Source organism: Nitrosospira sp. Nsp18, from assembly GCF_900103145.1.
In the GTDB taxonomy this organism is placed as follows: Bacteria; Pseudomonadota; Gammaproteobacteria; order Burkholderiales; family Nitrosomonadaceae; genus Nitrosospira.
In genome coordinates, this window is the sequence record NZ_FMWY01000027.1 from 1 (window position 1) to 47,476 (window position 47,476).

General features: G+C 50.4%; 43 protein-coding genes, 1 tRNA gene and 2 pseudogenes. 38 read left to right on the top strand and 8 right to left on the bottom strand.

Translation table 11 applies throughout. The features are described 5' to 3' along the window. The 5 genes and pseudogenes from BLS94_RS11400 to epsG form a co-directional block, all read left to right on the top strand. Positions 1-352, top strand: a pseudogene (locus tag BLS94_RS11400) (putative exosortase B-associated extracellular polysaccharide biosynthesis transporter EpsL); the annotation flags it as partial. Between the two features lie 546 nt (positions 353-898). Continuing rightward, positions 899-1,852 carry an EpsD family peptidyl-prolyl cis-trans isomerase gene (locus BLS94_RS11405; protein ID WP_090961113.1) on the top strand — a complete coding sequence of 318 codons (954 nt, stop codon included), beginning with the start codon at positions 899-901 and terminating at the stop codon, positions 1,850-1,852. Between the two features lie 42 nt (positions 1,853-1,894). Then, positions 1,895-2,695 carry a polysaccharide export protein EpsE gene (epsE, locus tag BLS94_RS11410; protein WP_072768305.1) on the top strand — a complete coding sequence of 267 codons (801 nt, stop codon included), beginning with the start codon at positions 1,895-1,897 and terminating at the stop codon, positions 2,693-2,695. A 16-nt stretch (positions 2,696-2,711) separates the two neighbouring features. Then, a complete protein-coding gene (epsF, locus tag BLS94_RS11415) occupies positions 2,712-4,094 on the top strand; it encodes a chain length determinant protein EpsF (protein ID WP_090961116.1) in 1,383 nt (460 codons plus the stop codon). Between the two features lie 21 nt (positions 4,095-4,115). After that, the gene (gene epsG, locus BLS94_RS11420; protein ID WP_090961119.1) at positions 4,116-5,045 is read left to right on the top strand and encodes a chain length determinant protein tyrosine kinase EpsG; all 930 of its coding nucleotides are present in this window, start codon (positions 4,116-4,118) and stop codon (positions 5,043-5,045) included. Between the two features lie 197 nt (positions 5,046-5,242). Here epsG and BLS94_RS11425 read toward each other — a convergent pair whose 3' ends face one another. Beyond that, positions 5,243-5,617 carry a VanZ family protein gene (locus BLS94_RS11425; RefSeq protein ID WP_176767866.1) on the bottom strand — a complete coding sequence of 125 codons (375 nt, stop codon included), beginning with the start codon at positions 5,615-5,617 and terminating at the stop codon, positions 5,243-5,245. A 22-nt stretch (positions 5,618-5,639) separates the two neighbouring features. Here BLS94_RS11425 and xrtB point away from each other — a divergent pair, with 22 nt between their 5' ends. The 16 genes from xrtB (at position 5,640) to BLS94_RS11510 (ending at position 27,693) form a co-directional block, all read left to right on the top strand. Continuing rightward, entirely contained in the window at positions 5,640-6,539 is a 900-nt protein-coding gene (gene xrtB / locus BLS94_RS11430; RefSeq protein ID WP_072768303.1) for an exosortase B, read from the top strand. 2 nt (positions 6,540-6,541) lie between these two features. Further along, on the top strand, positions 6,542-7,234 hold the full coding sequence (epsI, locus tag BLS94_RS11435) for an exosortase-associated protein EpsI, B-type (protein ID WP_072768302.1): 693 nt from the start codon (positions 6,542-6,544) through the stop codon (positions 7,232-7,234). A 301-nt stretch (positions 7,235-7,535) separates the two neighbouring features. After that, entirely contained in the window at positions 7,536-9,005 is a 1,470-nt protein-coding gene (locus BLS94_RS11445) for an O-antigen ligase family protein (RefSeq protein ID WP_090961125.1), read from the top strand. Between the two features lie 359 nt (positions 9,006-9,364). Then, the gene (locus tag BLS94_RS11450) at positions 9,365-11,632 is read left to right on the top strand and encodes a beta-galactosidase (RefSeq protein WP_090961128.1); all 2,268 of its coding nucleotides are present in this window, start codon (positions 9,365-9,367) and stop codon (positions 11,630-11,632) included. A 675-nt stretch (positions 11,633-12,307) separates the two neighbouring features. Beyond that, positions 12,308-13,834, top strand: coding sequence for a lipopolysaccharide biosynthesis protein (locus tag BLS94_RS11455; protein WP_090961131.1), 1,527 nt, complete (start codon positions 12,308-12,310; stop codon positions 13,832-13,834). A 1,008-nt stretch (positions 13,835-14,842) separates the two neighbouring features. Further along, the gene (locus BLS94_RS11460; protein ID WP_072768297.1) at positions 14,843-15,544 is read left to right on the top strand and encodes a class I SAM-dependent methyltransferase; all 702 of its coding nucleotides are present in this window, start codon (positions 14,843-14,845) and stop codon (positions 15,542-15,544) included. Between the two features lie 257 nt (positions 15,545-15,801). Then, a complete protein-coding gene (locus tag BLS94_RS11465) occupies positions 15,802-16,431 on the top strand; it encodes a class I SAM-dependent methyltransferase (protein ID WP_072768296.1) in 630 nt (209 codons plus the stop codon). Positions 16,432-17,497: 1,066 nt separating this feature from the next. After that, positions 17,498-18,505 carry a glycosyltransferase family 2 protein gene (locus BLS94_RS11470; protein WP_072768295.1) on the top strand — a complete coding sequence of 336 codons (1,008 nt, stop codon included), beginning with the start codon at positions 17,498-17,500 and terminating at the stop codon, positions 18,503-18,505. Between the two features lie 116 nt (positions 18,506-18,621). Next, positions 18,622-19,725, top strand: a complete 1,104-nt coding sequence (locus BLS94_RS11475; RefSeq protein ID WP_256325406.1) for a glycosyltransferase family 4 protein — start codon at positions 18,622-18,624, stop codon at positions 19,723-19,725. A 261-nt stretch (positions 19,726-19,986) separates the two neighbouring features. Continuing rightward, the gene (locus tag BLS94_RS11480) at positions 19,987-21,126 is read left to right on the top strand and encodes a phenylacetate--CoA ligase family protein (protein WP_143021687.1); all 1,140 of its coding nucleotides are present in this window, start codon (positions 19,987-19,989) and stop codon (positions 21,124-21,126) included. Between the two features lie 331 nt (positions 21,127-21,457). Next, a complete protein-coding gene (locus BLS94_RS11485) occupies positions 21,458-22,390 on the top strand; it encodes a heparin lyase I family protein (RefSeq protein ID WP_256325404.1) in 933 nt (310 codons plus the stop codon). Then, entirely contained in the window at positions 22,387-23,496 is a 1,110-nt protein-coding gene (wecB, locus tag BLS94_RS11490; protein ID WP_090961140.1) for a non-hydrolyzing UDP-N-acetylglucosamine 2-epimerase, read from the top strand. The genes BLS94_RS11485 and wecB overlap by 4 nt, the downstream gene beginning before the upstream one ends. Then, the gene (locus BLS94_RS11495) at positions 23,493-24,230 is read left to right on the top strand and encodes a WecB/TagA/CpsF family glycosyltransferase (RefSeq protein WP_072768291.1); all 738 of its coding nucleotides are present in this window, start codon (positions 23,493-23,495) and stop codon (positions 24,228-24,230) included. Before wecB ends, BLS94_RS11495 begins: the two co-directional genes overlap by 4 nt. Before the next feature lie 70 nt (positions 24,231-24,300). Then, complete coding sequence (gene galE, locus BLS94_RS11500; RefSeq protein ID WP_090961143.1) at positions 24,301-25,344, top strand: UDP-glucose 4-epimerase GalE; 1,044 nt, start codon at positions 24,301-24,303, stop codon at positions 25,342-25,344. Positions 25,345-25,477: 133 nt separating this feature from the next. Then, entirely contained in the window at positions 25,478-26,926 is a 1,449-nt protein-coding gene (locus BLS94_RS11505) for a mannose-1-phosphate guanylyltransferase/mannose-6-phosphate isomerase (protein WP_090961146.1), read from the top strand. A gap of 203 nt (positions 26,927-27,129) precedes the next feature. After that, entirely contained in the window at positions 27,130-27,693 is a 564-nt protein-coding gene (locus tag BLS94_RS11510) for an FxDxF family PEP-CTERM protein (protein ID WP_090961149.1), read from the top strand. 429 nt (positions 27,694-28,122) lie between these two features. On the opposite strand, the gene BLS94_RS11515 is transcribed toward BLS94_RS11510, so the two are convergent. Beyond that, positions 28,123-28,199, bottom strand: a tRNA-Val gene (locus BLS94_RS11515). A 144-nt stretch (positions 28,200-28,343) separates the two neighbouring features. Between BLS94_RS11515 and BLS94_RS11520 the strand changes: the two genes are divergently transcribed. The 9 genes from BLS94_RS11520 to BLS94_RS11560 all read left to right on the top strand — a co-directional run bounded on the left by BLS94_RS11520 (position 28,344) and on the right by BLS94_RS11560 (position 36,696). After that, on the top strand, positions 28,344-29,075 hold the full coding sequence (locus BLS94_RS11520; RefSeq protein WP_090961152.1) for a pseudouridine synthase: 732 nt from the start codon (positions 28,344-28,346) through the stop codon (positions 29,073-29,075). A gap of 58 nt (positions 29,076-29,133) precedes the next feature. Next, positions 29,134-30,195 carry a dTDP-glucose 4,6-dehydratase gene (rfbB, locus tag BLS94_RS11525; RefSeq protein WP_218124796.1) on the top strand — a complete coding sequence of 354 codons (1,062 nt, stop codon included), beginning with the start codon at positions 29,134-29,136 and terminating at the stop codon, positions 30,193-30,195. Beyond that, positions 30,195-31,097 (top strand): dTDP-4-dehydrorhamnose reductase, encoded by a 903-nt coding sequence (gene rfbD / locus BLS94_RS11530; RefSeq protein WP_090961154.1) that lies wholly within the window; start codon positions 30,195-30,197, stop codon positions 31,095-31,097. Before rfbB ends, rfbD begins: the two co-directional genes overlap by 1 nt. Further along, complete coding sequence (gene rfbA / locus BLS94_RS11535) at positions 31,094-31,981, top strand: glucose-1-phosphate thymidylyltransferase RfbA (RefSeq protein WP_072768285.1); 888 nt, start codon at positions 31,094-31,096, stop codon at positions 31,979-31,981. Before rfbD ends, rfbA begins: the two co-directional genes overlap by 4 nt. Further along, positions 31,978-32,526, top strand: a complete 549-nt coding sequence (rfbC, locus tag BLS94_RS11540; RefSeq protein WP_072768284.1) for a dTDP-4-dehydrorhamnose 3,5-epimerase — start codon at positions 31,978-31,980, stop codon at positions 32,524-32,526. Before rfbA ends, rfbC begins: the two co-directional genes overlap by 4 nt. Before the next feature lie 154 nt (positions 32,527-32,680). Next, the gene (locus BLS94_RS11545; protein ID WP_090961189.1) at positions 32,681-33,793 is read left to right on the top strand and encodes a fatty acid desaturase family protein; all 1,113 of its coding nucleotides are present in this window, start codon (positions 32,681-32,683) and stop codon (positions 33,791-33,793) included. A gap of 81 nt (positions 33,794-33,874) precedes the next feature. Next, complete coding sequence (locus BLS94_RS11550; RefSeq protein WP_143021688.1) at positions 33,875-34,183, top strand: hypothetical protein; 309 nt, start codon at positions 33,875-33,877, stop codon at positions 34,181-34,183. Positions 34,184-34,342: 159 nt separating this feature from the next. After that, the gene (locus BLS94_RS11555) at positions 34,343-35,623 is read left to right on the top strand and encodes a nucleotide sugar dehydrogenase (protein ID WP_090961157.1); all 1,281 of its coding nucleotides are present in this window, start codon (positions 34,343-34,345) and stop codon (positions 35,621-35,623) included. A gap of 14 nt (positions 35,624-35,637) precedes the next feature. Next, a complete protein-coding gene (locus BLS94_RS11560) occupies positions 35,638-36,696 on the top strand; it encodes an SDR family oxidoreductase (RefSeq protein ID WP_090961161.1) in 1,059 nt (352 codons plus the stop codon). On the opposite strand, the pseudogene BLS94_RS11565 reads toward BLS94_RS11560, so the two are convergent. From BLS94_RS11565 to BLS94_RS11590, 6 genes and pseudogenes are all read right to left on the bottom strand, one after another. Beyond that, positions 36,693-37,323: pseudogene (locus tag BLS94_RS11565) on the bottom strand (IS630 family transposase); the annotation flags it as partial. The gene BLS94_RS11560 and the pseudogene BLS94_RS11565 overlap by 4 nt on opposite strands. 54 nt (positions 37,324-37,377) lie before the next feature. Continuing rightward, positions 37,378-37,989, bottom strand: a complete 612-nt coding sequence (locus tag BLS94_RS11570) for a tetratricopeptide repeat protein (RefSeq protein WP_090961164.1) — start codon at positions 37,987-37,989, stop codon at positions 37,378-37,380. Positions 37,990-38,200: 211 nt separating this feature from the next. Further along, positions 38,201-39,070, bottom strand: a complete 870-nt coding sequence (locus BLS94_RS11575; protein ID WP_090961167.1) for a hydrolase 1, exosortase A system-associated — start codon at positions 39,068-39,070, stop codon at positions 38,201-38,203. Then, positions 39,067-39,924: a hydrolase 2, exosortase A system-associated gene (locus BLS94_RS11580; protein WP_072768277.1), complete on the bottom strand. Its 858-nt coding sequence runs from the start codon at positions 39,922-39,924 to the stop codon at positions 39,067-39,069. Before BLS94_RS11580 ends, BLS94_RS11575 begins: the two co-directional genes overlap by 4 nt. Continuing rightward, the gene (locus BLS94_RS11585) at positions 39,921-40,172 is read right to left on the bottom strand and encodes an acyl carrier protein (RefSeq protein ID WP_072768276.1); all 252 of its coding nucleotides are present in this window, start codon (positions 40,170-40,172) and stop codon (positions 39,921-39,923) included. The genes BLS94_RS11580 and BLS94_RS11585 overlap by 4 nt, the downstream gene beginning before the upstream one ends. An 18-nt stretch (positions 40,173-40,190) precedes the next feature. Then, positions 40,191-40,925, bottom strand: coding sequence for a GNAT family N-acetyltransferase (locus BLS94_RS11590; protein ID WP_143021689.1), 735 nt, complete (start codon positions 40,923-40,925; stop codon positions 40,191-40,193). 736 nt (positions 40,926-41,661) lie between these two features. On the opposite strand from BLS94_RS11590, the gene BLS94_RS15325 reads away from it, so the two are divergent. The 8 genes from BLS94_RS15325 (at position 41,662) to BLS94_RS11635 (ending at position 47,429) form a co-directional block, all read left to right on the top strand. Then, positions 41,662-41,853, top strand: a complete 192-nt coding sequence (locus tag BLS94_RS15325) for a PEP-CTERM sorting domain-containing protein (protein WP_090961173.1) — start codon at positions 41,662-41,664, stop codon at positions 41,851-41,853. A gap of 447 nt (positions 41,854-42,300) precedes the next feature. After that, complete coding sequence (locus tag BLS94_RS11600) at positions 42,301-43,233, top strand: glycosyltransferase family 2 protein (protein ID WP_090961176.1); 933 nt, start codon at positions 42,301-42,303, stop codon at positions 43,231-43,233. Between the two features lie 29 nt (positions 43,234-43,262). Next, the gene (locus BLS94_RS11605) at positions 43,263-43,967 is read left to right on the top strand and encodes a class I SAM-dependent methyltransferase (RefSeq protein ID WP_072768272.1); all 705 of its coding nucleotides are present in this window, start codon (positions 43,263-43,265) and stop codon (positions 43,965-43,967) included. Further along, the gene (locus BLS94_RS11610) at positions 43,942-44,406 is read left to right on the top strand and encodes a GtrA family protein (protein ID WP_083569994.1); all 465 of its coding nucleotides are present in this window, start codon (positions 43,942-43,944) and stop codon (positions 44,404-44,406) included. The genes BLS94_RS11605 and BLS94_RS11610 overlap by 26 nt, the downstream gene beginning before the upstream one ends. 50 nt (positions 44,407-44,456) lie before the next feature. Further along, positions 44,457-44,744 (top strand): hypothetical protein, encoded by a 288-nt coding sequence (locus BLS94_RS11615; protein ID WP_143021690.1) that lies wholly within the window; start codon positions 44,457-44,459, stop codon positions 44,742-44,744. A gap of 321 nt (positions 44,745-45,065) precedes the next feature. Beyond that, positions 45,066-46,019: a glycosyltransferase family 2 protein gene (locus BLS94_RS11620; protein WP_256325405.1), complete on the top strand. Its 954-nt coding sequence runs from the start codon at positions 45,066-45,068 to the stop codon at positions 46,017-46,019. A gap of 56 nt (positions 46,020-46,075) precedes the next feature. Beyond that, positions 46,076-46,672 carry an acyltransferase gene (locus BLS94_RS11625; protein WP_090961183.1) on the top strand — a complete coding sequence of 199 codons (597 nt, stop codon included), beginning with the start codon at positions 46,076-46,078 and terminating at the stop codon, positions 46,670-46,672. Between the two features lie 277 nt (positions 46,673-46,949). Then, on the top strand, positions 46,950-47,429 hold the full coding sequence (locus BLS94_RS11635; protein WP_090961186.1) for a WbqC family protein: 480 nt from the start codon (positions 46,950-46,952) through the stop codon (positions 47,427-47,429). Positions 47,430-47,476 lie beyond the last annotated feature (47 nt).

Sequence of the window (47,476 nt, forward strand, 5' to 3'; positions counted from 1 at the left end):
TTACCATATCAAGGTCTCCTTTTCGGTAACCTTCAATATGGCGCAACGTTATTTCTCAGAATACCTTTCGGTTACATTTAATTCGGCGCAATTCGTATGGCAAATTACAGAAAAAATCGCCTTGCGCATGCGCTATGATTATGTTCTAACTGATTTTCACGGCGCAATCGTTTCACTTCCGACTGATAGCCGCAGTGACTCAATGCACTCCGGCCTCGTCGCTTTGGATTGGCAACCTTTGAAAATACTTTTCCTAAGTGCTGCTTTCCATCGCGACAGACGTACGTCGAATCTGCGGGGCTTCGACTTTGACAGTACCGCGGGCAGTTTTACAGCAAAACTTAATTTCTGACCCTCACGTGTTCAAAAAGATATAGAAAAGTGCGCACAGTTACTATATTCGTCTGCCGCCCCTCGGGCTTTGGTTGGATAACTCCTCAACCTGATGAGGCACCGCCAGTTATACAAATTCCGCTAGTGCATATGGACTATTGCGCGGAAAGCGCTAACTCGCTACCTTGCAGTAGCCAAAGTGATGTATATGATTAATTGCGCCAGCCCGGAATGCCGGAGGTTGACGCGGTTTAGTTTATTCGCCTCGGTTGCTCAAGTATTCTTGTGAGGCCATCGAATTTGTATTCAGAAACGAATTGACGACGGGTGGCTTCGTGTATATTCTTTTTATTACGCGCCCCTCTTATTTCTGGCAATCGCGGCCTTGATATTGCCTTGAGCAGTGACGGTGTAATGTAATGTTATATATCTAAAATGCATCTGTAATTTTTACCGAAACTCGGCCTATCGTTCTTATTCTCGATGGTATTAGTTGATGGCTGCTCGATTGCAGGACGTGCTATCCAAGTTTTGAACATTGTTGATATTCCTCACTCAAGCCCACATGAAACTCAGCCAAAAAAAAATCATATTGCAAATACTCTCTGCATCGCTGGCGCTGGCGCTGGCGCTGGGTGCGTGCGGCAGCAAAGACACCGAAAAGCCTGCCAGTCAGATTGCGGCTAAAGTCAATTCCGGGGAAATCTCCGTTCACCAGATTAACTACATACTCTCTCGGGCGGGTGCCAATGCTGGCACGCCTGAAACAGCGCCTAAAATCCGCCGTCAAATTCTCGATCGGCTCATTGATCAGGAATTGGCTGTTGAACAAGCCGTTGCGAAAAAACTCGACCGTTCGCCTGATATTCTTATGGCTGTCGAAAACGCTCGTCGTGAAATTCTTGCCCGAGCATATATTGAGCAAGTCACCGCGGAAATGGCGAAGCCGACGGTTGATGAAGCAAAGCAATATTACGTTGACCATCCCCAGCTCTTTGCCGAGCGCCGCATTTACAACATTCAGGAAATTGTGGTTCCGTTAAATGCCGGGGTAGACACGGAATTGCGCGAAATGCTCGATACGGGGAAATCCATGGAAAGCATCGCCGATTGGCTCAAGGGCAAGGGAATAAAATTTGGAGGCGGTAGCGCTACACGATCAGCCGAACAGATTCCGCTTGAGCTGTTGCCTAAAATACACCCACTCAAAGTTGGTGACGGGTTGATCATCAAAGGGCCACAATCCATCACCGTGATGCGACTCGCCGCTTCGCAATCCGTACCCATACCGGAAGCCGCGGCGTTGCCGCGCATCCAACAGTTTCTTGGTAACCAACGTGCGGCGGAAGCTGCCAAGCAGGAACTCAAGGGGCTTAAGGAGAAAGCTAAAATCACCTATATGAGTGGATTTTCTGACACGGATGGCAACATGGCGTCACAATCCGGAGCTCCAGCAGCGAGCGCCGTAAAATCCGACGTTGACATTGGTATCGAGAAAGGCGTTGCGGGTTTGAAATAACATCTCATTTAATTAGCAAATGCTTAAAGGAAATATGACAGTATGACCAAGACCTTGATAAGGCTACTCGCATTTTTATTTACTCTGCTATCTGTGAGTGCGTACGCGCAACAACATATTCTCGACTATCCCCTCGGGCCGGGAGATATCGTACGCATCCAGGTTTTCCAGAACCCTGATCTAACGACCGAAACCCGCGTGTCCGAGAATGGTTCTATTACCTACCCGCTCGTGGGCGCTGTCGAAGTCGGCGGGCTCGCTGTCGCTGCTGCAGAGCGAAAGATTGCTGCCGCGCTCAAAAATGGGGGCTTCGTCAGGCAACCCCAGGTGAACATCGTTATCCTGCAAATGCGTGGCAGTCAAGTAAGCGTACTTGGCCAGGTCAACCGGCCTGGGCGTTTCCCGCTCGAAACGCTCAGCCGGGTAAGCGACATGCTTGCCGCTGCCGGTGGAGCGACGCCAACGGGTGACGACTTCGCCATCGTTACAGGTTTACGAGACGGCAAACCCTTCCGAAAAGTGATAGATATTCCGGCACTCTACCTCGCGGAAAAATCGGATGAAGATATTATTCTAGCGGGGGGAGACACAATTTATATCCATCGTGCCCCCGTATTCTATATTTATGGTGAAGCTCAGCGCCCGGGCGCCTATCGTATCGAGCGCGGCATGACGGTCATGCAAGCCTTGGCCCAGGGTGGCGGCCCAACGGTGCGCGGCAGCGAGTGGTGGTTGCGCCTTCACCGGACAAACGCCGAGGGGGTAGTGGAAAGACTCTCTCCTGAAATGACCGATTCGGTACAGCCGAACGATATTATTTACGTTCGGGAAAGTATCTTCTAATAATGGTCAACGCGTAATGACCCTTCTACAATTCCTGCTCATTCTCCGCGCGCGCTACAAGGTAGCCGCGCTTACGCTACTGATTACGGTGGCTGCCACCTTTTTTATCAGCCTGCTGTTACCCAAGCAGTACACTGCTACCAGCGCCGTAGTGATCGATGTCAGATCGCCTGATCCTGTTGCCGGCATGATCATGCCAGGGCTGGCAACGCCCGCATACATGGCGACACAGGTGGATATCATCACCAGTGACCGTGTGGCACAGCGTGTGGTCAAGCTGCTGCGTATGGACGAAAGCCCCGCTATACGGGAACAATGGATGGATGCCACAGAGGGTGAAGGGGACTTGACGATTTGGTTGGCTGACCTGCTCAAGGAAAAGCTTGAGGTCAGACCTTCACGTGAAAGCAATGTAATCAACATCGAATTCAGCGGCATCGAGCCCAGCTTTGTTGCAACCGTGGCAAATGCCTTTGCGCAGGCTTACATCGATGTTCACCTGGAGCTGAAAGTCACACCCGCCCGCCAATCTGCCACCTGGTTTGAAGACCAAACCAAAATGGTGCGTGAGAAACTGGAAAAAGCGCAGGCGGCACTCTCGGCATTCCAGCAAAAGACCGGCATCATCGCTACCGACGAGCGACTTGATCATGAAACTGCCAAGCTCAACGAATTGTCTGCCCGATTGACGAACGTGCAGGCTGAAACTTCGGATAGCAGCAGCAAGCGTAAATCTGCCGCCAATTCCGAAACGCTGTCTGAAGTTATGCAAAGCCCAGTGATCAATATGCTTAAATCGGACATTGCGCGCCTCGAGGCCAAACACCACGAAAGCAATGTCAATCTCGGCGTAAACCATCCGCAAACGAAACGTACGGAAAGTGAACTCGCCTCGCTCAGGAGGAGGCTAGCTAGCGAAACCCGGCAAATCTCGGACAGTATCGGTACCTCCTACGAGGTAGGTAAGCAAAAGGAAAAAGAACTGCTTGAAGCGATGGAGTCTCAAAAAAAACGTATACTCGAACTCAACAAGGAGCGCGATGAAATCGCCGTACTTAAGCGTGATGTTGAAGCTGCCCAACATACGTTTGACGGTGTGAGCCAGCGTTCTGCTCAAACCCGTCTCGAAAGCCTATCGGCTCAGACCAACATCGCGATTCTGAATCCAGCCACGATACCAACCAAACACTCGCGGCCCAGAATACTCCTCAACGTTCTAATCTCCATTTTCCTCGGTACGTTACTCGGTGTAGGGATTGCCTTGATGCTTGAACTCGGCAGACGTCGCGTACGCTCATCAGAAGATCTTATCCAGGCCATCGATCTACCAGTACTTGCGGTGATTTCCAGCAGACCAGTGCAAAAAATTCCCAAGCAGCTCGGCCCGGTAGCCAGTTAATACCTAAAACGGAACCAGATCATGAAACCCGTAAGCGCTAGCCTCCCGATCATCAAGCGGAACCAGACCACGAAACCCGGCGAGTCTTCAATTTACGGTAAAGCGCAGGTCAACGGCAATGGCAGTTCAATAGGGGCCATCCTGGTCGATACCGGACGTCTCTCCGCCGAGAACGCGGACCGCATTCTCCGGTTGCAGATAGAGCAGGGCAAACGCTTTGGCGACACCGCCATTGAGCTGGGCCTGCTCACGGAGGATGACATTCGTTTTGCACTCTCCCGTCAATTCAATAACCTTTACCTTCCCGCAGGGGATAACAGCCTCAGCTATCAACTGGTAGCTGCCTATAAACCGTTCAGCCCGATTGTCGAGAAGCTGCGCGCTTTGCGTAGTCAGCTAATGCTACGGTGGTTCGATAGTGACGCGAGGTTGAACTCCCTCGCTATCATGAGTCCCGGTATAGGGGAAGGACGCAGCTTCATTGCTGCAAATTTGGCTGTTGTCTTCTCGCAACTAGGAAAACGCACTTTACTCATCGACGCAAATCTGCGTGCACCGCGTCAGCATGAGCTATTCAAGTTAGGCAACAACGCTGGTTTATCCAGTATGCTGGCAGGTCGTATCGGGATCGAGGCGATTGCGCGTGTACCCTCGTTGCTGGGGCTTTCCGTGTTGCCAGCAGGTGCCGTACCGCCCAATCCGCAAGAACTGCTCGGCCGAACTGGTTTTCCCGAATTATTGCAATCGGTGGTCCGCGATTTTGACGTTGTCATTATTGACACGCCTGCCGCGCACGAATACGCCGAAGCTCAGATTATTGCAGCGCGCGCATCAGCTGCCCTCATAGTCGCCCGTAAAGATCGAACATCAGTCCCACAAACCATCGAGCTGGTCCGTAGCCTCCAGCAAACGGGCACAACGCCCTTGGGGTCGGTGCTGAACGAATTCTGACTGAAGGAAAACGAAGGATAAAGCCTCGCTTGCAATCGGCAACAAAAGCGACCAGTCCAATCTTGACAGTAGTCTGCAAGTGCTTCAAGCATTTTTACCAGGAGGCAATCATGTTCTCCGCAGCTTTCATCAACTTTTTCTCTTTTCCGAGCAGCACGGAAAATTGGACGATGAGAATTTTCCGCTATCATCGAATTCTAGCCACGCTTTCTGCTCCACAATGCCAGGGTTATCGTGCCGATGAGGCTGCCTGCCATGTCCGCAATAAAGTCGGGCCAACCCGCTTGCCGACCAGGAAGATACAACTGATGCCACTCATCCAGCAATCCGATCAGCAGCGAGCCGATAAACGCAACAGCCAGACCGCGCCAGTCATGAAATCCACTAGCGAAGCCAAGTGCCCAGGCGAGCAAAGCAAACACGGCGCCATGAAGCAATTTGTCCCATGGCTCCGGCACCAGATTCACGGCAATCGGTTGCGTTCCTCCAATGAACAAGCTACCCATAATCCCGAGCGCCAGCAGCGTGGCTGCAATACGAAGGTGACGGGATAGCGCGTGTTGTAAAAACAAAATGAGTACCAATTTGGCAACTATGTTCAACGGATCATCTGGACAACCCGAAGGCTGGCGCGGTCGGCTGCTCATCTGGCTACCGATTATTGCCGGATTAATCGTACTGTATTTACCTAGTCTGGTCGACCTCTTTCGCGGCATCTGGAGTACCGATCAGCAGGCGCATGGTCCGATTGTACTCGGTATTGCTTGCTGGCTTATTTATCGCAAATGGCCTGAAATGTGGCGCCTGAGCGAAAATCGGTCAGCGGCGCCTTCAGCCGGCTGGCCCATTTTTATCTTTGCGTTGATGCTCTATGTGATTGGCCGTTCGCAAGGCATTCTGCTCATGGAGATCGGTTCAGTCATCTGGATGCTGGCCGCCATACTCCTGCTCATGCGCGGTAGCGCAGCACTCAAGGCGCAATGGTTTCCGCTTTTCTTCATGCTTTTCATGATCCCCTTACCCGCCACGGTGGTGGATGCTCTAACGATGCCGATGAAGATGGCGGTTTCTTATGTAGCTGAAAGCATACTTTTCTGGGCAAACTATCCCATCGCCCGCACCGGCGTCATACTCCAAATCGGGCAATACAAGCTGCTGGTAGCTGACGCATGCGCAGGATTGCATACTCTTTTTACGCTCGAAGCGCTGGGTTTGCTCTACCTTAACATTATCCGGCACGACTCTCTGTTTCGCAACGTTACCTTAGCCATTTTGATCGTGCCCATCTCCTTTACGGCTAACGTTATCCGTGTAATCGTGTTAACGCTTATTACCTATCATTTTGGTGATGAGGCCGGACAGGGTTTTTTACATGGGTTCGCAGGCATGGTGCTCTTCCTTAGTGCCTTGCTATTGATTATTGGGGTGGATTCGCTGTTGCAACTCGGCGTCAAGCTGCAGCGTGGCAGTAATAGGACGTTGAGCGGAGCGTAAGAATGAATCTCCTATTCAGAAATTTCATTCTTTTAGTACTCATGCTCGCGGCCTCAGGTCTCGCACTGGCTCTGCGTCCTACCCAAAAAATTGCGGACCTGGGGCCCGGTATCAATCTAAATACAATGATTCCGCATGCATTCGGAAATTGGAGTGAAGAGCAGCAGAACTCAGTGCAAATGGTAGATCCACAGCAGCAGGAAATGATTGAGAAAATTTATACCCAGACACTCAGCCGTGTTTATAAGGATAACCATGACTACCGCATCATGCTCGCGATCGCCTATGGAGATGATCAGAGGGATTCCATGCAGATGCATTACCCTGAGGTTTGCTATCCTGCACAGGGATTCTCGCTCCAGAGTAAACAAACGGGTACCTTGGCTACCGAGAACGGTTTAATTCCGGTCACGCGTATCCTGACCAATCTCGGCCAGCGGAACGAACCGGTTACTTACTGGACAACGGTTGGTAATCGCGTGTTTCAAGGTGGTCTTCAAAAAAAACTTGCGGAAATGAGCTACGGCCTGAATGGAAAAATTCCAGATGGAATGCTGATACGTGTTTCTTCCATCGATGCTGAAGCACCTCGAGCATATGAGATGCAAGCCCAGTTTATCGATCAGATGCTTGGCGCGTTAACATCTGAACATCGCCAAAAGCTGAATGGCATGCCGGGCTCAGGTCATCAATGAAAGAAATTGTGATTATGGGCGGCATAGCAGCGCACCGCGGCTATTTAATCACCGAAGCCCTGTTCGCGGCGAACCCATCACTCGCGAGATCATTTGCATATCGCACATATCAGGCTTGGCCTGCGGGTTGCCTATACCCCGGCATTCCGTGCGCTAAGAGGTTTGGATACACATCTGCAATGAAGCCCGACATGGCATGGTTGATGTTTCAGCTTATCGCGTCAGGGGCTAAGTAAATGCCTGTGATTTCGCCCGCATTGCCTCATACGAAAGGCGTTTCAATCATGAGCGGGAATTAATCGTGCTGCAACTCACGGTTTTGCCACTCGCTGCATTTGTTCTCGCACTGCTTTTGATCATGGCAATCGTTATCGTGGCGGGGGCCGGATTCCGCTGGCCGGGCCGGATGTTCAGTTATCTAATGCTGTTGATCGCGAGCACGAGCGTAGCGACCACTATCTTATCCGGCCGGGTCCTGACTTTTGTGGATGAAAATCTGGTTGTCTCGTCCGAGGCCGATGTCGGAAGTGCCGTGTCGACAAAGCTGCTTCTTATGGTTGTGATTGGATGCTCCGCGGCGCTCTGTGTGGGGTGGATTCTCAATTTCAGAAATTATAAAACAAGCTTTGACCGTTTTAGTAATAGGGGACTGAAAGCGCCAACCGACATCACCATTGCGTTCATGGTGTTCTACGTTGCATTCAGCGTTTTACCGATTTTATTCGGGCAGCATTATTATTTCCACGTAAACTTGATTTACCCATTCTTCATATATCTTGCGTTGTTTCTCTGGGCTAGGTTGTCAAGTGCCGATCCGGTTATCGTAGCAAAAAGATGTCTTGGCTTGATAGTATTCTCCAGCTTGATCGCAGCGATAGTCGCTCCAGGACTTGTCATGCAGTCCGGCTATGTTGGGCTGATTCCCGGTTTCGATTTAAGGTTTTGGGGGGTGACATCCCATGCGAACACGCTGGGCGCGGTTGCATGTATGTTTCTCGTGCTGGAGTTGGCCGAGCCGTCAGCTAGGGCATGGCTTAGAACGTGCATACTTGCCGCGGCGGGACTGACGTTGATTTTAACGCAGTCAAAATCATCTATGCTAGCCGCATTCGTAGGTTTTTCCATCATTTTTTGCTGGCGATTATTGAGCCGAACCGATGAAGTCATTGCCGACAGTAAACGCGGCAGCTCAATTCCGATTGGCTTATTCGGTGGCTTCATCATCTTAGTTTCAGTGGTTGGTGCACTCGCAATATTTTTGGATATGGACATTCTGGCCGCACTCGAGGGTCAATTGGATGCACGTGCAGTAGGTCATCTGTCTACGGCAACCGGGCGAACGTTGATATGGGACGCCGCGATTGAGGGAGGATTGGAAAACCCTTTATTTGGGCAGGGGGCAGATTTTTGGGGGCTCAAGAATCGGCTGCGGCTTGGGCTGACAGGTGCTGCCAGCGCGCACAACCTCTTCCTGCAGACATTCAGCCGATCAGGATTCGTCGGGCTTATCGCGTTATTCGTGTTTTTTTATTTCCTTGTCCAGTACTCAATACGTGCAGCCAAACACACCCGGGGCGGAAGTATGGCCATATTGGCCGTCCTCCTGATGCGGTCTGCATTCGAGGCAAATTTTCAACTCAACTCGGTTCTCGCAGGAGAGTTTTTTGTAATGATGGCTCATTTTACCTATGTGATAGACAGGGGTGCCAGACCGCGCAGGTCTTTCGAACCGGCAAGTCTTCGTTATGGTTCTGTACGTGGCCGAGCATGACTGAAAGCAGGCTCAGCTTGGCAAAGCATTGTGGCTCGTGCGCACACGGCCGGCTGCGGATAAGTTCTGGTGCAAAAGCGAAGTGCGCTGGATCGCTAGTTCAAGCGGCCGCAATCATACGTGCCAAGATTTAGGCCTCGTCGTTGTGAAAGTTCAACCCGAAGGTGACAAAGCTCGAAAAAAATCCCCAATTGATCGGCAAGTCGGAAGGGAATGCCAAATTCATATATTGTCGCATATAGGTGACGGGCCCTACACATTTATAAGATCAAACGCACGAGGCACTAAAACGTAACGCACGAGAGAGACGTTTTATCTAGTCTCGCACCTAGCCAGACACACCGTAGGAGGACTTGCAAATGTTCCGATTACTTAGCAGCCTCATCGTCGTACCATTGCTAATAACATTACTTATAGCGGCGCGGAACGTGTTGGCGGAGGATAGCTGGAAAACTGTGACCGATCAGGATCTTACTGTTTCTTCCGGGAGTGCGCTTGATTTCTCCGCAATGGTCGCAACTGGGCCAGCAGGAAAGTACGGCTCGGCCATTGTATTATCAGATGGACATATTGGCTTCGAGCGCCGCAGCACTCCAGAACGCTTTCTTTGTGCTTCGTTAGCCCTAAGCCCGCTGAGCGGAGGGATGCCGGACAAAGCAGGCAGCGAACGACTTGTACGGGAGTTGGCGCGCACTGGCTATAACTTGGTTCGATTGGCTTCGGTTGACGCACTCCTGATGACCGGCCGTTTCAAGGACTTCGACTTTGATCCTGAGCAATTCGACCGCCTGCATTACTTGCTCGCCCAACTCAAGGAAGCAGGTATCTATTGGATCGTCGATGGCCTGACGTCCGACAATGCTGCTTGGGGCGATGTGCGTCCCCATCGTTGGGTAAAAAAATACCGCACCAAAATGGATGTGCTCACCGATCCCAAGGCCTTCGCCCATTGGGCGACCCTGATCGAGCGGTTATGGGGCGCGAAAAATCCCTATACTGGAATCGCTCCCATGCATGATCCGGCAATGCTGGGCATGATCCTGGTCAATGAAGGAAGTTTTTTCTATCTAGTGGAGGCATATCGCCCACACCCGGCAAAAGCCGGCGATGGGCCTTTGTATCCACCGCAATTAGCTCCACAGTTCCGTGATTGGCTGAAGGCGCGCTACAGCAACTACTCGGCGTTACGATCAGCGTGGGGCGCTGAACTAAAAGATCGCGAATCCCTCGACGGAATAGTCGACCTGCCTGCCACAGTCCGTGGAAAAGGTCCCCGCGATATCGATTTTGCCCGCTTCATCGTCGATGTGGAACAGCGAGCCTATCGCGCGATGGAGAAACGAGTGCGCGATTTGGGCTTCAAAGGTCTAACTACTGCTTTCGACAATTGGAGCTATCTTGGCGCCGACATTACTCGTTCCAGCCTTCAATGGGTGGACCTGCACAGCTACCACGTTTTACCGAACAATCATGGCGAGCCGGGCTCGCGATTGGTGCAGTCGAGCTTACATAAAAATACGGGCCAATATATTCGCGCTCTAAGTAACGCGCGACAGTGGGGCAAGCCATTCACCGTCACCGAATATGGACAACCATTTTGGAATCGATGGCGCCACGAATCGGCCGCCTTGATGCCTGCTGTTGCGGCGCATCAAAGTTGGGATGCGATTTGCCAATTCGCCGAATCACCAATTCAGTTCGATTACGGACCGTCGCAATTTGTGCGGCGGCAAGCGATCTACCCATTTAGCGTCGGAGGCGATCCGATCGCCCACGCTGCTGAGCGTCTCGCCGCCATGCTGTACCTGCGCGGCGATGTCGCGAGTTCACAAAATCGCATCCACCTGCACCTGGATGCTGAGAAGGTGTTGACCAGAAGCGGTGGTTGGGAACAAGTACCGGAACCACTTTCAAAGCTGTCCCTTATCTCTCCTATGGGGCTGGACTTCGCCCCGATAACGGGGCGGCCAAAACCTGGAGAACTCTGGGTCACCCTAACAGGGTCGCAACCCTGGTGGCTAGTGAAATCGACGAATGGCCCGACCGCTGGGCGGGATTTGCGTTCGGATGCCGTAGCGGCCTTGCAAGGTGCGGGATTAATAGGGTCGGATAATCGCTCTCGACCGGAGAATCAGCTATTCCAATCCGACACTGGACAACTTGTCATCGACTCTGGGGCAGGCCTTATCCAGGTTGTAACCGATCGCACGGTGGCACTGGTGCTTAAGGGCGGGGATGCCTCAGCTGGCACATTGACCGTACGCACTGCGAGCGGGCCGGCACTGTTTGCGGTTTCATCGCTGGACAAAAAGCCGATTGCTCAGAGCCGCCACCTGCTGCTGTGGGTATTGACGGATGCCATCAATACGGGCATGACCTTCGCGGATGCGGAACGCACTACAATTAAAACCCGGGGTAAATTCCCGCCGCAGGTTCAGACAATCTCGGCTACGTTACGTGTCGCATCCGAGAATAGCGCTGGGCTCAAGGCGTGGCCGCTCACGCTGGGGGGCACTCGGCGTCAGGCGATTCCTCTTACGAGGACAGGAGACGCCATCGAACTGGACGTGGATACAGCAGCGCTACCGGATGGTCCAGCGCTCTTTTTCGAAATTGCAGGGGAATGATTAAGGCGAGTATATTTCGGTGTAAATCGCTGTGCTCTGATGCGGACACTAAATAACCCTTTTGGGGGATTTACTGCTTGCAAAAACGACGATGATCTCTGTCCACCAAATTTAATAAGGATCAGGCTGATTACAGTTAAACCGGTTTGATCACCCTCAGAAAATCCGGAGTGACGTTAGCGACCGATTGAGCGGTATCATAATAAAGCAAACGAACAACGAAGCCGTCCCGGTATCCATGTCCTGGGTCAGATCATAGCTTGTGCCTCATGCAGAGTTAAGAATCTAAGGGGAGATCCGATCGATCTCCCCTGCTTCAGATATGAATCTTAACCACCCCAAGCTATAAATTTTATAGTACCTGTAAATCCTACAACTAATCAAATATCTCATTTTAAGATTTTATAGCTCCGCCGCATCGGCGCAAGAGGGGCGGGCGCGCATGCCTACTCGTGCGAATCTCCGCTCGCCGCTTTTTGGCAAAATTGGCGAAATGTATTTCACGAACGATAACTGCTATTTACGCCAAACGGACTGTTAAGCCATTGTTTTACCTTTATCCATTTTTATCGCCCCGCCGGTGCCGCGCAATATGAATTTCCAAAGTTCTGCCATGCGGGGTATTCTTGCTGGGCTGTATCATGGGCATGCTGCCTTAACTGCCGAGAGTCATTTATGAGTGCTTCGCCCTATTCCCGTCGTGCGCTGAAGCGTAGCGCGGCGCATTTTCTCATCGGCAAAGCCATCTCTGCTCTATTCACTTTGATTATTTTGTTTTGGCTGGTGCGTTTGCTGACTGTGGAAGAATACGGCGCCTACGTCACCCTGATTGCCGGAATGGAGTTTGCGTTGGTAGTAGCATCGCTTGGTCTGCCATGGATTGCGGCGCGCTATTTGCCGGAATTTCGTCTGCATGCTAGCGGTGAGATGCTCGCACATTTTGTCTGGAAGATTGCCGCGTGGATCGGATTAGTGCTAGTCGCTGCTTCGCTGCTGCTTTATGTGGTGATGCCTTGGCTTCTGATCCCTCTGAAACTTGCGCAACAGGTGGATATAGCGCGTCTTTATCTGCTCGTGCTGTTAGTGGACGGTTTAGGCCGACACATCCGTGAAAGCATTTTGGAACCGCTTTTGCAACAGGGCCAAGCGCAAATAAGTCTTGTAATGCGTAATGCTGCCTTACTGTTGTTTTTAATTATCACAGCGGTACAGGGAGCGGTTCATCTAGACCAAGTAGTACTGGCCGAGATAACGGCATCCGCCTTAGGCACAATGCTCGCCTTATACAGCTTGATAAAGCATTTGCGCAGGCACGGCGGTTTATTGAAACGAGATGGGTGGCAGCCGCCAAGTTGGCCTGTTATGTGGCTTATGGCCCGCCACATGTATTTCAGCCACCTCGTTACGCTAACTTATAGCCCACAAATCTTCGTCTTTTTGATTCAGCGTTATCTCGGTCTGGAAGTTACGGCGCTGTTTGGCTTTTTGCTCAGGCTCTACGGGCAAGTTTGCCGCTATCTGCCGGCGACTATGTTGTTCAGCCTGGTCAGGCCCAAGCTGGTGGCCTCCTATGTAGGAGAAGGTGGTATGGTGGAATTGACACGCAATGCCAATCTTGTCGGAAAGCTGAGCCTGTTTGTTCTGATGCCCATCCTGGTATTCGCCTGGCTTGCAGGAGGCGAACTGTTAACCTTACTCAGCGGCGGCAAGTTTACGCAATCAGGTCATTATCTGGCAGGCTTGCTGATGGCGCTCATTCTCTACAGTCAGCGTCAGATACTGGAGACTGTGGCAGTAACCAGCGGTAAGAGTCACCTATGTCTGCGGGGGGCGGCTTTTGGAGTGCTGGTGTTGCCCTTGACTTATACGCTGCTGAAATCCGGTCTGGGCTTGTGGGGCCCTATCATCGCGATTGTTGTGAGCGAACTAATTTTCAACGGCACGGTTATTATCGCCTTGGTGCGCACCACTGCTTACAGACCCGATGTTATCGGAATTTATAAATTGGCGGCGGCAGCTTTAACGGGATTCTTGCTGGCACAACAAATTGCAATATCGCCACAAGGCTGGTTAGCATTAGCCATCATGGCTGCACTTGCCTGCTGTTTTTTTATGTTCGCATCTTATCTCCTCAAACCTTTTCGGATGGAAGAACGGGCAAGCCTGAACCACTTGCTCGGCCGTAAGATTTTTGTTTGGTAATTGATGAATTACCGGGCGCCAAGTTGACGCTGAGATTGCGTCACTTTTCTACAGATGTAGATGCGCAGCGAGCTTTCCCGAAAAATCGTCTTCCGATGGTAAGGTAAAATTGAAATTCCATTGGAGGGGAAGAGATGATAAAGATACCGAAGCAGGAACGCAAAGGGGTTCGCTCGGATTGATGTGCGGCGGTCGGAATTGGGCGGGATGAGATATTCGAGATACTGGATGTCAGGCGAAAGTAACTACCCGACCGTGGAAGCGTATCGGCAAGCCGGGCGCAGATGGCCGATGAGCCAGATGCTGGCTTAATCCAGTCCATCCATGACGAACTCAAGGGTGCATGCGTGGAATCCGAGGATGCTCAAGCAATCACAGGAACGAGGCATGGATGAGCCGCGAAGGTGAGCTCTGGGGATAATGCTTCGGCTGATAGTGGGTTGAATAATCTTAAGAACGAGAGGGTGCATTGCTATGAAACACGATGACCGCGGCAATCCTCGAGTATATGAGGGTATTCTACAATCAGGGCACTGGCGACACTCGACGCTTGGCTGTAAGTCGTTAATCCCGTTCCTTGGTGACAAGCTCGCTGCTCAGCAGAAGAAACAATGGATAGCGTAAACACACCTGTTGTTGGAAGACGAAAAACCGAGGCTGGTCAGAGGTTACTGCATTGCGGTACTCGTTATCCGGCATGGTGGGGTGGCCGATGGGAGCGTATCTCCTCTGGAAGATATTGGCTTAATAATTTATGCTATCTTGGGCGTAATGCTCTGGTAGATTATGTTACTACTGCTGTGTTGGTACAAATGAAAACCGGACCCACTCAATTAGCTCAGTGCTACATGATTATCCACGGATTATTGTGTGCATTAATGATGTGCTTAACACGCTGTCCGCTGTGGGAATTCGTGTGCAGCCGATCGATGGCTAGTAATATGAGTACAACATAGTGCCGGACATTTTAGAAGCTACTGCTTATCGGTAGACCACGGGGAAGTAAATATGAACGCTGGTAATATTTATAAGGATGGGACGTACTTGGAGAGCCATCCGACTTGGCATCAAGAGGATTCGGCATGGAAAGCAAAGCAGATATTAAAAATACTCAGGAAAAATAACATTGCTCCTTTGACATTAGGTGAAATAGGCTGTGGAGCCGGTGAAATATTGAATTGTCTATCACATGAATACAGTAACGAAGTAGTTTTCTCTGGATATGAAATTTCCCCTCAAGCTTTTGAGATATGCAAGAATAAGGAAAAGGAAAATCTTCACTTTTTTCTCGAAAATCTACTTGACTATGAAAATCCCGCGTTCGATGTATTAATGGCCATCGACGTATTTGAACACGTGGAGGATTATTTTGGATTTCTAAGGGAACTTAAAAAGAAAGCTGTATATAAAGTGTTTCATATTCCTCTGGATTTATCCGTTCAATCAGTTTTTCGCCTTTCCCCAATATTACGCTCAAGGTCATCAGTGGGTCACATCCACTATTTTATCAAGGAAACAGCCTTGGCAACCTTACGGGATACGGGATATGAAGTAGTGGATTACTGCTATACACACGGTTCGTTAGAGCTTTCCAATCGTGGATGGAAAGCCGATCTCCTGAAAATTCCTAGAAAGCTTTTCTTTCAACTTCATTCTGATCTGGCTGCAAGAGTGCTAGGTGGATTTTCGTTATTGGTTCTTGCTAGATAGAAAAGACACGGAGTTCTACAGCCCGACTTTGTGTAACTCAAGCGGAAAGCTAAATTCTAACGAAACGTAAGAGCTCCAGCATGTCATGTAAAGAGAAGCTTGCTGATGTTTTTTTTATCAGCCGGGTTAACTGCGTATAGTTTTAAGACAAATAGATGTTTTCAGAAAAAAGACTTTCCCTTGCCTTGCTCAGAAAGCGAGGCAAGGATACGCATTAACGGTAACTCGATAAATGTTTTGAGTTCAAGAGGAAGCTCATGAAACGCGTTTACAAATTCATTATGAGTATCTTCAGGCCGGCAAGAGCTAAGGATATAGCTGATCGGTTTGGTGTACTCTCAGATCCAGCGGCGCGAGTTCTTGACATCGGCGGCGGGGCATTCCCATGGTCCTACATAAAGCCATCAGCTAAAATCATTGTGATGAATCTGGATCTACCAGAGTCGATAATGAATTACCCAGGAATCGAATTTGTGGCAGGTGATGCCTTGCGCATGCCATTCAATCCAATGGCTTTTGATTTGGTATTTTCAAATTCCGTCATAGAGCACGTCGGAAATCATGCACAACAGCATCAGTTTGCTAGAGGGATGTTAAGCGCGGGCAAACAACTTTACTGCCAGACTCCAAACAAGTGGTTTCCGATAGAACCGCACATCCTGACCTTGTTTGTCCATTGGTTCCCATTCTCGGTAAAACGCAGGCTGGTACGTTATTTCAGCATATGGGGATTGGTAGAAAAGCCGAGCCAGAAGAGGATAGATGAGGTGCTGAAAGGGATCAATTTGCTGTCCGGAAATGAGTTTGCCGCACTTTTTCCTGGGTGTGTAATGCGGAAAGAGAAGGTTTTAGGGCTCACTAAATCATTTATAGTCGAGCGTATCTAAGTATTTATGCGCGTACCAAGGAGCCTAAACTGATGCTGACCCGATCAGGTTTTCGATCCCACGGCATGCGATGACGTATTCCCATGTTTAGCCTAACCTCGGTAAATCGCTAGCGCTATTTCAGGGCACATCAATCTTTCCTGCGCTGGAACGACGGTTTTCTCGGCTTATGCCGGGCGTTGAGTTTAGTGAGGTCAAATACAACCCCGGGATATAACTCTGAAAATCTGCAGCTGGAGTACGGCGAAAAAGCGAACACCTCGATTTTTTGACGTTTAGGTACCTGCCTGTTCATTTGCGTTTAGTTCCTTCTTTCTGGAAGCAGAACTGGGCACGAATGTGCAACCGAACTCGAATAATGGCACCGCCAAAAGATGTGCGCGGTCTAATTCGCCTGATGAGCCTTGCCAGCCACAAGCGTGACTGAAACAAGTGGGAATGCATTGCAGTCTTCCCATTCCGAGGCAAATACCGTTAGACTGATGATTTTGCATCTGGGTTTTCTTCGATTCTACTTTTGCAGATTTACAGATTGAAATGAAACTTGAATATAATGAATATATGTAAGATGAGTTTGCCCGCTTTCAAAGTTTCTCTGCAATCAAAATAAATATGCACGCTTTCGGGGCCACACGGGAAAGGTGGCTTGTTGAGTAGATTAGATTAAGGCGTCTGCCAGTTCTGATAGCGTTCTGATAATATCCACCAACATGCTAGCTGCCGTGCGGGATTATTTCACCTGTAAGCTTCGGTCTGGGAAAACACGCATTGCGCCGTGAAGGCTCCAAAATAAACCTCTAAGCCAATGGTCGAATATGTGATCAAGCTTGATATCCGCAGACACTGTTTTGTCCCGATCCATGGTCTGTTGGGAGGAGATTGGTTTCTAGCGCTCGGGGAGGTGGGGCGAACCGCAATGTTTAATATTGTGCTTGGCAATCGGTAAGGATTTAATTTATTTCATTGTAGTCGAAATATCCAGTGTTGCGGCTCCGGTTGATTTACCTCTATGACGTGACCGACCTGACGATTTTCAGACCTGCAAGCCCGGAGCATGAGTATCGCGATGAAACACAAGGGTGGTGTTAGTATTCTTATTAAGGCGTTCAATGAAGAAGCGCAGATTGCCAGTTGTTTGGCGGCCGCCGTGCGCGAGGCGCAATCTGTCGGTGGGGAAGTGATTCTCGTTGATTCGCTTTCGACTGATAGAACGGTCGAAATTGCGCGGTCTTATCCCGTCCGTATCGTGCAATTTTCTTTCTTGGAAGATCGAGGTTGTGGCGCAGCAGTTCAGCTTGGCTATCAATTCTCAAAGGGCGAGTATATCTATGTTCTTGACGGCGACATGGAATTGCAGACTGGTTTTATCGCCAAGGCTCTGGCCGTGCTAAACACCGAACCGGATGTCGCGGGGATTGGCGGTAAGCTCCTCGATACACACATCCGGAACGCTATGGACTTGAAGCGGGCAGAGACGGTTGGGAGCGTGAACAGCCGAGCAGAAGTCGATGCATTGGGTGGCGGCGCTCTCTACCGGCGTGATGCAATTGAATCTGTAGGTTATCTTGCTCATCGCTGGCTTCCGGCCTTTGAGGAGGCTGAGTTAGGATTTCGCTTGCGTGCCGCGGGTTGGCGCCTGCTTCGCTTGCCCGACGTGGCGGTGTTGCACACTGGTCATGCGGAATCAAGTTGGGGCATGCTGCGCCGGCTTTGGATGAATCGTCGTGCTCACGCCAGCGGTATGTTTCTGCGTGCTGCTCTCGGTAAAGCATGGTGGTGGCGGGTTGTGCGATACCAATGGTCCGTAGTTCTCACATCCGGAATACATCTCATGGTCTTGGGAATGGCGATTTTACTTGGCACTAACCTGCTTGATACGGTTGGAAAATGGCTGGCGCTGGAACTGGGGGTATGGACATTTCTGTGGCTTGTGCTCTGTATTAAAAAACGCAACCTGTCATTAGCATGTTTCTCTCTTATCAATTGGAACGTTGTGACCATGGCGGCGCTGCTTGGCGCGAGCCGGGCTCTGGCTGATCCAAGCGTACCAATCTCAGCGCGTGAGATCACTTAACTGCCGAGCCTGATGTTTATATTTCATTCAGTAGACCCGAGCCGGCTATATGCATTTGATATTCAAGAGCAGGTCTTAAAAACATGAAGGGTTCAAGCGCTCATCGGGGGTTGGTGATGATTGGGACTCACCCTGAGGCGAAAGGGGGAATCGCGACTGTTGTTGCAAAATATCGCCAGTTTGGATTATTTGAAAAATGGCGGGTAACGTATATTTGCACTCATGCGGAGGTCTCTACCTATAGAAAATTTATGATAGCTCTTTCCGCATATTGGCAAATGATCCAACTGCTCGTTATGGGCCGTGTCGGCTTGGTCCACATTCATGCCGCATCCAGAGTAAGCGTCTGGAGGAAATCCACTTTTGCCTTCACTGCCTTCCTCTTCCGTGTCCCTTACGTGTTGCATATGCACGGGGCTGAGTTCGAAGAGTTTGTCCGTGGAGAATGTGGCCCTTTAAGGCGTGGAATCGTCCGTGCTCTTTTGAGAAACGCGGCTACTGTAATAGCTTTGTCGGAGAGTTGGGCGCTTAAGTTGCGCGAAATGGCTCCGGGAGCGCACGTGGAAGTCGTTTACAACTCCGTATCATTGCCCCCCAAGCCAAAAACCTTCGTGCACAACGACGTCAAGAATGGGATTCTTTTTCTCGGGCAGATCGGTATGCGCAAGGGAGCTTTCGACCTGATCCGAGCCTTCGCTGTTGTAAGTGGGGGTGTGAAATTGGCGCTCGGGGGTGATGGCGATGTCAAAAAGGCAAGCGAGCTCGCGCGACGGTTGGGTATTTCGGAGAGAATACAAATGCTGGGATGGGTAACGGGTGAAAATAAAGAGGCGGTATTATCGAGGGCGTCTATATTCGTATTGCCCTCATATAACGAGGGCTTACCCATGTCAGTGCTGGAAGCGATGGCATGGGGGTTGCCAGTGATTACCACCCCGGTAGGCGGTATTCCCGAGGTGGTGCGGCAGGGTGAAGAGGGAGTTATCGTACAGCCCGGTGATATCGACGGACTGACAGCGGCACTGCGCCAGTTACTCGATGATGAACCACTCCGACAGCGCTTGGGCGCTAACGGGAGAAGACGCATCCAACATCTATTCTCTGATGAGGTGGTGTTCCCGCAGCTCGAGGCGATATGGGCGCGCTTCGGTTTGCTCCCTTATGTGAGCAAAACCAAGATTGAGGCCCAGGAAAGTACAAAACGCCAGGTCGATGCTTGATAGAATGGGATCAACTTCAAAGGTATAGCATTTGTCGCTGATGGCGCCGCTGAACGGCCGGTAATCTGTTTTTAATCCCTTTAGATCGCCTGTACCACTGACATGTTGATCGGGCGAGGAGAGTTACCGATGTTAGGTCACGGAGGTTTTTTTCTTATTGATTTAATGCGTAGAACCAGCACGTTAGGTTTACTTCGCCAACTAGAAATCATCCAGTTTGAGTCACCCGCCGCCATCCAGCAACGGCAGAAGCAATCGCAAATGAACTATTTCGATGCGCTTCGGAGTTCCATTCCGCTCTATGCCGGCTACCATTCTTTTGAACAATTACCGGTGATCGATAAGAGCTTCGCGAATCAACACCGCGAGGGTCTCATGAATTCAAATTACAACGGTAAACGTGTGCGCAAGAAGACTGGGGGTTCCACGGGAGAGCCGTTTGTTTATTTTACTGGGGCGCTATCTCAATCTTATCTTTGGGCCGGGATACTTTTAAGCTGGCGCGTGACTGGTTATCGGTTGGGCGAGCCGGTAGCTTTCCTCGCTGGGTCATCTCTATTTAGCAGTGGCTTCAAAGAGATGGTTTATTACAAGCTAATGAACATAAGTCTATTCTCTGCCTTTGATCTGTCGCAGGCGCGGATGCGAGGCTATGCGGACGCGATGGCCTCGGGTGGTTTCCGGCTACTCTATGGTTATGCATCGGCAATTTACCAACTCGCCCAGTACATTCTCGCATCTCCCAAACGCCCGCGCTTTAACTTGCGCGGCGTAGTATGTACGGCGGAAATGCTGACACCCACGATGCGCGAGATAATCGAAACAGCTTTTGGCGCACCTTGCTTGAACCAATATGGATGTAACGATGGGGGAGTTTCAGCTTATGAATGTGAGCGCAAGCAGGGCCTTCATCTTATTACCACCCGCAGCTATCCGGAAGTACTTGAATCCGGGAAGCTTATTTCCACTGATCTTTCCAATCAGACTTTTTTCCTGCCACGCTATGATACCGGTGATCTAGTGGTGATGGATGATAATCCTTGTCCCTGTGGTCGGGGTTTTCCGCTGATCCGCGAGGTGATCGGACGGAATGATGATCTGGTTTCCGATCAGGAAGGAAATACGGTGCATTTTATGTTTTTTGCTTATATGTTTCGAGAGGACAGTCGAATCTCAGCCTTCCAGGTATTATATGATGAGCGAAGGCTTGTGATTAATCTGCACTGTTACAAGACCGAAAATGAATGGTCGAGCTATTTGAAGCGAACGCGGGAAGCCCTCAAGTTCGAGCATATCGATTTTCTGGAAAATCATTCCTTCGTATTGCCGGCAAGTGGTAAGCACAGGTTTGTGATGCGTGTGGATGATGTAGACGTGGCGCTAGCCCATTGCGGAGCGTAAGCATTTTAAAAAGCCCCTAGTGAACAATCCTCCAGATGGCGCGCCAACGTGATGTCGCGTTGATATACGCTGTGTTCATCTCCCGTCGACTTGATAACGCGCTTTGCTGGTATGGATTATTACGTTGCTCACAGTAAGCCGCGAGTTCAGGTGGGGCCTCATCATATCGATGAGTTCTAAAGCAAGGTTTCTAAGCGAAGAGAGCCGGGAAATCGAACAAGATTAACTTCAATGAGCAGGCCCGAGACAGCAATGTGCCTTGTACGCTTGTATCACCAGGGCGTTTTGTAGGAAATTTTGATTCTCTTATTTCTCTTATATGGAAGTGGTCATGATTCGATCAATAATTATTTTTATCAGCTTCATCTTTGCGCTTTCCAGTAATTATACTTATGCCGAGATCGTTTTCGACGGAAGATTCAGTGAGGGCGATTTCTCGAGGTATGGGGTACTGGAGGCGAACGGTAATGTCGTTAGCGGTGCATCGACGGCGAACGGTATTCAAGCCCGTCTCGAAAGAGTTTACGATCCTGCAGGATCTGCAAATTCCGTGATGCGCGCGACTTATATCTCTGGCGATATTGCGACTAATTCAGGTTACCGCTCCGAAGCAAGTGCTTTCAAAGACCCTATCGGCTCGGAACGTTGGTATTCCTGGGGTTATTATCTTCCTGATACCTGGAAATACGTCAAGGTCGATAGTGCCATTGCGCAAATTCACGATACGCCCGATAAGAATGAGAGCGGTTTTCGAAACCCGACTCTCGGGCTTATCATTCAAGATAATAAAGTGAAGCTGATCAATGCATTCGACCACGACGCTATCACATCGCCATCCGGCATCAAGTCCACAGTGGGGGTCGATTTTGAACGACGGGAGCTGACTTCATGGGAACTCGAAACGGAAAAGTGGACTTATCTGGATCTCCATGTGAAGTGGGCAGCGGACGATACCGGTTCTCTTGAATTCTGGAAGGATGGGGTACTGCTTTTTCAAGAGCATAATCACATCAATACTTTTAATGACAAAGCGGGGGTCTGGTTCAAGAACGGTATATACAGCTGGACACCAGGTACAGAATCAATTTCGGCCTATTCGACGGGAGTTCTCATCGGAGATGGGAAAGAAACGTTTCAGTCCATGTCCATGTCGGTTGTTCCCGAGCCGAGCAGCTATATGATGATGATGGCAGGACTCCTAAGTATCGGGTTCTTTGCCTCCAGGCGGCGCTTTTCACCCAAGTTTGCCGGGACTAATACGTGAAAAATCTTCATCTGGTTGCAGGTGCGCGCCCGAATTTTATGAAAATTGCGCCTATCGTGCGTGCGCTGCGAGCCCATGGCGGGCTGGCGTACAAGATTATCCATACCGGTCAGCATTATGATCGCGAGATGAATGAAGTTTTTTTTGAGGAATTGGGCATTCCTCAACCAGATATCTTCATGGCGGGGGGCGGAGGTAGTCATGCGCAGCAGACGGGCAAGATTATGCTGGCTTTTGAGGAGCTCTGCAACACAGAGCGGCCTGATGCGGTGCTGGTGGTCGGCGATGTAAATTCGACGTTGGCCTGCTCTATTGTAGCCAAGAAGCTGAGCATTCCCGTTGCGCACGTAGAAGCCGGATTGCGTAGTGGCGATATGACCATGCCGGAAGAGATCAATCGCGTGGTTACCGACAGTATCGCGGACTGGTTTTTTGTGACTGAGCCAAGCGGCATTGCGCACTTGAAGCGCGAGGGGAGGGCGGACGCGTCAGTTCATTACGTCGGGCACGTGATGGTTGATAATTTATTGTACCAGGCGGAAAAGCTGGCTTGCTCCGATACTTCGAGTTTTGAAACAAGTGATTTCAAGACGGCGTGTGCGGGCAATGATACACCGTATGGAGTAGTCACTCTACATCGGCCGAGCAATGTTGATAACGCCGAGACATTGGCTCGCATCGTTGGAGCGTTGCGCGAGATAGCAACCGAGCTACCGCTGGCTTTTCCTGTACATCCCCGTACCAGGGGGGCTCTTGAAAAATTTGACATCGACCTTGGGCCGAATATCACTTTGGTGGGACCGCAACCCTACATGAGCTTTCTTCATTTATGGAAAGATGCCGCTGTGGTGTTGACTGACAGCGGCGGCCTCCAGGAAGAAACCACTGCGCTTGGCGTACCATGCATTACTATCCGCGAAAACACCGAGCGTCCGGTAACGGTGGATGAAGGTTCCAATGTGGTGGTGGGTACGGATCCCGTACGGATTGTCGGCGAGGTACGGAAGGTGCTTCGCGGCGAAGGCAAGCAGGGCCGTCGGCCACATCTGTGGGATGGTAGAGCTGCTCAGCGGATTGTCGAAGTGCTCGCGAGGGAGTTGTCATGAGATCTCGCATTGAGATGATGGGCTGTCAAATCGATAATCTATCAATGGAAGAGACGTTGCAGACCATCGAAACATTCATTCAGACCGGGCGACCTCACCAGCATGTTGTTATCAATGTCGATAAGCTCGTCAAGGCCAGCCGCGACGATAAATTGCGACGTATTATCAATGATTGCCAATTGATTAATGTGGATGGGATGCCGGTCGTGTGGGCATCCCGCCTGCTGGGCAAGCCACTGAAAGAACGCGTAGCCGGGGTAGATCTGTTCGAGTCGCTGATGCGGCGTTCAGCCGAGAAAGGTTGGCGCGTATACTTGCTTGGTGCTCGGCAAGAGGTGGTTTCCGCTGTGAAGCAAGTTTACACGGGCAAGTATCCCGGCTTGACCATTGCTGGCTACCGCAATGGCTATTGGAAGCCAGAGGAAGAGGCAGAGGTTGTGGAGCGCATTAAAGCCACGCAGGCGGACATATTATTCGTTGCGATCAGTTCGCCAAAAAAAGAACATTTTCTTGGGCGTTACCAGGCAGAGATGAAAATTCCTTTTGCCATGGGCGTGGGCGGCAGTTTTGATGTTGTGGTGGGCAAGGTCAAGCGCGCCCCAGTTTGGATGCAGAAGTCTGGACTTGAGTGGTTTTACCGGTTCTTGCAGGAGCCTCGCCGCATGTTCAAACGCTATTTCATAGATGATATGTTTTTTCTCTGGCTGCTGCTAAAAGAACTGGTTCGTCGTTAGCATACTTCAGCCTCAGGGTTGAGGCCTTAAAAAAATTGTTTCGAACTATTGTAATTTTTAATTGAGAGCGATGATTCTTGTCACCGGCGGAGCAGGTTATATCGGGTCGCATACATGCGTAGAATTGCTGAGCGCAGGCTTCGATGTCACGGTATTCGACAATTTCTGCAACAGCCATCCCGAGGCATTAGCCCGGGTGGAACGCATTGCCGGCAAAAAACTTCGCATTGTGCGAGGCGACAGCCGGGATCGTGCCGCACTGGTTGCGGCATTGCGTGAGAGCAGCGCCAACGCGGTTATCCATTTCGCCGGCCTCAAGGCAGTGGGGGAATCTGTTAAACAGCCGTTGGATTATTACGATAATAACGTCGTCGGTACTCTTCGATTGCTGGAGGCAATGAGTGAGTGCAATGTAAAAACGCTGGTATTCAGTTCTTCTGCCACGGTTTATGGCGACCCCAAGTGGCTTCCGTTAACCGAAGACCATCCTCTTTCTGCCACAAATCCTTACGGGCGCAGTAAGCTGATGGTCGAGGACATTTTACGCGATCTATACCGCAGTGATTCTTCCTGGCGCTGCGGTATCCTGCGTTATTTCAACCCGGTGGGCGCCCATCCTAGCGGCCTGATTGGGGAGGATCCGCAGGGCATCCCCGATAATCTGATGCCTTTCGTAGCCCAGGTAGCGATAGGGCGGCGAGAATTTCTCAATGTTTGGGGCAATGATTATCCAACGCCGGATGGCACTGGCGTACGCGATTACATTCATGTGGTGGATTTGGCGCTAGGGCACCTTAAGGCATTGAAAGTGCTGGAAACTGCTGCGGCCCCGAATTCTCCAGACGTGCAAACGCAGTCGGGATGCCTGACCGTAAATCTCGGGACGGGTGTAGGCTATAGCGTACTGGATATGGTTCGGGCTTTTGAGCAGGCGAGCGGTCGGCCAGTGCCATACAAGATTGGTCCCCGCCGCCCTGGCGACATCGCCTCCTGCTACGCCGATCCCAGATTGGCATTTGATCTGCTGGATTGGAGGGCTGAGCGTGGGTTGGAAGAAATGTGCGCTGACAGTTGGCGCTGGCAGAGCACCAACCCTGAGGGTTTTGGAGCCTGAAGTTGGCGAGATGAAGAAAGGCTCCCGTTTTATTAACCCGGTGGTCAGCAATCAAAGCCGCATACCAGTGGCTTTATCAAGGTCAAGAAATAGATTTTAAACGGATGGGAGTTACCGCCCTTATGGAAGGTTGATGCAGCCATTGATTCCTGTTGTGCTCTCTGGGGGCTCCGGCACGCGCCTCTGGCCGCTCTCACGCGAGAAGTACCCTAAGCAGCTTTTGCCTCTTATTGGGGAAGATTCGCTGTTCCAGTCTACTGTAAGACGCATGGAGGGCCTCGCCGGCGTTGAACTCGGACCGCCGCTGATCGTTTGCAACGAGGAATACCGTTTCGTAATTGCGGAACAACTGCGCCTGATGGAAACCCAAGGCACGATCCTGCTTGAACCTGTCGGACGTAATACCGCGCCCGCCCTGACTCTGGCTGCCCTGGCTGCAATGCGTGGCGGAGACGACCCAGTTCTGCTGGTCATGCCTGCCGATCATTTGATTTTGGATATTGCGAGTTTTCAGGCGGCGGTACGCAAAGGCATGACGCTTGCCAACGAAGGCATGGTAGTGACTTTCGGAATCAAGCCGGACTCACCCGAGACGGGTTACGGCTACATTCAATCTGGTGAGCCTCTCGGAAAGGAGGGAGCCAGCCGGATAGCCCGTTTTGTGGAGAAGCCGTCTCTCGAGACGGCGCAAGCTTATCTTGATGCGAGCTCTTACTTCTGGAATAGTGGTTTATTCATGCTGCGCGCTTCCGTATGGGTTGGGGCTATTGGTTGCTGTCGAGCAGATATCCTGGAGGCATGCCGTGCAGCTTGGGATCAAGGTGCAATTGATGGCGATTTTCTACGCGTCAGTAAAGAAGCATTCATGCGATGTCCGAGCGACTCGATCGATTACGCAGTTATGGAGCGCGTTGCTGCCGGCAATAACTCATTGCCGATAGGTGCGGTGATTCCGCTGTCCGCCGGTTGGTCGGATGTTGGTGCATGGGACTCCTTGTGGCAGGTATTGCCCAAGGATCATCTAGGCAATGTGTCGCAAGGAGATGTGTTGCTGGATGATTGCCATAACCTGCTGGTCATGGCGGAGCACCGTTTGGTAGCATGCGTAGGGGTAGAGGATATGGTGGTGGTAGAGACGGCGGACGCCGTCCTAGTGGCGCATATGAACAAGACACAACATGTCAAGAAAATTGTTGATAGCTTAAAGCGTAAGGGTCGGCCCGAGGGCGAGTTGCATCGCAAAGTATTTCGCCCCTGGGGTTGGTACGATGCTGTCGATGCCGGGGAACGTTTTCAGGTAAAACGCATTGTTGTCAAACCCGGGGCCGCCCTATCGCTGCAGATGCATCATCACCGTGCGGAACACTGGATCGTGGTATGCGGAACGGCACAGGTGACGCGGGGCGATACAAGCTATCTTGTGTCGGAAAATGAATCGACTTTTATTCCGTTAGGCACGCGCCACCGATTGGAAAACCCAGGCTGCGTGCCCCTTGAGATGATCGAGGTCCAATCGGGCTCATATTTGGGCGAAGATGACATCGTGCGGTTTGAGGACGTTTATGGTAGAGGAGAAGGCTGACTCACGCTTTTTATCTAGTCCAAACGGCCTATTGACCGTTCCCCTCCGTAGGGTAAGCTGTCAGCGTCGAGTTTCAAACGTTAATTTTGAACTCGGTGGAGTGTTTTAAGAAACCCATTCTGTTGCGTTTCGTGACCAACTTATATCAACAGAGCGGGTTTATCTGGAACAGATGCCTGAAATACACTTATAGGAGATAAAAAATGAATAAGTTTTCCTTGAAACAGATTGCGGCTGTCGCCGTACTGGCCGGTGCCAGCGTCGGAGCCAACGCCACAACTACCAGTCTTGGGACCATATCCAGTAGCACGCCCACTACCTTCACCGGGGTTATACAAGGAGCCGGGATCGGAATTAATGATATCTTTACCTTCAATTTCGAGCAACCTAACCTGGGTTCTGGATACGATGTCGTCAACATTCCACTAACCTTTTCGAATGGAAATTTCAACACAGCCCTCGCCACAATGACGTTGGTTTCAAATGATAACGGAATTGTAGGGGATTTTGACGATCATATCCTGCAGTCGACCGTGCTTCCTTCGCCGGGAAATAGCAGTGACAACCTAGGTTTGAGATGGGACCAGCCGATCACGGGCCCCGCATATATCAATATCACTGGGGTAACAAATGGCAGCCAGGGCGGTATCTATGCTGGCGCGATAGCAGCGGCAGTAGTTCCGGAACCTGAGACTTATGCCATGCTTCTCGCCGGTCTCGGACTGATGGGTGCGGTTGTCCGCCGCCGGAGCCGCAAAACTTCCTAAGTGAATTCGCGCCGGTTTCGGCTCTTTAAAGATAGTGAGCCCTTTAGGGGTCACTATCTTTACCTTATCTTTCCCCTTCCCCTTCCCCTTCCCCTTTCCACTCCTGACAGGCGTCCCTTACATGATTGCCAAGTGATCAATGAGGTGCCTGCTCTTTGCCGAATCTAAGCTTAAACTAACGGACGGATTGTCGATGGATTGGCAGGACGTCCAGTCGAGATTGCGCATTTGATTTGATCGTTTTTGAGCCTATCCGCCGTGGCTCATTCAACACACTATATAATAACCGTGAGAATTACGAGTAGTTCGCAGTGAGCGTTTGTCGTTCATTGCCATCACTGAACTTTGTCTAGGCATTCATTTTCTTTCGCAGGAACTGAGACGGATTGGGAGACGTTTGATAATCCCCGAAAGTTTCGGCCAATGTTCTGGTAGGCGCGATTGGACTCGAACCAACGACCCCCACCATGTCAAGGTGGTGCTCTAACCAGCTGAGCTACGCGCCTGGAAAACTGAATTTTATATGAAACAGAACAGGGGTTCAAATTATAATAATCGAACTCTGGCAAAATTTTGGCAAAAAGGTTGGCAAGGAGGAGAATTCCTTTCAATGTCGACCATAAAGTCGCTACAGGAACTCATGGGAATCCATGGAAAAAATCCGGTTATCCAAGCTCATGTCTCAACAAGGACTATGTTCTCGCAGGGAAGCGGATAATTACATCGAACGCGGATGGGTATATGTCGATGATGAACCTGTCGTTGAATTGGGTACAAAGATTTATCCCCTGCAGAAAATAAGACTGCATAACATGGCTGCTGCCCAGCAGTCAGGTCAAGTTACAATACTACTGAACAAGCCTGTCGGCTATGTATCGGGGCAACCGGAACCGGGGTATGCGCCAGCGATCAGCCTGGTCAACGAGGGGTCTCGTTCTCAGGGCGACCAAACACCAAAACGCTTCAGTCCGATGCATTTGAAAGGCCTGGCTCCTGCGGGGCGGCTGGATATAGATTCATGCGGCTTGCTGGTGCTCACGCAGGACGGCCGCATCGCCAAGCAGTTGATCGGCGCCGAGTCGGGGATTGAGAAGGAATACCTGGTGCGCATCGAGGGAACCTTGTCGAAATCCGCGTTGGCTCTGCTGAACCATGGCTTGAGCCTGGATGGCCAGGCATTAAAGCGCGCCGAAGTGATCCGGCAAAATCAGGACCAGTTACGCTTTATTTTACGCGAAGGCAAGAAACGTCAAATCCGTAGAATGTGCGAGTTGGTCGGGTTGAAAGTGACCGGGTTAAAGCGTGTGCGCATCGGTCGAGTGAAATTGGGTGAATTGCCGGTAGGAAAATGGCGTTTTTTGCGGCATGGCGAGGAGTTTTGACCCAGCATTTCCGCTAGATGCCACCACGCGGTCACCCTCTTAAATCTGAAGGATAATAATGATTTTAGTAACAGGCGGCGCCGGGTTCATTGGCGCGAATTTTGTCTTGGATTGGCTGGCACAGTCCGATGAGGCGGTAATCAACCTCGACATACTCAGCTACGCGGGTAATCTGGAGAACCTCTCAGCACTGGCAGAAGATGAGCGGCACCTTTTTGTAAAAGGCGACATTGGTGACTCTACCCTCGTTACTGATCTGCTCCAGCGCTACCGACCCCGCGCCATCGTCAATTTTGCCGCGGAAAGCCATGTCGACCGTTCCATCCATGGTCCGGAAGACTTTATACAGACGAATATCGTCGGTACCTTTCGTCTTTTGGAAGCCGGACGCGGTTACTGGAATGGCCTGGATGGAAATGCCAAGCGGGATTTCCGCTTCCTCCAGGTTTCCACCGACGAAGTTTATGGTTCCCTCGCCAAGGACGCACCGGCCTTCAATGAAGCGCACCGTTACGAGCCGAATAGTCCATACTCGGCGAGCAAAGCCGCCAGCGATCATTTGGTGCGCGCCTATCATCATACCTACGGTCTGCCTGTCCTCACCACCAATTGCTCCAACAACTATGGTCCTTATCAGTTCCCGGAAAAACTTATTCCGTTGATCATCGTCAACGCGCTTGCGAATAAACCCTTGCCCGTGTACGGAGACGGCCAGCAAATTCGCGATTGGCTATATGTAAAAGACCATTGCAGTGCCATCCGCCGTGTACTGGAAGCAGGGGTTCCCGGGCAGATTTACAATATAGGCGGCTGGAACGAGAAACCTAATATTGATATCGTCCATACAATCTGTGCATTGCTGGATACGCTACAACCCCGAGCAAACGAGCCCTACCGCAATCTGATCAATTTCGTCACCGATCGTCCCGGCCATGACCGCCGCTATGCAATCGATGCGAGTAAAATCGAACTCGAACTGGGCTGGAAGCCTGTTGAGACTTTTGAAACAGGCATACACAAAGCCGTGCAATGGTACCTGGACAATCCGTCCTGGGTTGCCAATGTTCAGTCCGGTACCTACCGGACCTGGGTTGAGAAGAATTACAACAGGCGCGACTGATGAAAATTTTGCTGTTCGGTAAAAATGGGCAGGTGGGGTGGGAGCTACAGCGCAGCCTCGCACCGTTGGGAGAATTGATAGCGGTCGATTTTGACAGCCGGGATTTCTGCGGCGATTTCACACGTCTCGATGGCATTGCGCAAACTGTTCGAATGGTTTCACCCGATGTGATAGTGAATGCGGCTGCTCATACCGCCGTGGACAAAGCTGAAGACGAGCCGGAGCGAGTTCATGTTATTAACGCCCTTGCTCCCGCTACGCTTGCCAAGGAAGCAGGCAAGCTCGATGCCTGGCTGGTCCATTACTCTACTGATTATGTTTTTGACGGCAGTGGAAGCAAACCGCGGGTGGAAACCGACCCTACCGGACCTTTGAATGTATACGGTCAGACAAAACTGGAAGCCGAAAACGCAATTTTAGAGTCAGGCTGCCACCATTTAATCTTCCGTACCAGTTGGGTTTTTGCCGCGCTGGGCGGTAACTTTGCAAAAACAATGTTGCGTCTGGCGCAGGAGCGTGACGGTCTCACTATTATCGACGACCAGATCGGTGCACCAACCGGCGCCGATCTGTTGGCCGACGTTACTGCCCATGCCCTGCGGGCAGCCGTAAAGCGGCCGAACGTATCCGGTCTTTATCATCTGGTCGCGGCGGGCGAAACCTCCTGGTATGGTTATGCCCGGTTTGTTTTAAACTGCGCTCGCGAAAGTGGGCTCAGGCTCAAGGTGGCGCCCGAAAATATTCTCCCCGTTCCCACCAGTGCATTTCCTTCACCCGCCACACGGCCGAAAAATTCGCGCCTGGATACCGAAAAACTGCAAAGCACCTTCGATCTGAGCTTGCCGTCATGGCAAACGGGTGTAGCGCGCATGCTCACTGAAACCCTTGAGAAGAATCAATGACCCAGCGTAAAGGCATTATCCTCGCCGGCGGATCCGGCACCCGGCTCTACCCCGTCACGAAGGCGGTTTCAAAGCAACTCTTGCCTATTTACGACAAACCGATGATCTATTACCCGTTAAGCACCCTCATGCTGGCGGGTATTCGCGATATCCTCATTATCTCCACGCCGCAAGACACCCCGCGTTTTGAACAGCTTCTGGGTGATGGGAGCGATTGGGGGCTGAACTTGCAATACGCGGTGCAATCCAGCCCGGATGGGTTGGCTCATGCCTTTACCATTGGTAAAGATTTTATCGGGCATAATCCCAGCGCCCTGGTGCTCGGCGATAACATTTTTTATGGACACGATTTGCACCTGCGACTCCAGCGCGCCATGGCAAAGCAGGAAGGAGCGACCATATTCGCCTATCACGTACAAGACCCCGAGCGATACGGCGTGGTTACTTTTGATAGTCATAATCAGGTTTCGTCACTGGAGGAAAAACCAATCCGACCCAAGAGCAACTATGCTGTGACAGGCTTGTATTTCTACGATAATCAGGTTGTCGATATTGCGAGCAGGCTCAAGCCTTCCGCTCGGGGCGAGCTTGAAATCACCGATGTAAACCGAAGCTACCTGGAGCATGGTCAGCTCAGCGTCGAAATCATGGGTCGTGGTTATGCGTGGCTGGACACAGGTACTCACGAAAGCTTGATTGAAGCCAGCAATTTTATCGAAACCATTGAACACCGTCAGGGTCTCAAGGTAGCGTGTCCGGAAGAGATCGCTTATCGTCAAGGTTTTATAGATGCCACACAGCTTGAGAAGTTGGCGAAACCCTTGGCAAAAAATGGCTACGGCCAGTATTTATTGCGGCTATTGAGTGAACGGGTGGTCATGTGAAGGTAATTTCCACCACCATTCCGGACGTGCTGATAATCGAACCGAGAGTCTTTGGTGACAGCCGGGGATTCTTCTTTGAAAGCTTCAATCAGAAAAATTTCAACCAGGCTACCGGGCTTGGCGTAAACTTCGTGCAGGACAATCATAGTCGCTCAACCAAAGGTGTATTGCGCGGCTTGCATTACCAGATCCGCCAGCCCCAAGGCAAGCTGGTGCGTGTGGTACGCGGTGCGGTTTTTGATGTGGCAGTCGATATCCGCAGGTCATCTCCAACCTTTGGTCAATGGGTCGGGGTGGAGTTAACCGAAGACAATTACCGTCAAGTGTGGGTGCCACCCGGCTTTGCCCATGGTTTTTATGTACTAAGCGAAAGTGCCGATTTTTTGTATAAAACGACTGATTACTACATTCCCGACTTTGAGCGCAGCGTTGTCTGGAATGACCCACAAATCGCGATTTCATGGCCAATCGAAGCAGGTGCGCAACCCATTATTTCAGCGAAAGACGCAATTGCGCCAGCACTGGCTGATGCCGAAGTATTTTGATATGTCCCTCAGCCTGCACTCTTATAGCGTCCCAAGGCCGAGGAACCCTTTGGGTTGTGTATCGACATATGGATGATTTCATCAGGTAGTAAATTCTGAAATGCCGGCAACCCTGATTCAATCACAAAACGAACGATTCGATGAGTATCCAGGAATGATAGAAACGACAACTGGCCAGGAATTTCCGTTACGGGAGGCGCACAGTCTCGTCCGCGATCTCATGACCCCTAATCCCTGGATTTACTGGGCCGATTTTCTCTTCCATATCTCGCTGGGTTGGGGCGCTTTTTTGACTGTCCTGTCCCTGCCGCTGTTTTCCGCCTGGCAACTTCCACTTTTTATTGTCGCTACGCTTGCGTTTTATCGTGCAGCTATTTTCATTCACGAACTGGCCCACCTGAAAACGGGAACATTCGGGCTATTCCGCCTGGTGTGGAACGTTACTTGCGGCATACCATTGCTGATTCCCTCTTTTACCTATGATGGCGTTCACAACGATCATCACAAGCGTGACGTCTATGGCACCGACAAGGATGGGGAATACGTCCCTTTCGCCACCTTGAGACCGATGATCATGGTTGGCTATGTAATGCTCTCATTTATTTTGCCGCTCTTTTTTATCATCCGTTTTTTGATTCTTACACCGTTATCGTATTTCATCCCCCCTTTGCGTAAACTGGTCTGGGAACGCGCCTCTTCTCTCACCATCGATATGAATTATAAGCGCGAGGAGAATGCGATTCGCAGCGACAAGAACTGGAAACTCCAGGAGTTTGCCGCTTTCGTATTCATAACAGCGGTCGTTACCTGCATTGCGCTGGGCGTGCTGACCTATCACTTTCTGGTCTTTTGGTATGTCATCGCAATGTTCATCTTTTTTATAAATTCCTTGCGTACGCTAAGCGCACATGCTTATCGCAATCCTGGTGATCAACCCATGGAATTCCACGAGCAATATCTCGACTCGATAAATGTTCCAGGCAACCTGTTCATTACCGCTCTATGGGCTCCGGTTGGCTTGCGCTATCATGCGACCCACCATCTTTTCATGAGCTTGCCCTACCACAATTTGGGCGAGGCGCAACGACGTTTGGTAAATGGGTTGAGCGATAACACAGTTTATCTGAAGACGATACGAACCAGCATGTGGGACGCGTTGCAGCGTATATGGGGTGAAGCGTCTACCTATACCTATAGACGGCAAGCTGACGCGGCCAATTCTGATACGACCTTTGAGGATACCGTACGCAGACAAAGAAATGCCTGATAAAGAACAACTGGGCTGCTGTTGCGCCACCGACAAAAAAATCTGAAACTCCAATAAACACGTCAGGCAATGGGCGTTATCATGCCTAAACGTACAAGGCCGACAGGAAGCGAGCCACTAAAAAACGAATGCATCAGCTCGAAGCAAGCTGACCATTCCCGTGCCCGGCAGATTTGCGAAAGCGGCGGCGTATCAAGTAATAGTTCCCCTGACCCGGTAACAATCTTCGCCCTCTTGTTTATTCTTGCCGAGGCCGTGTCATGTTTGTTGCGTTTTCGATCCCTGCCTCCAGGCAATCCGCGAAGCACTTACGGCCCGGGCTGGCGCGTTGCTCAGGCTGTTCCTCCTGAAATTGATTTGCTGCTGGGTTTTCCCACGTTTTTTCTCTGAGTCACCACCTGTCGGCATGATATGCTGAAATAGGTCATGTGGAAATTGCACTTTAGTACAATGTTATTCAAGGAGATACTGCCGGATGATAGGGAGTTGGAGTACGGTACGGCAGGTCGCTTTGCCGATATGAATGATAAACGGAGTGGGAGATAACTGATGAGCCTGGTGGCTGTAGTTGGATTGGGGTATGTAGGGTTACCCCTGGCAGTTGAATTTGGAAAAAAGCGGCGAACCATAGGATATGATCTTTCCAGCAGCAAAGTCGACAGTTACAAGCGCGGCATCGATCCGACCGGCGAAGTTTCCTTTGAAAATCTGCAAGCGGCATGTCACCTGTCTGTTACCACCGATTCGGCTGAGCTGTCCGAGGCTGATTATATTGTTGTCGCAGTTCCCACCCCGGTAGACCTTGCTCATCAGCCGGATTTTTCGTCGCTCATCGGCGCCAGCGGGGTCGTCGGAAAACATATGAAGCGGGGGGCCGTCGTTATTTACGAATCTACGGTTTACCCAGGCGCAACAGAAGAAATCTGCGTTCCGGTTCTCGAAAAGCATTCTGGTATGAAATGGAAGGATGAATTTCACGTCGGTTTCTCTCCCGAACGTATTAACCCTGGTGATAAGCAGCATACGCTTACCAGCATCTTGAAGGTTGTGTCGGGAGACGACCGGGATACGTTGGAGAAAATAGCCGTGCTTTACGAAAGCATCATTACCGCTGGCGTATACCGTGCATCCAGTATCAAGGTGGCTGAAGCCGCTAAAGTAATCGAGAACACGCAGCGTGACTTGAATATCGCATTGATGAACGAGCTAGCCATCATTTTCGATAAGCTGGGAATCGACACCATGGAGGTTCTTCAGGCTGCCGGCACGAAATGGAACTTTCTTCCTTTTCGCCCCGGCCTGGTTGGAGGGCATTGTATTGGTGTTGATCCATATTACCTTACCCACAAGGCTGAAATGATCGGCTACATACCGCAGGTTATTCTGGCTGGCCGCCGTATCAACGACAGTATGGCCAAATTCGTTGCCGAGCAGACAATAAAACACATCATCAAGGCTGACATTAATGTCAAGGGCGCCCGAGTGAATGTGCTGGGCTTGTCCTTCAAAGAGAACTGTCCCGATCTCAGAAACTCTAAAACTGCCGACTTGATCAGCGAACTCAAGTCCTATGGCATAGAAATTCACATCCATGATCCTGTGGCCGATCCCGAAGAAGCTCGCCATGAATATGGCCTGGAGCTTGAGTCGTGGGAAAATCTTCCATGCGCTGATGCACTCATTGTTGCCGTCTCGCATCGGCAATTTATAAACAGACCCTTGACCGATTCCCAATCCAAAATTACCGATAAAGGTTGCTTTATCGATGTTAAATCCCAGTTTGACCCAGCAGCCCTGCGTGATGCTGGTTTCAACGTCTGGCGGCTTTGAAAAAAGGCCTGGTAATGACGAGATATCAACACGTGCTTCAGCATTTGGAAAATCACCAGTCACATTGGCTCGTAACCGGCGTTGCCGGCTTCATCGGGTCTAATTTACTGGAAGCCTTGCTCAAGCGGAACCAGAAGGTGACCGGTTTGGATAATTTCTCGACTGGCTACCGCCACAATCTGGAGCAGGTAAGAGAATTGGTCGGGGAAAACGCTTGGCTCAATTTCACTTTTATCGAAGGTGATATCCGCCAGCTGGAAACATGCAGGAATGCGTGCAAGAAGGTGGATTATATATTACATGAAGCGGCTCTTGGATCAGTGCCGCGTTCCATTCAAGACCCCATCCATACAAACGAGAGCAACATTTCGGGTTTCCTGAATATGTTGGTAGCCTCCCGTGATGCCCGTGTGAAGCGCTTCATTTACGCAGCTTCCAGCTCCACTTATGGCGACCATCCGGCACTGCCCAAGGTCGAATCCGTGATTGGCCGGCCCCTCTCGCCCTATGCCGTTACCAAATATGTTAACGAGCTCTACGCCGATGTATTCGCCCGCTGCTATGGAATGGACTCCATCGGTTTGCGCTATTTTAATGTTTTCGGTCCCAGGCAGGACCCAAACGGCGCTTATGCAGCAGTAATTCCTCAATGGATTGCCGCACTCATCCGCAACCAGGCGTTGTACATCAATGGAGATGGCGAAACCAGCCGAGATTTCTGTTTTATCGAGAATGTCATTCAGGCCAATCTTCTTGCAGCACTGACTGAAAATGCGCAAGCCGTCAACCAGATTTACAATGTAGCGATCAGTGACCGCACAAGCTTGAATCAGCTCTACGAGATGATGCGCGCGCTACTGTCAGAGGAATTTCCCCGCCTGCGGGACCATAAACCCGCATATGCTGATTTTCGCGAAGGGGACGTGCGGCATTCTCAGGCGGACATTTCGAAAGCTGGCAAAATGTTGGGCTTTGAGCCGACCCACCGGATTGATGAAGGGCTCAGGCAAGCCTTGGGATGGTATATCGCGCATCTTGCATCCGAGAAAGAGAAAATCGATGCATCGGCCTAGTGTTTTGTTCCGCTGATTCGTTCACAAAGTTCTATTTAGCCTGACGAGGATCGAATCGGCAGTAGCGGTCCAGGTGATTGGTTTGCGGTTCTGATTGTAGTGCGCGACGAAGTGATTGATCTTTTGAAACCCGGTTCCTTGACCGGAGTGAAGGAGCCGCGATGGATGGCCTTGCCGGTGATGATCGAGAAAAAGCGTTCGACTTGATTCAATCAGGAACTGCAGGTGGGCATGAAATGCATGTGCCAGCGTGGACCGGCCCAGCCACGCCTTGACTTTGGGATGGCTGCTGTAGTTATCCACGATGCAATGCACATCAAGTTCGGCGGGAACCGCCTTGTCGATTGAGCGCAAGAACGCGAGGAACTCCTGGTGTCGATGGCCCGGCTTACATCGGCCCGCACCGCGCCGTCGAGTACATCCAGTGCGGCAAACAGGGTAGTTGTGCCGTGACGGACATAGTCGCCGGGTGACACCTTCGTCATAACCTAGGCCCATGGGCGGCATTGGCTGAGTGCGTTCCCAGCGCCTAGCACTGGCTCTTCTCATCCACGCACAGCACCAAAGCGTTCTAGGGGGTGTTCAGGTAAAGACCCACTACGCGCACAGCTTCTCAATGAAGACCGCGCTGGCCTTGGCCAAGGTTTTTCCCTGGACTTATTCACTTTTTTTAGACTAAGACTAATCGTTCCATTTGCCCGCTTCCATCAACTGATTCTTTAGGCCTGGCAGCGGGAAACCCAGTTCATACGCTTTCTTTGCATAGATATTTGCCTGTTCGTAATCTTTTTTCTTCATATAGAGCAAGCCAAGATTGTAGTTGATGGTGGGATTTTCGGGATCAAGGTCAACAGCAATCTGAAATTGTTCGGTAGCCTTATCAATTTGCCCGGCTTTTAACAAATAATTACCGTATACCATACGGACAATGCCATCATTTGGCTTGTACCGGATGGCACGTTCGAAAAAGCATTCCACTGAATATTTTGAGCCAGCGGGTTTTAAAGTCTTATCTCTTAGCGAAAGCTTACCGAATGCGGCGAGTGCACGGTGATGGTTAGGGAATATCATCAGCGTATAGCTCAGTTCTCCTCCGAGGGAACCGGAATTTCCATGGCGCAGGCTTTCAACGTTAGGAGTAAAGTGATGCTTCTCAACAGTCGCTAAAAACGACCTCTGTGTATTATCTCTATAGTCATAGGCATTATCTAATTCTCCACAATAAGAAGCTGCCTGGAGATTGGTGGAGATAATTGAAATCAGCAATATGACAACGCTGGATATGATTTTCACGACACTCCCTGCTATTAAGTACATCTTGACTTACCCCAATTACACGTTGAACAGAGCGACAACAATCCGGATATCTTCATTTCATGCGAAAGTGTTCAGCTTGCTACTGCGATCAGGCCACTAGCACCTGCCTTAACCCAACCGCCTGAAGTTCATGGGGTTGATAATTCTCAAGCACATTAGGTCAAGATCGTGATGTTGCCGTGCCATATCACCATGTGTAAAGCCATTCCTTTGTCCAATCCGCCACCTGATCGCGCCACTCACGTCGCGAAAAAGTATGGTTGGCCTCCGGCAAATTTCGATGCGTGACGTGTGGAGGGGCCAGCAGTTGCTGCCACTCACGCGAACCTTTAACCAGCTCCAGAAACTCCTGGGCAGTGAGGTCATTACCACTTGTTATCAGTAATATCTTTCCTTTATAACGGCTGAGCGCATTCAGCATCCGTTCTGGCAAATCAGCGAAATCACAGGATCCATCACCAGTCGTATCCCTTCCAGCTGCAATTTTTCGTCCCGGCAGGACTTTCTCAACAGTCTTCGCAAGAGATTGAGCTGCGTTGGCGTAATTAAAACGCCCGTTCCATACTTTGCTCCAGAATTCGGGGTCGAGAAGACGGGTGAGATAGTAATGTTTTAGATAAGCTTTTGCGGCGCCCTGATCCGTTCTTACCCAGGGATTCAGTAATACCAGGCCAGTTATGCGCGGATCACGGTGTGCATGGAAAAGCGCAGCTGAGGCAGCATCGCATAACCCCCAAATTACTAAATTACTGAGCGCCGGCGCTTCTTCAAAGAAACGTTCTATTGCACAGTGGAGATCATCTTCCAGATCTTCAAAAGTTCTTGGGGCGCCTTCGCTATCTCCCATTCCCCGATAATCGAAACGGAGAACGGGTATACCAAGAGAGGCAAGGTGACGAGCAAGCAACGTGAACTGGCGATGGCTTCCCACCCGATATTGCGGTCCGCCCACAACGATCAGCACACCTCTCGAAGCGGTTCGCTCAGGCAGACTCAAAATTCCGTACATCCATGAGCCATTGCATCGAAGGGTGAGCGCGCGTTCCTCGAAATTCATCGGACTTGTTCAGAAAAAATATCAGCTGTCGCCAACACGAGTTCAGGGCATTCCGAGATTTCCTGTGTCGCCCAAAACGATAAGCAAGGCACAAGATGCAAACGCAGATCAACGCCATTCTGCTTCCATGCGGTTATAGCCTTCGCTCCGGCCGCTGCCATGGAACGGCCCGGTTCAGCCACAATCTCGAACCAGTGAACGGGACACCGGGTTACGAATAGCTCAGCCGCTCGCAAAATATCAATAGCGGCAGCCATTTCCGGTGAGAGTTCGTAACCGGCTACTTCAAGCGAATTCCCAGCCCTCAAAGAATTGCGCATCGCATTCGTTCCTGTATTTTTTTCTACACCGGCATCGGCCAAAAGAATTTCATTGGCGAGCCGAAGGCGCAAAAACCGGGTCAGGAAAGATTCTCCGCTTATTACAGGCTGCCAAAGAATAATCTTATGAATTGGGTTTTCGGAACTCCTGGCAAAGTCAAGTGCAAGCAGTGCACCCAAGCGCAAGCCCCAGAGGCTGATCGGAGCGGCAACCCTATCCTCCAGCCAACTCCACGCAGTAACCAGGTCCCGCTTCCAGATATTCCAGCGTGCATCCCCGAATTCACCGTCGCTATCACCGCAGCCGAAGAGATCTATTTGCAATACGCCGAACCCCACGGCGGCAAAAGCCCTTGCCTGCATCGCAGCCATGCGGCGCGATTTATTCATTTCCTCACCGAAGGGGTGAACATAAATCAGTGCACCACGGCATTCCCAACCGGGAGGAGGGGGGTAGTAAAGACAAAAACGCTCGCCCGGTTCCGCTTTTAAAAAAAAAGGCATGGCAGGCGCGTCATCCAAGGATGAGTTCATTCAGTCAATTTTTGCTCAACAAAGCGTGTCAGTGTTCCAACGGTTTCAAAGGTGCTTGCGGTGATCTCATCATCATCAACAGTGATATCAAAATGCTCTTCCATGGCGGTAATCAGGTTAACGACCGCCATGGAGTCCAATTCCGGAATGCTGCCGAGCAAGGAGGAATCTTCTTTGAGGGAATTCTTTCTTGCTCCAAGGCTCAGGACGTCGGACAGAATATTCTTTACTTCTTCCAGATGCTGCATGTTTACTCCATAATTGATTTATCTTTTTGAGCAGGACTGCGCCTCAAGCCCCTGAGTATCGAGGCGAAACTCAGGGAATGAATCGGGGTGGGACGACAAATGAAAATAGGGCGATATAGAGGAGAGCGTAATTTGCCACCGCCCTGCGCAAAAAAAAAGTGCACTGCCCAGGGATAATGTTCCAAAATGTGCATGGGCATCCAGCGAGCTGGAATTGAACGCGGAAATACGGCTACACGACCATAAGATATTATTTTCAGTCAAGATGCGGTTGGCCTGTTCCCATAGACGCGGAAAAGCCAATCCCAGCCGTAGATCCGGCGCCACATACACATCGAAATCCCAAGCGGCCCGCTCTGCCGGTAGCGGTGTGTAACGGGCACGCACTTCATCTTCTTGATAACTTCCCAGTAACAGCCACAAAAAGCCAATAAAGCGTTGCTCTCTTAACGCGACCAGGCATTTGGCTCCTTGCTGGAACCTGGTTTGAATCGCCTTGGCAGGTCGGGGAAATTCCTGGATGATTTCGTCCTGTTCTTGAATCAGCCGAATTTCTATTTTCCTGCCCCTTCCCGGTGGAAGTAAAGCTGTCTTTGCGACTGGCTGGGCGATTAAATAATACCTGTATAGACGAACTTTTCCTCTCGATATCGTCCCAAAAAACTTGTTGAGTACGAAGAGTCCGACATTGAACCAACCCCAGTGCTGTAACATCTGATGAAATTCTTTTTTCCGCCCTGCTATTGAGGTCATCACGCAAAACCGTTGAGTAGCCAAGATATCAGATACCGGTGGCAATGAAAAATTACGACATAATAAGGCCGTTCTGGCGACCTGAAAATTTTATAAGCAATCTGGAATAAAGCGCCAGCGTCTTCAATCCAGCTCTTTTATCTTATCCGCGGACTTTGGTAACTTCCGCTGCTGCAGCCTCTAGCTCGGAAGGGCGGTTTTCTGATACTGAAATCGTCATGATTCCGGTAGAAAATCAATTCGATTCTGCTCCCTACGGCGTTATTTTGTTACTCTTCGTAAAAACGCGTCAATAGTACTATAAGTCATGGAAGGTTAATTCTAAAAGTAGAAATCGCTTTACTTTTCAATGTATTTTCTTGTACGCTAAAAAAAATTGCACTTCAGAGTTGAATCTGCTTACAAAAAAAACGGGGAGCCAACATGAGCATACATGCAGGAAACAATCTTCGGGTGGCAAATTTTGCATTTTCCGCTCTCCTAGTCACCAGTTCACCGCCATTCTTCATAGGATTCGTACATGCTCATCACTGCTGGCCGCGACGCCTGAGGGCGGTTGGGTCAAGGCAAGCAACAACCTCTTTTCTGATACTTGACCGGTAGGCGGATGCGGTACCGAATAGCTGGCCTGGCGCTATTGTTAATAGCTGAAGTTCTTTCGCCCGGGATTCAAGCGTGAATAAATGATGCTTTAGGGTGGCGGTCACGCGAATTACTTGGGTAATGAGATGTATGTATGGACGTATGGGATGATGCTACACGCAACTGGGAGCGCGGCTCTCTGCCAAGCGGAATAGACTCTCATGGGTTTGTCGTCGACAGCGCGGCGCCACAATCTGCGCATACGTACGACAAGCCGGTCGTGGGGGTTGTTCCGGAACCGGAAATTTATGCGCTTTTGCTGGTGGGGCTTGGCCTGATTGGATAGCTTGCTCGCAGGCGTCAACAAATACCGAAGCGCCAACAAAGCTGGCGCTCTCCTCAGTCGCAGTCAGAAGTACTTGACACGACTTTCCGAAATGCCCGTGCTTTGCTCCCCGCGTGAAAGGCAATTTGAAATTTGCGACCATTACCGACAGGCTTTCCTTTCCCTCTTGATCGAGGGAGCTACGTGGAATCGCCTCTTATCGAAGGAGATAATTCCGTCCTGCTGATATATCATTCTGATCAATACTGGTCTCATGCGCCATGCTCGGTCTATCCTGCAACGGAATTCCGCAAATATGCCGTAGATGAGCAAGAATGATCGTCGTCAGCTACATCGGGATCACTCCAACAAATAGTTCTCAGGTGCAATGCTGAAATAGGAAGAGGTGCGTTTTTCTTTTGTAATCCATCATGTGCGCGGGATAGACGGAGTAAAGATGAGGTATAGATGAATCTCGCAATAGTAGTTCCATGTTTTAACGAGGAAGAAGTGCTTGGAACCACGATCGACCACCTCCGGGAACTGCTGAATCAGCTTATAGCCGAAGGACTTGTTGATCCCGAGAGTACGATAACCTTTATAGACGACGGTTCGAAGGACAAAACGTGGAGCATGATCGAAACTGTCGCAAGATGTGATAGTTCGATGCACGGCATCAAGCTGTCGAGAAATCGCGGGCATCAGAACGCTTTGATCGCCGGGCTCATGACCGTCAGGGGGGACGCGATAATTAGTGTTGACGCAGATCTTCAGGATGATTTATCCGCAATCAGGGATATGGTGCTCAAATATCGGGAAGGCGCCGAGATCGTCTATGGTATCAGGGTGGATCGCAGAACGGATGCGCGATTCAAAAGAATGAGCGCCGAAGGATACTATCGGGTGCTGCGGCTGCTGGGTGTTGATATCGTATTTAACCATGCGGATTATCGCCTGATGGGCTATCACGCGATAGAGGCGTTGAAGCAGTATGGCGAAGCCAATGTATTCTTGCGCGGAATTATTCCCCAGCTTGGTTTCAAAACCGAAAATGTATATTACAGGCGCGCCGAGCGTTTTGCCGGTGAATCAAAATATCCTTTAAAAAAGATGCTTGCCTTGGCATGGGACGGCCTGACTTCATTCTCATCGCTTCCTTTGCGATGGATTACACTACTGGGATTCACCGTATCCATGTTCAGTTTCGCCATCGGGAGTTGGGCGTTGATAGCGCGCATTTTCTTCGATGGAAGCGTGCCCGGATGGGCGTCCACCGTGATTCCCATGTATTTTCTAGGTGGGATCCAGCTTTTGAGCCTGGGGATTATAGGAGAGTACATTGCGAAAATTTACACCGAGACGAAACGCAGGCCCCGGTACATCATTGAGAAAATGATTTAGCGGCACGACCAACCGATCAGGTAACTAAAATGGACCGCGCAGAGTTTGATAAATTTGCCGAAGAATACAAGTCGCTTCATGGCGAAAATATCGCCGCTTCGGGCGAAAAACCGGAGTACTTCGCCGAGTACAAAATGAAGGACCTGAAAGCAATTGTTGAGGCGGCCAAGGATGTCGAGATGGATGGGTCCTTCCTGGATTTTGGAGCGGGAGTAGGTGCTTCAGTGCCTTTCTTCCGCAAGTATTTTCCTTCTGCACACCTTACTTGCCTGGACGTTTCAGAAGCCAGTCTTGAAATTGCGGCTGCGAATTTCGGCAACATGGCGGAATATATCGCTTTTGACGGGAAGGCGCTTCCGTTCGAAGATAACAGTTTTGATGCCGCTTACGCCTGTTGTGTTTTCCATCATATTTCCCCCGAGGAACATGTTTATTTATTGCGGGAACTGCGGCGCGTTCTGAAGCGGAACGGGATCGTCATGATTTATGAGCACAATCCCTTCAATCCGCTTACCGTTCGCGCGGTCAATTCCTGTCCCTTTGACGAAAATGCTGTGTTAATCAAGGCGGGCGCCATGTACAGCAATTTCAGGTCAGCGGGTTTTTCGTCTGCGTCGGTGAGTTACCGGGTTTTTTTTCCCAGATTGCTCAGCTTTATCCGGAGCATCGAGGCGTCGCTGAGGTGGCTGCCGCTTGGCGCCCAATATTATGTCACCGCCGCAAAAGGTGACTAGCCTCTTCCATTACGTCGCGTTTTTCGCCAACGGCAAGTGGAGAACACAGGTGCTTGCAAGCTTACTGCAACCATTGCGTTTTATTCTGGTGGGGGTTGCCAATACGTTACTCGGTCTATCGGTTATTTTTGCTGCGAAGGGCCTTGCAGGACTTGATGACTTCGCCTCTAATCTGCTCGGATACGGTTTTGGATTGCTGCTGAGTTTCTTTTTCAACAGGAAATGGACATTTCGCCACAATGGCGGCATTTATCCTACTGCTGCGCGTTTCCTGCTGGCCTTTCTGCTTGCCTATATCGTAAATCTGATGACTCTTTACGGGTTGCGGGATGGTGCCGGAATAAATTCATATTTCGCACAGACCATTGGCATAGTGCCTTATACCGTCGTCTTTTATCTTGGTTGCCGATATTATGTCTTCACGCAAAAGCGTGGGTGAGTCAGGCTTTGCAACGCTCTGGTCGCGGTCGGATAAACGCGCTCGCAAGCTTGCCAACGGAGTGGATTCTGGAAAACCCCGGCACGTTTATCGGCATGATGCCCAAGAAATTCTTCCGCTTCTGGGGCATGGATGGGGAAGGAGAGTGGGGTTATCAAGCCGGTACTACCTGGTATGGCCAGCATGCCAAATGGTTTCGGTCGGTGCGCGTAATCAATCAGATTTACTATTTTCTCCTGTTGGGCGGCTTCGCGGTCGCGATCTGGAAACTCCTGCGTACCCCGGCAAAGCCAGCAATGTATTACGGTTTGGTGATCGCAATCTACTTCACTCTATAAGTCTCGTTTTTTCCGGGCAGTCGCGTTATCACTTTCCTGTCATGCCATTTGTTATCGCGTATGTTGCCTGGATTAGAAATGAAATGTTGAATTCAAAGAAACGGGTTGCTGCACTTGCTGCACTCCCGGGTGCATGATGGATACGTGAGGAAATATGGCTAATTCGGGGTGTGATAGTGCAAAACTATCGGAAGTTCAGGCGCAATGGGGCCGCGTTTCGCGACGAAGTCCACTCGTTCACCGTAGGTTGATTTGCTTTTTTCGAGGCGTAATCTCCAGGAAAACCCGAGGATCCTTTACCCTGCGGCAGGATGGCGGTAGATGACAAAACAATCCCAGACTGCCGAAATACTGCCCGAGATTACCGTCGTCTCTACCATGTATCGATCGCGGCCGTTCCTTGAACGGTTTCTCGCCGAGTGCCTGCAAGCTTTATCCGATATAAAATGTGATCACTTTGAGATATTGCTCGTCAATGATGGGTCTCCGGACGACTCATTAGCCTATGCGCTGGAACGCAGAGCTGACATTTCCCAATTGGCGATAATCGATCTTTCACGCAACTTTGGCCATCATTATGCGATACAAGCCGGGTTGCAGCATGCGCGAGGAGAACTGGTTTTCCTCATCGATTGCGACCTGGAAGTATCGCCTTTAATATTAGCCGAGTTTCGCCATAAGCTTCGCGAATCGGGCTGCGACGTTGTTTTCGGTTACCAGGAAGCGCGCAAGGGCGGACGATTCGAGCAGCTAAGCGGAGGCCTGTTCTGGAAGGGATTCAATTTGCTCAGCGAGATAAAGATTCCCGAAAACATCGTTACCGAAAGAATCATGTCGCGCCGCTATGTCGAAGCGCTGCTGCAAATGGGCGACCGCAATCTGTTTCTTGGGGGCATGATGAGTTGGACCGGGTTCCAGCAGCTCGGGCTGCCCGTTTTTAAAAAACAGCGCGCGGGTGGCAGCACTTATACGCTCACGCGGCGCATTGGCTTGATGGTTAACGCAGTGAGTTCGTTTTCCGTTCAGCCTCTGGTTTGGCTGTTCAACTCGGGGATAATCATTACCCTGCTAAGTTTCTCCTTCGCGTTCTACCTGATCTTTCGGAAATTATTCTTTGACGACGCCCTGCTGGGTTTCACCTCGCTAATGATAGTCATGACACTTAGTCTTGGTATTTTGACCACGGCGACGGGCGTGGTCGGTATATATCTGGGAAAAGTATTTACTCAGGTGCAGAATCGACCGACCTATATTGTCAGGGATATTTACCGCTGAACCATTTCGTTTATATCATTCAGTATTTAATCCGATTCTTTTCGTTTCGAAATGCAATGAGCCAGCAAGAAAAAGACCGTTACTACACAAGACAAGAACTTGAGGGAATGAGATTCAGAAAATTGGGCCACGATGTACTTATAAGCCGTACTTCACGTATTTACATTCCGGAGTATATCTCGATAGACAATTTTTCTATCGTAGACGATTTCTGTATTCTCTCCGGAAATGTGGAGATCGGTAAAAATGTTCACGTTGCCCATGGCTGCCGCGTTATTGCCGGCCGCGATGGCATCGTTATGGCAGATTTTTCGGGATTGGCATTCGGCGTAACCATATTTGCCCAGTCGGACGATTATGGTGGAAATGCGTTAACAAATCCGACCGTACCCATCGAATTTCGTAAAATCCTGAGAGCGCGAATTGAAATAGGTCGTCATGCAATTGTCGGTGCAGGAAGCGTTATTGTGCCCGGTGTAATACTTGGGGAGGGGTCAGCAATCGGTTCATGTAGCATGGTCACCAAGTCAACTGATCCATGGACGGTGTATTTCGGAACGCCGGCCAAAAAAATAAAAAATAGAAGCCAGAATCTCCTGGAGCTGGAAAAAAGATATTTGGCAGAACGATCATCAGCAACAGAGAGTAAATGAGAGGTTTTCTTTGAAGATCGGGAGTAGATACTCGTGCGCAAGTTTCTCATGGGCCGCTTTGCATCCTTCATGCCAGAAGCTGGATCCACTGCTTCGGTCCTTCTCTACCGGCTGCTCATTCAGGTTCCTTGGTAGAGCGGACTCTGGTTGGGGCTGGTGCGCTGGTTATCGCGAGCACCAAGGAGAATACCGCTCATCTCGCCGTAGCCAGCCCCGAAGCAGGTGTCCCAAGCCAACGGCTGCAATCACTACTCTGACTACTCTAGCCGAATAATTTATGCATACGAGCTGCAAGAAGGTTGCCATACTTCAATCGAACTATATCCCCTGGAAGGGCTATTTCGACCTCATCCATGACGTTGATCTTTTCATCTTTTATGACGACGTCCAATATACGCACTCCGACTGGCGCCACCGGAACAAATTGATGACCCGGGGCGGGCCACGATGGCTTACCATTCCAGCAGGGCACGATTTGAAGCGCCTGATATGCGAGGTTGAAATTCCCGATCAAAGCTGGAAGCAGCAACACCGCAGCATAATTGAGCAGAATTACCGGCATGCGCCTTTCATCAAGGAATCACAATCGTTGCTGGATTTTCTATATGTGAATTCGATAACAAATCTCTCTGATTACAATCAGAGTGCCATAAAACATCTCTCCAATATTTTAGGAATTCATACACAGTTTACCGACAGCCGGCTTCTGGCGAATTGCGCCGAATTAAATGTAACCGAAAGGTATTCTGAGAAATAACGTTGCGCCATATTGAAGGTTACCGAAAAGGAGACCTTGATATGGTA

Excerpts from the sequence above, each read along its gene's own strand:
- BLS94_RS11405 (WP_090961113.1), top strand. The coding sequence starts at position 899 with ATGAAACTCAGCCAAAAAAAAATCATATTGCAAATACTCTCTGCATCG.
- epsE (WP_072768305.1), top strand. The coding sequence starts at position 1,895 with ATGACCAAGACCTTGATAAGGCTACTCGCATTTTTATTTACTCTGCTA.
- epsF (WP_090961116.1), top strand. The coding sequence starts at position 2,712 with ATGACCCTTCTACAATTCCTGCTCATTCTCCGCGCGCGCTACAAGGTA.
- epsG (WP_090961119.1), top strand. The coding sequence starts at position 4,116 with ATGAAACCCGTAAGCGCTAGCCTCCCGATCATCAAGCGGAACCAGACC.
- xrtB (WP_072768303.1), top strand. The coding sequence starts at position 5,640 with ATGTTCAACGGATCATCTGGACAACCCGAAGGCTGGCGCGGTCGGCTG.
- epsI (WP_072768302.1), top strand. The coding sequence starts at position 6,542 with ATGAATCTCCTATTCAGAAATTTCATTCTTTTAGTACTCATGCTCGCG.
- BLS94_RS11450 (WP_090961128.1), top strand. The coding sequence starts at position 9,365 with ATGTTCCGATTACTTAGCAGCCTCATCGTCGTACCATTGCTAATAACA.
- BLS94_RS11455 (WP_090961131.1), top strand. The coding sequence starts at position 12,308 with ATGAGTGCTTCGCCCTATTCCCGTCGTGCGCTGAAGCGTAGCGCGGCG.
- BLS94_RS11460 (WP_072768297.1), top strand. The coding sequence starts at position 14,843 with ATGAACGCTGGTAATATTTATAAGGATGGGACGTACTTGGAGAGCCAT.
- BLS94_RS11465 (WP_072768296.1), top strand. The coding sequence starts at position 15,802 with ATGAAACGCGTTTACAAATTCATTATGAGTATCTTCAGGCCGGCAAGA.
- BLS94_RS11470 (WP_072768295.1), top strand. The coding sequence starts at position 17,498 with ATGAAACACAAGGGTGGTGTTAGTATTCTTATTAAGGCGTTCAATGAA.
- BLS94_RS11475 (WP_256325406.1), top strand. The coding sequence starts at position 18,622 with ATGATTGGGACTCACCCTGAGGCGAAAGGGGGAATCGCGACTGTTGTT.
- BLS94_RS11480 (WP_143021687.1), top strand. The coding sequence starts at position 19,987 with ATGAACTATTTCGATGCGCTTCGGAGTTCCATTCCGCTCTATGCCGGC.
- BLS94_RS11485 (WP_256325404.1), top strand. The coding sequence starts at position 21,458 with ATGATTCGATCAATAATTATTTTTATCAGCTTCATCTTTGCGCTTTCC.
- BLS94_RS11495 (WP_072768291.1), top strand. The coding sequence starts at position 23,493 with ATGAGATCTCGCATTGAGATGATGGGCTGTCAAATCGATAATCTATCA.
- galE (WP_090961143.1), top strand. The coding sequence starts at position 24,301 with ATGATTCTTGTCACCGGCGGAGCAGGTTATATCGGGTCGCATACATGC.
- BLS94_RS11505 (WP_090961146.1), top strand. The coding sequence starts at position 25,478 with ATGCAGCCATTGATTCCTGTTGTGCTCTCTGGGGGCTCCGGCACGCGC.
- BLS94_RS11510 (WP_090961149.1), top strand. The coding sequence starts at position 27,130 with ATGAATAAGTTTTCCTTGAAACAGATTGCGGCTGTCGCCGTACTGGCC.
- BLS94_RS11520 (WP_090961152.1), top strand. The coding sequence starts at position 28,344 with ATGGAAAAAATCCGGTTATCCAAGCTCATGTCTCAACAAGGACTATGT.
- rfbB (WP_218124796.1), top strand. The coding sequence starts at position 29,134 with ATGATTTTAGTAACAGGCGGCGCCGGGTTCATTGGCGCGAATTTTGTC.
- rfbD (WP_090961154.1), top strand. The coding sequence starts at position 30,195 with ATGAAAATTTTGCTGTTCGGTAAAAATGGGCAGGTGGGGTGGGAGCTA.
- rfbA (WP_072768285.1), top strand. The coding sequence starts at position 31,094 with ATGACCCAGCGTAAAGGCATTATCCTCGCCGGCGGATCCGGCACCCGG.
- BLS94_RS11545 (WP_090961189.1), top strand. The coding sequence starts at position 32,681 with ATGATAGAAACGACAACTGGCCAGGAATTTCCGTTACGGGAGGCGCAC.
- BLS94_RS11550 (WP_143021688.1), top strand. The coding sequence starts at position 33,875 with ATGCCTAAACGTACAAGGCCGACAGGAAGCGAGCCACTAAAAAACGAA.
- BLS94_RS11555 (WP_090961157.1), top strand. The coding sequence starts at position 34,343 with ATGAGCCTGGTGGCTGTAGTTGGATTGGGGTATGTAGGGTTACCCCTG.
- BLS94_RS11560 (WP_090961161.1), top strand. The coding sequence starts at position 35,638 with ATGACGAGATATCAACACGTGCTTCAGCATTTGGAAAATCACCAGTCA.
- BLS94_RS11575 (WP_090961167.1), bottom strand. The coding sequence starts at position 39,070 with ATGAATTTCGAGGAACGCGCGCTCACCCTTCGATGCAATGGCTCATGG.
- BLS94_RS11580 (WP_072768277.1), bottom strand. The coding sequence starts at position 39,924 with ATGAACTCATCCTTGGATGACGCGCCTGCCATGCCTTTTTTTTTAAAA.
- BLS94_RS11585 (WP_072768276.1), bottom strand. The coding sequence starts at position 40,172 with ATGCAGCATCTGGAAGAAGTAAAGAATATTCTGTCCGACGTCCTGAGC.
- BLS94_RS11590 (WP_143021689.1), bottom strand. The coding sequence starts at position 40,925 with ATGACCTCAATAGCAGGGCGGAAAAAAGAATTTCATCAGATGTTACAG.
- BLS94_RS15325 (WP_090961173.1), top strand. The coding sequence starts at position 41,662 with ATGGACGTATGGGATGATGCTACACGCAACTGGGAGCGCGGCTCTCTG.
- BLS94_RS11600 (WP_090961176.1), top strand. The coding sequence starts at position 42,301 with ATGAATCTCGCAATAGTAGTTCCATGTTTTAACGAGGAAGAAGTGCTT.
- BLS94_RS11605 (WP_072768272.1), top strand. The coding sequence starts at position 43,263 with ATGGACCGCGCAGAGTTTGATAAATTTGCCGAAGAATACAAGTCGCTT.
- BLS94_RS11610 (WP_083569994.1), top strand. The coding sequence starts at position 43,942 with ATGTCACCGCCGCAAAAGGTGACTAGCCTCTTCCATTACGTCGCGTTT.
- BLS94_RS11620 (WP_256325405.1), top strand. The coding sequence starts at position 45,066 with ATGACAAAACAATCCCAGACTGCCGAAATACTGCCCGAGATTACCGTC.
- BLS94_RS11625 (WP_090961183.1), top strand. The coding sequence starts at position 46,076 with ATGAGCCAGCAAGAAAAAGACCGTTACTACACAAGACAAGAACTTGAG.
- BLS94_RS11635 (WP_090961186.1), top strand. The coding sequence starts at position 46,950 with ATGCATACGAGCTGCAAGAAGGTTGCCATACTTCAATCGAACTATATC.